51 protein-coding genes and 1 tRNA gene (1 of these 52 running past the window's edge) are annotated in these 57,467 nt (G+C 60.9%); 25 read left to right on the plus strand and 27 right to left on the minus strand.

Annotated elements, in window-relative coordinates; genetic code table 11:
* The first annotated feature begins 255 nt into the window (after positions 1-255).
* Positions 256-332: transfer RNA gene (locus tag GR212_RS33090), tRNA-Met, on the plus strand.
* Between the two features lie 228 nt (positions 333-560).
* Here GR212_RS33090 and GR212_RS33095 read toward each other — a convergent pair.
* The 4 genes from GR212_RS33095 to GR212_RS33115 all read right to left on the minus strand — a co-directional run bounded on the left by GR212_RS33095 (position 561) and on the right by GR212_RS33115 (position 2,944).
* Complete coding sequence (locus tag GR212_RS33095; protein WP_163993621.1) at positions 561-755, minus strand: hypothetical protein; 195 nt, start codon at positions 753-755, stop codon at positions 561-563.
* A 489-nt stretch (positions 756-1,244) separates the two neighbouring features.
* Positions 1,245-1,544: a hypothetical protein gene (locus GR212_RS33105; RefSeq protein WP_163993623.1), complete on the minus strand. Its 300-nt coding sequence runs from the start codon at positions 1,542-1,544 to the stop codon at positions 1,245-1,247.
* 92 nt (positions 1,545-1,636) lie between these two features.
* A complete protein-coding gene (locus GR212_RS33110) occupies positions 1,637-1,837 on the minus strand; it encodes a hypothetical protein (RefSeq protein WP_163993625.1) in 201 nt (66 codons plus the stop codon).
* 84 nt (positions 1,838-1,921) lie between these two features.
* Positions 1,922-2,944, minus strand: coding sequence for a LacI family DNA-binding transcriptional regulator (locus GR212_RS33115; protein WP_163993627.1), 1,023 nt, complete (start codon positions 2,942-2,944; stop codon positions 1,922-1,924).
* Positions 2,945-3,204: 260 nt separating this feature from the next.
* Between GR212_RS33115 and GR212_RS33120 the strand changes: the two genes are divergently transcribed.
* The 8 genes from GR212_RS33120 (at position 3,205) to GR212_RS33155 (ending at position 11,822) form a co-directional block, all read left to right on the plus strand.
* The gene (locus GR212_RS33120; RefSeq protein WP_163993629.1) at positions 3,205-4,539 is read left to right on the plus strand and encodes an ABC transporter substrate-binding protein; all 1,335 of its coding nucleotides are present in this window, start codon (positions 3,205-3,207) and stop codon (positions 4,537-4,539) included.
* A 101-nt stretch (positions 4,540-4,640) separates the two neighbouring features.
* Positions 4,641-5,588: a carbohydrate ABC transporter permease gene (locus tag GR212_RS33125; protein ID WP_163993631.1), complete on the plus strand. Its 948-nt coding sequence runs from the start codon at positions 4,641-4,643 to the stop codon at positions 5,586-5,588.
* Positions 5,585-6,526 (plus strand): carbohydrate ABC transporter permease, encoded by a 942-nt coding sequence (locus GR212_RS33130; RefSeq protein ID WP_163993633.1) that lies wholly within the window; start codon positions 5,585-5,587, stop codon positions 6,524-6,526. Before GR212_RS33125 ends, GR212_RS33130 begins: the two co-directional genes overlap by 4 nt.
* A complete protein-coding gene (locus GR212_RS33135; protein WP_163993635.1) occupies positions 6,523-6,711 on the plus strand; it encodes a hypothetical protein in 189 nt (62 codons plus the stop codon). The genes GR212_RS33130 and GR212_RS33135 overlap by 4 nt, the downstream gene beginning before the upstream one ends.
* A gap of 3 nt (positions 6,712-6,714) precedes the next feature.
* Positions 6,715-7,812 (plus strand): ABC transporter ATP-binding protein, encoded by a 1,098-nt coding sequence (locus GR212_RS33140; RefSeq protein ID WP_163993638.1) that lies wholly within the window; start codon positions 6,715-6,717, stop codon positions 7,810-7,812.
* Positions 7,805-8,800, plus strand: coding sequence for an ATP-binding cassette domain-containing protein (locus GR212_RS33145; RefSeq protein WP_163993640.1), 996 nt, complete (start codon positions 7,805-7,807; stop codon positions 8,798-8,800). Before GR212_RS33140 ends, GR212_RS33145 begins: the two co-directional genes overlap by 8 nt.
* A gap of 11 nt (positions 8,801-8,811) precedes the next feature.
* Positions 8,812-10,470 carry a dihydroxyacetone kinase subunit DhaK gene (locus GR212_RS33150; RefSeq protein ID WP_163993642.1) on the plus strand — a complete coding sequence of 553 codons (1,659 nt, stop codon included), beginning with the start codon at positions 8,812-8,814 and terminating at the stop codon, positions 10,468-10,470.
* 515 nt (positions 10,471-10,985) lie between these two features.
* Positions 10,986-11,822 carry a universal stress protein gene (locus tag GR212_RS33155; protein WP_163993644.1) on the plus strand — a complete coding sequence of 279 codons (837 nt, stop codon included), beginning with the start codon at positions 10,986-10,988 and terminating at the stop codon, positions 11,820-11,822.
* A 486-nt stretch (positions 11,823-12,308) separates the two neighbouring features.
* Here the strand turns inward: GR212_RS33155 and GR212_RS33160 are convergent, their stop codons facing one another.
* On the minus strand, positions 12,309-12,998 hold the full coding sequence (locus GR212_RS33160; protein ID WP_163993646.1) for a CBS domain-containing protein: 690 nt from the start codon (positions 12,996-12,998) through the stop codon (positions 12,309-12,311).
* 369 nt (positions 12,999-13,367) lie between these two features.
* On the minus strand, positions 13,368-14,093 hold the full coding sequence (locus tag GR212_RS33165) for a response regulator (RefSeq protein ID WP_163993648.1): 726 nt from the start codon (positions 14,091-14,093) through the stop codon (positions 13,368-13,370).
* A 134-nt stretch (positions 14,094-14,227) separates the two neighbouring features.
* Between GR212_RS33165 and GR212_RS33170 the strand changes: the two genes are divergently transcribed.
* Together GR212_RS33170 and GR212_RS33175 are read left to right on the plus strand one after the other, a co-directional pair.
* Complete coding sequence (locus GR212_RS33170) at positions 14,228-14,977, plus strand: cyclic nucleotide-binding domain-containing protein (RefSeq protein WP_163993651.1); 750 nt, start codon at positions 14,228-14,230, stop codon at positions 14,975-14,977.
* Positions 14,978-14,997: 20 nt separating this feature from the next.
* Complete coding sequence (locus GR212_RS33175; RefSeq protein ID WP_163993653.1) at positions 14,998-16,920, plus strand: hybrid sensor histidine kinase/response regulator; 1,923 nt, start codon at positions 14,998-15,000, stop codon at positions 16,918-16,920.
* 147 nt (positions 16,921-17,067) lie between these two features.
* On the opposite strand, the gene hemN is transcribed toward GR212_RS33175, so the two are convergent.
* Genes hemN through GR212_RS33190 form a run of 3 tightly spaced genes read right to left on the minus strand, consistent with a single transcriptional unit; the run spans position 17,068 to position 21,610 of the window.
* Entirely contained in the window at positions 17,068-18,414 is a 1,347-nt protein-coding gene (hemN, locus tag GR212_RS33180; protein WP_163993655.1) for an oxygen-independent coproporphyrinogen III oxidase, read from the minus strand.
* Positions 18,411-20,009, minus strand: a complete 1,599-nt coding sequence (locus GR212_RS33185) for an ATP-binding cassette domain-containing protein (RefSeq protein WP_163993657.1) — start codon at positions 20,007-20,009, stop codon at positions 18,411-18,413. Before GR212_RS33185 ends, hemN begins: the two co-directional genes overlap by 4 nt.
* Positions 20,006-21,610, minus strand: a complete 1,605-nt coding sequence (locus tag GR212_RS33190) for an ABC transporter transmembrane domain-containing protein (protein ID WP_163993659.1) — start codon at positions 21,608-21,610, stop codon at positions 20,006-20,008. The genes GR212_RS33185 and GR212_RS33190 overlap by 4 nt, the downstream gene beginning before the upstream one ends.
* 101 nt (positions 21,611-21,711) lie before the next feature.
* On the opposite strand from GR212_RS33190, the gene GR212_RS33195 reads away from it, so the two are divergent.
* Genes GR212_RS33195 through cydX form a run of 3 tightly spaced genes read left to right on the plus strand, consistent with a single transcriptional unit; the run spans position 21,712 to position 24,625 of the window.
* The gene (locus GR212_RS33195; protein ID WP_163993661.1) at positions 21,712-23,295 is read left to right on the plus strand and encodes a cytochrome ubiquinol oxidase subunit I; all 1,584 of its coding nucleotides are present in this window, start codon (positions 21,712-21,714) and stop codon (positions 23,293-23,295) included.
* 23 nt (positions 23,296-23,318) lie between these two features.
* Positions 23,319-24,473: a cytochrome d ubiquinol oxidase subunit II gene (gene cydB / locus GR212_RS33200; protein ID WP_163993664.1), complete on the plus strand. Its 1,155-nt coding sequence runs from the start codon at positions 23,319-23,321 to the stop codon at positions 24,471-24,473.
* 20 nt (positions 24,474-24,493) lie between these two features.
* The gene (gene cydX / locus GR212_RS33205) at positions 24,494-24,625 is read left to right on the plus strand and encodes a cytochrome bd-I oxidase subunit CydX (RefSeq protein WP_163993666.1); all 132 of its coding nucleotides are present in this window, start codon (positions 24,494-24,496) and stop codon (positions 24,623-24,625) included.
* 173 nt (positions 24,626-24,798) lie between these two features.
* Here the strand turns inward: cydX and GR212_RS33210 are convergent, their stop codons facing one another.
* Entirely contained in the window at positions 24,799-25,383 is a 585-nt protein-coding gene (locus GR212_RS33210) for an IMPACT family protein (protein ID WP_163993668.1), read from the minus strand.
* On the opposite strand from GR212_RS33210, the gene GR212_RS33215 reads away from it, so the two are divergent.
* Together GR212_RS33215 and GR212_RS33220 are read left to right on the plus strand one after the other, a co-directional pair.
* Positions 25,382-25,624 (plus strand): hypothetical protein, encoded by a 243-nt coding sequence (locus GR212_RS33215; protein WP_163993670.1) that lies wholly within the window; start codon positions 25,382-25,384, stop codon positions 25,622-25,624. The genes GR212_RS33210 and GR212_RS33215 overlap by 2 nt on opposite strands.
* A 38-nt stretch (positions 25,625-25,662) precedes the next feature.
* Positions 25,663-25,809, plus strand: a complete 147-nt coding sequence (locus GR212_RS33220; RefSeq protein WP_163993672.1) for a DUF1127 domain-containing protein — start codon at positions 25,663-25,665, stop codon at positions 25,807-25,809.
* A gap of 413 nt (positions 25,810-26,222) precedes the next feature.
* On the opposite strand, the gene GR212_RS33225 is transcribed toward GR212_RS33220, so the two are convergent.
* The 5 genes from GR212_RS33225 to GR212_RS33245 all read right to left on the minus strand — a co-directional run bounded on the left by GR212_RS33225 (position 26,223) and on the right by GR212_RS33245 (position 30,453).
* Entirely contained in the window at positions 26,223-27,419 is a 1,197-nt protein-coding gene (locus tag GR212_RS33225; protein WP_163993674.1) for an amidohydrolase, read from the minus strand.
* Positions 27,420-27,488: 69 nt separating this feature from the next.
* A complete protein-coding gene (locus tag GR212_RS33230; protein ID WP_432444427.1) occupies positions 27,489-28,268 on the minus strand; it encodes an amino acid ABC transporter ATP-binding protein in 780 nt (259 codons plus the stop codon).
* Complete coding sequence (locus GR212_RS33235; RefSeq protein WP_163993676.1) at positions 28,265-29,233, minus strand: amino acid ABC transporter permease; 969 nt, start codon at positions 29,231-29,233, stop codon at positions 28,265-28,267. Before GR212_RS33235 ends, GR212_RS33230 begins: the two co-directional genes overlap by 4 nt.
* A gap of 5 nt (positions 29,234-29,238) precedes the next feature.
* Positions 29,239-30,174 (minus strand): ABC transporter substrate-binding protein, encoded by a 936-nt coding sequence (locus GR212_RS33240; protein WP_163993678.1) that lies wholly within the window; start codon positions 30,172-30,174, stop codon positions 29,239-29,241.
* A 141-nt stretch (positions 30,175-30,315) separates the two neighbouring features.
* Positions 30,316-30,453, minus strand: a complete 138-nt coding sequence (locus GR212_RS33245; RefSeq protein ID WP_163993679.1) for a hypothetical protein — start codon at positions 30,451-30,453, stop codon at positions 30,316-30,318.
* 28 nt (positions 30,454-30,481) lie between these two features.
* Here GR212_RS33245 and GR212_RS33250 point away from each other — a divergent pair, with 28 nt between their 5' ends.
* The gene (locus GR212_RS33250; RefSeq protein ID WP_204326867.1) at positions 30,482-31,315 is read left to right on the plus strand and encodes a GntR family transcriptional regulator; all 834 of its coding nucleotides are present in this window, start codon (positions 30,482-30,484) and stop codon (positions 31,313-31,315) included.
* 138 nt (positions 31,316-31,453) lie between these two features.
* The gene (nadE, locus tag GR212_RS33255; protein ID WP_163993681.1) at positions 31,454-32,275 is read left to right on the plus strand and encodes an ammonia-dependent NAD(+) synthetase; all 822 of its coding nucleotides are present in this window, start codon (positions 31,454-31,456) and stop codon (positions 32,273-32,275) included.
* 201 nt (positions 32,276-32,476) lie between these two features.
* On the opposite strand, the gene GR212_RS33260 is transcribed toward nadE, so the two are convergent.
* The gene (locus tag GR212_RS33260; protein WP_163993682.1) at positions 32,477-33,277 is read right to left on the minus strand and encodes a hypothetical protein; all 801 of its coding nucleotides are present in this window, start codon (positions 33,275-33,277) and stop codon (positions 32,477-32,479) included.
* A 597-nt stretch (positions 33,278-33,874) separates the two neighbouring features.
* Here GR212_RS33260 and GR212_RS33265 point away from each other — a divergent pair.
* Entirely contained in the window at positions 33,875-34,174 is a 300-nt protein-coding gene (locus tag GR212_RS33265) for a hypothetical protein (RefSeq protein ID WP_432444428.1), read from the plus strand.
* A gap of 51 nt (positions 34,175-34,225) precedes the next feature.
* Here the strand turns inward: GR212_RS33265 and GR212_RS33270 are convergent, their stop codons facing one another.
* The 7 genes from GR212_RS33270 to GR212_RS33300 form a co-directional block, all read right to left on the minus strand.
* Entirely contained in the window at positions 34,226-35,137 is a 912-nt protein-coding gene (locus GR212_RS33270; RefSeq protein WP_163993686.1) for a hypothetical protein, read from the minus strand.
* 320 nt (positions 35,138-35,457) lie between these two features.
* Positions 35,458-36,903, minus strand: a complete 1,446-nt coding sequence (locus GR212_RS33275) for a serine hydrolase domain-containing protein (RefSeq protein ID WP_163993687.1) — start codon at positions 36,901-36,903, stop codon at positions 35,458-35,460.
* 16 nt (positions 36,904-36,919) lie between these two features.
* On the minus strand, positions 36,920-37,675 hold the full coding sequence (locus GR212_RS33280) for an ABC transporter ATP-binding protein (protein ID WP_163993689.1): 756 nt from the start codon (positions 37,673-37,675) through the stop codon (positions 36,920-36,922).
* The gene (locus tag GR212_RS33285) at positions 37,672-38,643 is read right to left on the minus strand and encodes an ABC transporter ATP-binding protein (protein WP_163993691.1); all 972 of its coding nucleotides are present in this window, start codon (positions 38,641-38,643) and stop codon (positions 37,672-37,674) included. Before GR212_RS33285 ends, GR212_RS33280 begins: the two co-directional genes overlap by 4 nt.
* Entirely contained in the window at positions 38,640-39,521 is an 882-nt protein-coding gene (locus tag GR212_RS33290) for an ABC transporter permease (protein WP_163993693.1), read from the minus strand. Before GR212_RS33290 ends, GR212_RS33285 begins: the two co-directional genes overlap by 4 nt.
* Complete coding sequence (locus GR212_RS33295; RefSeq protein WP_163993695.1) at positions 39,518-40,453, minus strand: ABC transporter permease; 936 nt, start codon at positions 40,451-40,453, stop codon at positions 39,518-39,520. Before GR212_RS33295 ends, GR212_RS33290 begins: the two co-directional genes overlap by 4 nt.
* Before the next feature lie 137 nt (positions 40,454-40,590).
* On the minus strand, positions 40,591-42,138 hold the full coding sequence (locus tag GR212_RS33300) for an ABC transporter substrate-binding protein (RefSeq protein WP_163993697.1): 1,548 nt from the start codon (positions 42,136-42,138) through the stop codon (positions 40,591-40,593).
* A gap of 929 nt (positions 42,139-43,067) precedes the next feature.
* On the opposite strand from GR212_RS33300, the gene GR212_RS33305 reads away from it, so the two are divergent.
* The 5 genes from GR212_RS33305 to GR212_RS33325 are packed head-to-tail and all read left to right on the plus strand — an operon-like array spanning position 43,068 to position 47,646.
* Entirely contained in the window at positions 43,068-43,913 is an 846-nt protein-coding gene (locus GR212_RS33305; RefSeq protein WP_163993699.1) for a transporter substrate-binding domain-containing protein, read from the plus strand.
* Between the two features lie 4 nt (positions 43,914-43,917).
* Positions 43,918-45,036 carry an amino acid ABC transporter permease gene (locus GR212_RS33310; RefSeq protein WP_163993701.1) on the plus strand — a complete coding sequence of 373 codons (1,119 nt, stop codon included), beginning with the start codon at positions 43,918-43,920 and terminating at the stop codon, positions 45,034-45,036.
* Between the two features lie 6 nt (positions 45,037-45,042).
* A complete protein-coding gene (locus GR212_RS33315; RefSeq protein WP_163993702.1) occupies positions 45,043-45,786 on the plus strand; it encodes an amino acid ABC transporter ATP-binding protein in 744 nt (247 codons plus the stop codon).
* Positions 45,787-45,802: 16 nt separating this feature from the next.
* A complete protein-coding gene (locus GR212_RS33320; RefSeq protein WP_163993704.1) occupies positions 45,803-46,840 on the plus strand; it encodes a P1 family peptidase in 1,038 nt (345 codons plus the stop codon).
* Entirely contained in the window at positions 46,837-47,646 is an 810-nt protein-coding gene (locus GR212_RS33325) for a M55 family metallopeptidase (protein WP_163993706.1), read from the plus strand. Before GR212_RS33320 ends, GR212_RS33325 begins: the two co-directional genes overlap by 4 nt.
* A gap of 33 nt (positions 47,647-47,679) precedes the next feature.
* Here the strand turns inward: GR212_RS33325 and GR212_RS33330 are convergent, their stop codons facing one another.
* The 4 genes from GR212_RS33330 to GR212_RS33345 form a co-directional block, all read right to left on the minus strand.
* On the minus strand, positions 47,680-48,798 hold the full coding sequence (locus GR212_RS33330) for an ABC transporter permease (protein ID WP_163993708.1): 1,119 nt from the start codon (positions 48,796-48,798) through the stop codon (positions 47,680-47,682).
* Positions 48,795-51,569 (minus strand): ribosome-associated ATPase/putative transporter RbbA, encoded by a 2,775-nt coding sequence (gene rbbA / locus GR212_RS33335; RefSeq protein WP_163993709.1) that lies wholly within the window; start codon positions 51,567-51,569, stop codon positions 48,795-48,797. Before rbbA ends, GR212_RS33330 begins: the two co-directional genes overlap by 4 nt.
* 11 nt (positions 51,570-51,580) lie before the next feature.
* Positions 51,581-52,651 (minus strand): HlyD family secretion protein, encoded by a 1,071-nt coding sequence (locus GR212_RS33340; RefSeq protein WP_163993711.1) that lies wholly within the window; start codon positions 52,649-52,651, stop codon positions 51,581-51,583.
* 98 nt (positions 52,652-52,749) lie between these two features.
* Positions 52,750-54,048, minus strand: coding sequence for an MgtC/SapB family protein (locus GR212_RS33345; RefSeq protein WP_163993713.1), 1,299 nt, complete (start codon positions 54,046-54,048; stop codon positions 52,750-52,752).
* A gap of 799 nt (positions 54,049-54,847) precedes the next feature.
* Here GR212_RS33345 and GR212_RS33350 point away from each other — a divergent pair.
* Positions 54,848-57,467 carry part of the coding region annotated (locus GR212_RS33350) for a beta strand repeat-containing protein (protein WP_204326868.1) on the plus strand (this coding region is incomplete at its 3' end). Its footprint extends 2,475 nt past the window's final position, so 2,620 of the 5,095 annotated nt are shown.

Consider the following 57,467-nt stretch of genomic DNA (forward strand, 5'->3'; position numbering starts at 1 on the left):
GCCTCGCATAAATCTTCTCTGATCGAATAACGGCTCGGCCGTGTTACAATAGGCCGCTCAAAGCGGCCTTTGTCGCTTCCGAAAGCAAGCAGTTCTTCCCTTGTCCACCTGAAATAACAGGCCAAGGGAAAACACGATAAGCCGCAACGCGGCTTACGCTGGTAACGCGACAAATCGCATGGCGATTTGCTCGGGCGCGATAAGCCGCAACGCGGCTTACGCTGGACGATAAACCCTTCGGGTTTACGTTGGTAACGCGGGGTGGAGCAGCCCGGTAGCTCGTCAGGCTCATAACCTGAAGGCCGCAGGTTCAAATCCTGCCCCCGCAACCAAATACACTCACCACAATCCACCCAACACTCTCCAATAGAACCGGCACGGGCACTCGCGCCAAAGACTAAAGCCTCGCTGGCAAGGAGAGCTCCCCGCTCTAAACCTCACAAACACCCAAACGCCCCAACGACCAAAGCCTACCAACTAAACAAACCGCCAAACCCACAGACAAAGTCAAAGCCAGACACCAAAGACGTACCGACAATAATTCGACAAGCCAATGCCTTTTAGTTGAGGCGGGCAATCGCGTCGTCGAGGTTGTCGATTGCCAATTGTTCGTGGGCGATCATGCGGTCGATGTCGATATCCCCGGTAGGCTCCTTCGCAGTTGCAGTCCGCATTTTCAGCTCCAGCAACTCGTTGCGATGGGCGAGCTTCTCTTCTCTAATTCTGATGAGCTTCAAGCGAAAATCATCATTCATCTCAGATCCCTCCGTTTGAGGCCAGCTATCTGACGTTCTCAAGCTGGCTCGTTTGCCCCATCGAAATTACTCGTGTCCTTGCCGCGATAGGTGGTTGGCTCGCCGGCCGCCTCATTGCATTGGGCGGGAGCTTCGAGCCACGCTGCCAATCCGGCCGGCACTGCGACATTCCATGCGCCAAGCGCCTCCACCCATGACAGGGGGTATCGCAGCGCGCTCGCCAGATTGATCGGCGTTCAGCGGATGTGCAAGAGGTATTCGGAAAATCGGTCTCTGGTCAGCTATCCGGCAATTTCGGATGCTGCTTTCACGGTGCCTGAGGACGCTTTAAAGTCAGGCAGACTACAATCCAGCCGCTCCCGATAATGGGTAGAGATGGTGAACAATCCTAACTGAAGAGGGTATAAACGGAAAACCGTCCCATCTTTCGGAGCCGTTTCAGCTAAAGAAGGCTTGGAGCAAAGCTTATGATGATAACCATCGGTGGCGTTATTTCGGCTCCGTATTCTCTTTATCCAATGCGGGGACGAAATCCGGTATTATGTCCGTAGCCTGCCGGCTCGCTCTCAAATCGTTTTCGTCAAAAGCGTATCGGCGCAGGAGGGCAAAAAGAGCCTCATTCATTCGAGCGCCGTCTAAAAGATCGGGACTGTCGCAAATGACGTTGATGGTTCGCTGAACGACGCGATCTATAGCCGCATCCGAATCGACAAATTTACTGGCCCACTGGCGAAGAAGGGCGCGAAGTTGAGGATCTTGCGGCAGGTCCGAGCGGCGTGGAAGGGGCATGTTCACTCCTCCTATCCTTGCAGGCGGGAGCTCATACAGGCCCTCGGTCGCCACCGCGCATAGGATGGAGTAGCGGCGACGGATTGATCGTATCAATTGGCGGGCAAGAGTCCAGCGCGAATTGAGCAGTCCAAGGGACGCGCCAGCACGCCTGTGACATCGCCGCTTGCACTTGTTTCGTAGCGCAACTGCTCCAGGGTCGCGCGTCCGTAGAAACGGGCGAGCTTCTCTTTGTCGATATAGCGTAGCACGGCGATTTCACCTTCAAGTCCGGCTGCGCGATGCGGCGACAAGGCCCGATCGGCGGTCACTTGAACAGTCAACGAGTTGAGGGGCGCAACTCAATGGCTGTTTCCAGCCGGTCAATCATGGCGGTCTTACAGGTTTTCCTTGAGAAGGATTTCGATCCTTATCCGCTCCTGCTCAGCCAGAGGTTCCCGCGCGTCCGCGCGAGCCCGCATGATGCGGATCGCGCTCCGCACGGCATGGCCAGGATCCTGCGCGATAACAGCGTCGATACGGTTGTCGCGCAGCGCCTCCTCGCTGAAAGGCGTGCGCTCGTGAACCACCACCGCGAGTTTTTCAAGATCGGTGTTCGCGGCGATTGCCATAAGGGGAACGCGCGCTTCGGAACTTAGAACGTAAACGGCGGTGACACCGCTGTTGTTTTCGAGCACCCGGGCAATGACCTGATTTGCCCGTCGCTCGTCCGCATGCGTCTCCACCGAAGGGAGAGACTTAAGGAAATGAAATTGTTCATTTATTATCGTATCAAAGCCGTGCCGGCGCTGTATGCTGTCCAGTGATTGCATCGTGTCCGCAACAACCATCACCTTGCCCGGCATTCCGCTGGCAAACGTGCCGATCAACTTTCCGGCTGTTGCGCCGGCCGCGAAGTTGTCGACACCGACGAAATCGGCGGCGGTGAGTTTCTCCTGGCCAGACAGAAATTTTACGACCTTGATGCCTCTTTCGAGAAGCCGTGCCAAAGCATCGCGTACTTGAGGCGACTCCGGCGCCATCAGCGCCACGCCGTCGACCTCGTCTTCGCCTATTCCGGCAAGGTATTTCGCGACGCCGTGGGCATCCTCCGTCTGGATTTGAGCATAGTCGATATCCGTCAGGTCAGCCTTCAGGGCCGTCCTCAAATCCTCCACGCGCCGTAACAGTTCCCGAAGATACAGGTCCCCAGACTTGGGCAGGATGAACCTGAACCGATAGCTCTTGTTGCGCGCCAGGCTGACAGCCGCCGGGTTGCGAATAAAGCCAATGCGTTCAATGGCTTCGTGGACGCTTCGAACGGCCTTCTTGCTCACGTTCGGGCGCTCGTTCAATACCCGATCGACAGTGGCGAGACTGACGCCGGCGGCTTCTGCAAGATCTTTTGCTGTAGGCCGCATGAGGGCTCCCAATCACGATTTGAATAGCTGACCTTTCTCCTAAAAATGGAAAAAACGCAAGAATTGATGTGCGCACCTCAAAAAAAGCTTGCATTGAGGTGCGCACCTCAGTTATCTCTTTGCCACGGTCGCCTGAGTGCCAGACCTGAAAGAAAGTCGAGGAACCGGGCCTGAGATGCGTTTTGCAGCGCCTCTCGCCGTGGCGCTTTGATTTGCCCCTCTCGATGGAGGTCGAGAGGTTTAACGGGAGGATACCGATTATGAAGTCTCTTTTGATGAGCTCGGCACTTGCTGCCGGGATATATATTGCCGTGTCCGGAGCCATGGCTTCACATGCGCAGGCCGCCGACCTCACGCTGTGCTGGGCGGCATGGGATCCAGCGAATGCGCTCGTGGAGCTTAGCAAGGATTTCGAGAGCAAGACCGGCAACAAGATGCACTACGAGTTCGTTCCATGGCCGAATTTCGCGGACCGCATGCTGAACGAGCTGAACTCCAGCGGCAAGCTTTGCGACCTGATGATCGGCGACAGCCAGTGGATCGGCGGCGCGGCGGAAAACGGACAATACATCAAGCTCAATGATTTCTTCGACAAGCAAGGAATCAAGATGGACGATTTCATCCCCGCGACCGTTGTCGGATATGCCGAGTGGCCGAAGAACACGCCGAACTACTGGGCAATGCCGGCATTCGCAGACGTCGTCGGATGGACCTATCGCAAGGACTGGTTTTCGCGCCCTGAACTGCAGGCCGAATTCAAGAAGAAGTACAACCGCGATCTCGCCGTTCCGAAGACCTGGGATGAGCTGACGGATATCGCGCAGTTCTTCCAGGGCCGCGTGATCGACGGCAAGAAGATCTACGGGGCTGCCATTTACACGGAGCGCGGCTCCGAAGGCATCACCATGGGCGCCATGAATGCGCTCTACAGCTACGGCTTCCAGTATCAGAATCCGAAGAAGCCCTACGATCTCGAAGGCTTCGTAAATTCGGCCGGAGCGGTCGCGGGTCTCGAAGAATACAAGAAACTCTACGATTGCTGCACGCCGCCCGGTCATTCCGACGCCTACATGACCGAAGACGTTGATGCCTACAAGTCCGGCCAGGTCGCCCTGCAGATGAACTTCACCTTCACTTGGCCGGGCATCAATGCTGACGCGAATGTCGGCGGCGACAAGACCGGCTACTTCCTGAACCCTGCCGGCCCCAATGGCGCGCAGTTCGCTCAGCTGGGGGGGCAGGGTATTTCCGTGGTGGCGGCTTCCGACAAGCAGGCAGAGGCGCTTGCCTACATAAAATGGTTCGGGCAGCCCGAAATCCAGCAGAAATGGTGGAAGCTCGGAGGCTACTCGGCCTTGAAGGCGGTCGTTGACGACCCGAGCTTCCCCACCAGCCAGCCCTATGCCAAGCCGTTCCTGGATTCCATGGCGATTGTCGAGGATTTCTGGGCCGAGCCGTCCTACGCGTCCCTCTTGCAGGCATCGCAGAAGCGTTTCCATGACTATGTGGTTGCAAACCAGGGCAGCGCAAAAGACGCGCTCGACGGGCTTGTGAAGGATTGGAAGGCCGTCTTCGAGGACGATGGCAAATACTGACGCCGACATCGGCTAGATCTTGGCCGTGAGCGTCGCGCAGGGCCGGCCATGTGGATCGAGCCGGCCCTGCCCATTATCATCTTCATGCCAAGGAGACGGACATGCTCCACTCACCGATCGATCGGATCGCCAGTGCGACTCCGCCTGCAATCGCGGCGCGCGTCAGAGGTCTGTCTGATCGCGCCATAGCCTGGCTCTTCGTCGCGCCGTCGATCGTCTTGCTGCTCGCCATCAACATCTTTCCACTGATCTGGACGGTTCGGCTCAGCTTCACCAATTTCCGGGTAAACCGGCCCAATGAACCGATACAGTTTGTGGGCTTCAGGAACTACATCAACATCCTGACGGACAGCGATATCTGGCAGAGCATGCAGGCGACCGCCCATTTTCTGATCTGGACCATCGTCCTGCAGGTGCTGATCGGCTTCTCGCTGGCCTACCTCATCAACAAGAAGTTCCGCGGCAACGACCTCTGGACGACGATCATCGTGCTTCCGATGATGCTCAGTCCCGCCGTCGTCGGCAACTTCTGGACCTTTCTCTACCAGCCCCAAATCGGTCTCTTCAATTATGTGGTCGGCTTCCTGATCGGGAGCGATCCCTCCAGCTTCTCGATGATTGCGAGCACGTCGCTGGCGCCCTGGGCGATCGTCATCGTGGACACATGGATGTGGACGCCTTTCGTGATGCTGATTTGCCTTGCGGGCCTGCGCTCCATTCCAAACAGCATCTACGAGGCTGCCGAATGCGACCGGGCGAGCAAGTGGCGCCAATTCTGGACCATCACCATCCCGATGGTGCTGCCGTTCCTGATGCTGGCTGTCCTTTTCCGCGGCATCGAGAATTTCAAGATGTTCGACCTCGTCGTCCAGCTGACCGGCGGCGGCCCGGGATCGATCACCGAACTGACGTCCATCAACCTGAAGCGTGCCGCTTTCGAGCAATGGCGCACCGGCTACGCATCCGCCTATGCCGTCATTCTTTTCGTCACCGTGTTCGGCCTCGCGTCGATCTACGTCAAAGCCCTGAACAAGGTCAAACAACGATGAGCAGCTATTCCGTAACCGAGCCGTCGGGACGTCAGAAGTGGTTTGCCGGTACTCTGGTCGTTCTCTATTCGGTCATCACACTTCTCCCCCTGTTCTGGATCATTGCGACCGGATTTAAATCGCCGGCCGATGCAATTGCCTATCCACCGAAACTAGTCTTCCAGCCGACGGTTGAGGGATATGTCAATCTTTTCACCACCCGTACCCGCGTGCCCGCGGACCAGCTGAAGGCGCTCGGCGAGCCGACGACCTGGTACGACAAGCTGGTTCGCAAGGACGGCGTCATTATTACCGGCGCGTCGCGCTTTGCCGAACGGTTCTACAATTCCGTTATCATCGGCTTCGGCTCGACAGTGCTGTGCATCGTGCTCGGCACGGCGGCGGCCTACGCCTTCTCCCGCTTCAAGGTGCCGTTGAAGGACGACCTGCTATTTTTCATTCTATCGACCCGCATGATGCCGCCGATCGCGGTCGCGATCCCGATCTTCCTGATGTTCCGATCGCTTGGTCTCAGCGACACGCATGCCGGCATGATCCTGCTCTATACGGCGGTCAACCTGTCTCTTTCCGTGTGGCTGCTCAAGGGTTTCATCGACGAAATCCCGATCGAATACGAGGAGGCCGCCCTCATCGACGGCTACACGCGCTTCCAGGCCTTCTACAAGGTCGTCTTGCCTCAAGCCGTCACCGGCATCGCGTCAACGGCGATCTTCTGCCTGATCTTCGCCTGGAATGAATACGCGTTTGCGGTGCTGCTTACCTCCGGCAATGCACAAACGGCGCCGCCCTTCATACCGACAATCATCGGCGTCAGCGGCCAGGACTGGCCGGCGGTCGCGGCCGGTGCAACCATCTTCCTGGTCCCGGTCATGGTTTTCACGATCCTGCTCCGTAAACATCTCTTGCGTGGCATAACCTTCGGAGCGGTCCGCAAATGACGACGTTTCTCAATCGCCTGTTACGCCTGCGGCGCGACGCATGGGAGATGCTGGCGTCGGTCCTGATTGCGCTCGGTGTGGTCATGCTGATGCAGCCCCTGTCGCTATCGCTTTACTCGTACTCTTTCCTCGTGACGCTGGTTGGAACCGTGATGTTCATCATCGTCAGCCATTTTCCGGAGTGAACCATGGCACAGATCAGAATTGAGAATGTGCGCAAGGATTTCGGGGAGTTCAACGCGGTAAAGTCTTCCACTTTCACGGTCGAGGATGGTGAGTTCTTTATGCTTCTCGGTCCGTCCGGGTGCGGGAAGACGACCACCCTGCGGATGATGGCCGGCCTCGAACTTCCAACCAGCGGGAAAATCTACATCGGCGGTGAAGAGGTGGGGATGAAGCGGGCGAGCGAGCGCGACATCGCCTTCGTCTTCCAGATGTTCGCTCTCTATCCGCATATGAATGTGCGCAGGAATATTTCCTATCCCCTGGTGAGCCAGGGCATGAGAAAGGCGGAGGTCGCAGCGCGTGTCGCGGAGGTTGCAAAGATCCTGAGGATCGAAACCATCCTCGACAAGCCGGTCGGCGGCCTCTCCGGTGGCGACCGGCAACGCGTCGCGCTTGGACGCGCCATCGTTCGCAACCCGAAAGCCTTCTTCATGGATGAGCCGCTGGGCGCCCTCGACGCCGAGTTCAGGGAACATATGGCGGAAGAATTGCGGGCTCTGCACGATCGCATGGGTGCCACCACGGTCTATGTAACCCATGACCAGCTGGAGGCCATGCAGATGGGCGACAAGATCGTGGTGATGAACCACGGGGTCGTCGAACAATTCGGCAAGCCGCAGCAGATCTACGACTGGCCGGCGACGAAGTTCGTCGCGAAATTCATCGGCTCGCCACCGATGAATTTCCTGGAGTTCGAAGGCTCGGTCAAAGCCGGCAGCGACCATGTCAACCTCTCCGGGCATATGGTAAAGGTGCCGATGTCTCGTGACGACGGGCTCGGCAAGCTGGCGCTGGGTATCAGGCCCGAGCATATCCGCTTCAAGGACAGCTCTGCTTACAGAGGCCGGGTTATCGCCGTCGAATATCTCGGCACGACGCAGATCGTCACGATCGAGACCGCGCATGGTGAGATCAAGGCCCGTACCCCTTCAAACCAATCCGCACATGTCGGAGAATTGATCGGCCTGAATTTCGATTCCAGAAACCTGACGATCTTTGACTCTGCGACCGGAAACGCGCTTGTTTCCGAGGCTAACGAGGAGGTGTTGAACCGTGGCTGAGGTCATACTGAAAAACATCACAAAATCCTTCGCCGGCCACATGGCACTCGACGGGGTTTCGATGATCGTGCCCGACGGGGCGTTCGTCGTCCTCCTGGGTCCGACAGGCGCTGGCAAGACGACGACCTTGCGGATGGTGTCGGGGCTCGATCATCCCGATGCCGGGGAGGTGATGATTGGCGGCCGGTCCATGCGCGGGCTGACGCCTGCGCAGCGCAACGTTGCAATGGTGTTCCAGCAATATTCGCTCTATCCGCATCTGTCGGTACGCCAGAACCTGGAATTTCCCCTGAGGTCGCCGTTGCTGAAGACACCGCAGCGCATGATCGACGAGAAGGTCAATGCGATTGCGGAAATCCTCCAGATCTCTCACAAGCTCGAGAACAAGGCGACGGCGCTTTCGGGCGGCGAGATGCAGCGCGTGTCGATCGGACGCGCGCTGGTAAGAAATCCGCAGATCTATCTGATGGATGAACCGCTGAGCTCACTTGATGCGAAGCTTCGCGCGGATCTGCGCGTCGAACTCAAAAGCATTCAGACCAGATCCGGCGCGACGCTGCTTTATGTCACCCATGACCAGGTCGAGGCGATGACGATGGCAACGCATGTCGGCGTTCTTCACGAAGGCAAGCTTGTCCAGTTCGGCCCACCGCGCGAAATCTACGAACAACCGGTCAGTATCTATGCAGCCACGCGCCTCGGGCAGCCACGCATCAATGTCGTTCCCGCCGAGCTTTTCCCGGGCGCGCCGGCCAAGGCCAGGTCGATAGGCCTGCGCCCGGAACATATCGATCAAGGTGATGGACAGGAGGCCACGGTTACGCGAGTGGAGCATCTGGGCGACCAGACGCGCCTGCATCTTTCGTTCAAGGAACACACTCTAATCACCGTCACCGACGCCCATACCGGGCTGAAGGGTGGCGATGCCATTAAAATCCAGCCAAACAAGCCGCTCTACTTCGACGCGGACGGCATGCGCTTAGTTTAAGGGAGGCGAGAATGTCACAATTTCTCAACAGCAAGGAAAACGCCGTCACCGAAGCGATCGACGGTCTTCTCGCTGCATCCGGCGGCGCGCTCAGCCGTCTCGACGGTTATCCGCATATCCGCGTCGTCGTCCGTTCGGATTGGGACAAGAGCAAGGTTGCGATCGTCTCGGGAGGCGGCTCCGGGCACGAGCCCGCCCATGTCGGGTTCGTCGGCAAGGGGATGCTGACGGCGGCGGTCTGTGGCGATGTATTCGCGTCTCCCAGCGTCGACGCGATCCTGGCCGGCATCCTAGCCGTGACCGGACCGGCCGGTTGCCTCCTCATCGTCAAGAACTATACCGGCGATCGCCTGAACTTCGGTCTGGCGGCCGAGCGCGCCCGGGCTTACGGATTGAACGTCGATATGGTCATCGTCGACGACGACATTGCGCTGCCCGACCTGCCGCAGCCGCGCGGTGTGGCGGGAACGCTCTTCGTTCACAAAGTCGCGGGCGCCTTGGCCGAAGGCGGCGCAGATCTTGTGTCCGTTGCCGAAGCCGCGCGCCGCGTCATCGCCGCCACCAGCACGATCGGAATGTCGCTCGACACCTGCACCGTTCCGGGTTCTCCGAAGGAAAACCGCATTCCCGCAGGCCACGTCGAGATCGGCCTTGGCATTCACGGCGAGGCCGGGGTCGAGCAGATCGAGTATTCCGGTGCGAGAGCGGCAGTCGCCGCGATGGTCGCGCGCCTTGCCGCAACGATGGACGACCGGCCTCATGTCGTCCTTGTGAACAATCTCGGCGGCACCTCGATCCTCGAAATGTCGGTCATCGTTCATGAACTCGTCCAATCGGCGATCGCGGGCAAGATCTCGCACATTGTCGGACCGGCAGCGATGATGACATCCCTCGACATGAAGGGGTTCTCGATCTCGGTCTTTCCGGCCGACAAGACGGAGCTGGGGCTTTTGTCCAGACCGGTCGCGCTTCCGGCATGGCCGGGCGTGACGGCCATCAAATCTGTTGCCGTCCTTTCCCTTCCGGACGGCCTGACGCCGATAGCCCCGCTGGCGTCCAGGCACGAACCGACCCGCCAGTTCCTGACGGATTGCTGCAATCTTCTCATTGACGCGGAACGGGACCTGAACGCACTGGATGCGAAGTCCGGCGATGGCGATACCGGTTCGACGCTGGCCGGTGCCGCCCGCGCGCTTATCGAGGCGCTCGATCGGCTTCCCCTTTCGGATCACACGCAGCTTTTCCGCGCCATGGGGCAGGAGCTCAGCCAGACCATGGGCGGGTCGTCGGGCGTACTTCTCGCGATCTTCTTCGCCGCGGCCGGGGATGGCGCGTCGAGCGGGCTGACCATTCGCGAAGCGCTGAACGCGGGTCTTTTGCGGATGCAGGAAATCGGCGGAGCGCGTTTGGGGGATCGAACCATGGTGGACGCTCTGTCCCCCGCCCTCGACGCACTTGATGACGGATTGGCCCAGGCGGCAAAAGCAGCCCGGGCGGGCGCCGATTTGACCGCCACGCTCGTCCATGCCAAGGCGGGGCGCGCTGCCTACATCAATGCGAAGCAGCTGGAGGGTCATGTCGATCCCGGCGCGGAAGCCGTGGCTCGCCTTTTCGAGTATCTTGCCCTACGCGCGGATCCGGCCTCGAGCAATTCCAGGAAAAGTGTATAGCGATTTTCCGTCCGGAACTGCGTAAAAACAAAGGGATAGAGCGCCTTCGCGATTCAAGAAAATCAGAGAGGTTCCATCCATCGTCAGGCATGCACGCGATTGGTGCACGCCTGACGACTTGATCTCGGCGATGGACGTCAGGAATGACATGGGCCTGCCGCTCATCCTTGCACAGTGGAAGTTGCAATATTCAAGGAGCACATAGCAAACGTGGTGATCGCGGCGGCGGATCTTCCGGTCGCGGATGCGGCTCATCCGCTTTTTTGGAGTGACGAATCTTGGATTGCGCGCCCAATATCCAAGTCGGATCTTCAACAACGCAAACTCGGTCTGAAGATCGGGATGCCTGCTCACCCCAGCATGGTCTCTTGTCCGCCTGTCGAGACGGAGGATTGCCACAACGACATCGCGTAACTGATGGTCAAAACCGCAGTAATCTTGACGCCGATCAATGAACGGGAGCCGCGATGTCTTAGGCTTGTGTCGTCCATTACCGGCACAGGAGCTTGCATTTCATGTCCTACAAAACGGTTTTAAGTGTCGTAGCCGCTCGGCACGACGATGACGATCTGCAGACGGCCATCTCGTTTTGCGAAGCGACGAATGCGCACCTCGTTCTGCTTGTCCTCGGCTTTGGCGCCATGCCTCCCTATAGCGGATATGGGGATACGTCCGCCAGCATCTGGGTAAGCGAGCGGGAACGCGAAACGGCCGAACTCACCGCGAGGGTCGCCGCCATCAAGGCAAAGCTCGCGGTCGCCGGCATATCCTCCGAGGTTGAGGAATTCTTCTGCGATTTTCCATGGTCCTCGGACCTTTTGGGGCAGCGCGCGCTCTATGCCGATGTCACGCTGATCGGCGGACGAATGGCATCCGATGAAAATCTGCGCGGATTCATCGTCGATGGAGCGCTGTTTCACTCCCCGACACCGGCTCTGGTCGTCCCGCAGGGCAGTCCGCTCGCATGGCCGCCTCGAAAAATCCTGCTGGCCTGGGATTCCGGCGATGATGCCGGCCGCGTCGTTCGTCAGTCGATTGGCCTGCTGAACAGGGCCGAGCGGGTGCATGTAACCATGGTCGATCCGGTCGCCTCGCCGGGACGACAGGGAGAAGAGCCAGGTGCTGACATTGCCGCCTATCTCGCGCGGCATGGGGTCAATGTCGCGGTCGACGTCATCGCCGGCGGCAGACGTCCGATCGACGATGTCCTGCGCCAGCATGCGATTGATATCGGTGCGGATCTTCTCGTCATGGGTTGCTATGGTCACTCCCGGTTGCGCGAGCGAATTCTGGGAGGCGTAACCCGCAGCATGCTCGAGCATGCGAACCTGCCCATCTTGATGGGACGCTAGGCATTCGGATTTCTACCATGCTTGTCTCCCGAGGCGGATTGGACCTCAAGCAGTCATGGAAGCTGGCTTGCGCGGCTCGCGAAACGCGACCTTTTGGTCTGCGCGAGCCGCCGCCAGCCTTGGCATCATTCGGGATCGGAGCAGACGTAGCGACCGTTTCCTGCTGAAATTTCGCTCGGAATATCTGCAACAGGCAGTGCGCAGGCCGCGCAGCGGCACTTGATTTCAGCGCGCGCCGGATTTTTTCGCTTTCAATGATGGGGATTGGCATCGAGATCGGCATGGCGCTGCTCGAGACAGCATCTCGCGGCTCGAACCGTGCGCTCGCCTGTCACGCAAGAATCCTGCCTCGCCCGATACGCAACAGCAATGTCGAGGAGAACACACGATATCGCTGTACCGCTGCCATAGCCGGTATCGGACGAGGCCCGGACAGGTGACGCCGTGGGGTTTCAGGCGCCACCATGTCGCTCGAAGCGGTTGCGTTCAGATCATGCCGATGTAGGGATCGATATAGACGAGGTTATCGAAGACGGCGCGCACGCCAGGGACGTTTTCCGCGGCGACCTTCGCGGCCAGGCGCTCGCGCTCATCCAGGATGCTGCCGGAAAGTTCGGCAACGCCGTCGGTAACCTTCACCTGGACGGAGCCGCTTCTGCTCCAGCTTTGCGTTGCGAGTTCGTTTATGATTGCTGCCTCGATCTCCCGATCCTTGCCGCCGGCCGCCTGAGAGGGAAGCAGTTCGGCGAGCGCTTTCAGAAGATCGGATCGGGACACGATACCCACCAGTCTGCCGCGCGCGACGACGGGAAGGCGTTTGACGTGATGCTTTTCCATCAGTCCCACCACCTCCTGCAAGGTCGTTGCAGAGGTTACGGAGACGACGGTGGAGCTCATGACCTCCCCGACGGTGCGGCCATGCGTCGAGACATATTCGTCCGCGAGTTTCCCAGGGCTTGTCAGGAACTCCAGCAGCCAGGAGCGTTTGCGTTCGGTCTTGAGTTCGGTCCGTCTGATCAGGTCGCCTTCGCTGACGATGCCGACGAGCCCGCCGTCCGCATCGACGACGGGAAGACCGCTGATGTGATTGTCGAGCATCGTCTTTGCCGCGTCCGCGACGGATGTTTCGGGACGGACGGCTATCGCGGGTGATGTCATGATCGCGTGAACAAGCATGTAGAGCGTACTCCTCTTGAGTAAATCCATGCCATGGGGATCAGCATGTTCGGCTCAGAATAGAGGGCACACGGCTTTTCACTTTGATCACGATCAACGAAAGGTGCGGTATCCTTTCGTTTGACGAACCCGCATGGGCCAATCCGCGTTTGTCTGTCCGGCCTGGTCTATCGCCGCCTCAGGTCGGGCGTCCTCGACCGGGCCGGCAAGAAGAAAATAAGGGATTGAAATGCCATCCATTCAGTGATGACGGGGATCTCGCCAAGCACGAGCCGACGAGGGATATCGGCGCTGGAAGAGAGGCGCTGTTCGGGCGTCGATTTCTCAATGGATGCAATCACGGCGCGCCCGGCAGCTGGTAAGGCCCGCTCAGTCGAGCTTTCCGGTGAAGACATAGCCGACGCCGCGCACCGCCTTGATGAATTGCGGCTTCTTCGGATCCGTCTCGATCTTGCGGCGCAGCCTTACGATCTGGGCGTCGATCGTGCGGTCGAACGCTTCCAGGTCGCGTCCTCGGGTGAGATCCATCAGGACTTCGCGCGTCAGCACCCTTCCGGCGTTGCGCACGAGCGCCGTCAGCATCTCGAACTCTCCGGTCGTCAGTCCGACGTCCTGTCCCTGGGGATCGAGCACCTGACGCCGACTGATGTTCAGCCGCCACCCCTCGAAACGGATGATGTCCTCGGCGGCCGGTTCAGCACTCCGGGCGGGAGCCTGGCGGCGGCGCAGGATCGACTTGAGGCGGGCATGGACCTCGCGAAGGTGAAAAGGCTTGGCGATATAGTCGTCAGCGCCGATCTCCAGCCCGACGATGCGATCGACGACATCGTCGCGGCCGGTCAGCATCATGATCGGCACGTCCGACGTGGTGCGAATTTCGCGGGCAAGATCAAGCCCGTCCGCGCCGCCGGGCAGGACAAGATCGAGCAGAATGGCATCGAAGTTTTGCTGGCGCAGGCGGGCACGCATTTCGTTTCCGTCCGAAGCCGAAGCAACGGTGTAGCCTTCGTCCTCGAAATAGCGCGTCAACATCTGGCGGATGCGCGGGTCGTCGTCGACGACAAGCAGGTGCGCTTCGTGCTGGAGTGCCGCCATCGTCGATCCGGTCAATGTATCAAGCCGCCATTGTTACAGACTGTTACCAAACAGCACCGTCTTTAACACGCACGGCATCCTGGTGTCACCAGCAACGGGTCATCTGTCGTCATCGGCGACACAGAGGATCGGTCATGCTGCAGGCGAACAATATTCATCATCTGAGGGAAGTCACCAGCGTAGCGCTCCTCGGCCCGGAGCCGAATTGTCTGCAGGCGCTTTTCAGAAAGCAGCCAGTCGAACATTTCGCCGCCGGCCAGACGCTGTTCTTCGAAGGCGACATCGCAAAACACCTCTTCGAAGTCGTCGAGGGCAGCCTGCGCATCTTCAAGATCATCTCGGACGGCCGTCGCGTCATCACCGGCTTTCTGCATGGCGGCGACATCGTCGGCGTCTCTCTGAAGAGCCACTATCTCTATAGCGCCGAAGCAATCGTCGATACCCGCATACGTCGCTTCTCGCGCAAGGCTTTCGAGGCCGAGGTTGCCAGCTGCCCGGAACTGCGGCCCGAGGTTTTTGCGCGCCTCTGCGACGAAATGGCCGCCGCTCAGGACCAGATGGTGCTTCTGTCGCGCAAGAGCGCCGAGGAGCGGGTCTGCACGTTTCTTCTGAAGCAGATGCCGTGCGAGCCCGGCGAGCGAGGATACAACGCCGTTGTCGATCTGCCGATGACAAGGCTCGACATCGCCGATTATCTCGGCCTCACGATCGAGACCGTCTCGCGCACGATGACGAAGCTCGCGCAAAAGGGCATTGTCTGCCCGGCCGGCCGCCATGCCGTACGGATCATGAAATACGGGCTGCTTGTCCAGCTTTCCGGTGATGGCGAATATTTTGGCGACGAGCGCGGCCAGATCGCTTACGCTGGCGCCAATCGCCATTGATCCGGAATGAAGAAGACCTCATGAGCAGCAAGAATGCCGTCGATATGTCAACCGAAAGCAAGCTGGATGACATCGTGCATCTGCTCGACGGGGTCAACCTCATCGTCCACGACTTCGACGGGGTGATCGTCCGCTGGACCGACGGCTGCGAGGCCCTTTATGGCTGGTCGCGCACGGAGGCTGTGGGAAAGGTGGTCCACGACCTTTTGTCGACGCAATTTCCGACGCCGCTCAAGGATATCCGGGAGGCGGTCCGGCGGGAAGGAGCGTGGGAAGGCGAGGTGGTGCACCGGGCCAAGGATGGACGCGCGCTTTTCGTCGCCACGCGCTGGGCTCTCGTCAGCCCGGCTGCCGGCGGCACGACGTTGATCATACAGACGAACAACGATGTGAGCGATATGAAGAGAGCTCAAGACGATCTTGCGGAGCGGGAGGCGCATCTGCGCTCGATTCTCGACACCGTGCCCGAGTCGATGATCGTCATCGACGAGGTGGGCACGATCTCCTCTTTCAGCGCCGCGGCGGAAAAGCTGTTCGGTTATACGGCAGCGGAAGTTTGCGGAAAGAACGTGAAGATGCTCATGCCGCAGCCGGATCGCGATGCGCATGACGGCTATATCTCGCGTTATCTGACGACAGGCGAGCGGCGCATCATCGGTTACGGCCGTGTCGTGACCGGACGGCGCAAGGACGGGTCGGTATTCCCGATGGAGCTTTCCGTCGGCGAGGCGGTGACAAAGGGCAAGCGCATCTTTACCGGGTTCATCCGGGATCTGACCAGCCGGCACAAGATCGAGGAAGAGCTGCGTCAGGCGCAGAAGATGGAAGCGATCGGGCAGCTCACCGGCGGGTTGGCGCATGATTTCAACAATCTGCTGACGGTGATCAGCGGCAATCTCGAAATGATCGAGGGCAAGCTGCAGGATGAAAGGCTCCGGCCGTTGCTGCGCGAGGCGCAGGATGCGGCGGAAGACGGCGCCAAGCTGACCGGACAATTGCTCGCCTTCGGCCGACGCCAGCCGCTCAATCCGAAACTCGCCGATATCGGTCAGCTCGTCTCGGGCTTTTCCGATCTCCTCCGGCGTACGCTCGGCGAGGCGATCGAGTTCCGCACCGTCGTTTCCGGAGCAGCGAACAGGGCGCTGGTCGATGCGTCCCAATTGCAGAACGCGCTCCTCAATCTCGTTCTCAATTCGCGCGATGCCATGCCGCGCGGCGGGAGGCTTTCGATCGAGATTTCGCGCGTCCAGCTCGACGTCGACTATGCGCAGATGTATCCGCAGGTCCGCACCGGCGATTTCGTGCTGATCGCGGTGACGGATACGGGCCAGGGCATGTCGGCAGACATCAAGCAGCGCGCTTTCGAGCCCTTCTTCACGACCAAGAGCGTCGGTTCCGGTACGGGGCTTGGCCTGTCGATGGTCTATGGCTTTGCTAAGCAGTCGGGCGGTCACGTCCAGCTTTACAGCGAGATAGGACAGGGAACGAGCGTGCGCATCTTCCTGCCTGCGGTGCAGAGAGAGGATGCCGAGGCTGGCGACCGGCAGCCGGAGGAACGCGCCCAGCCCGGCATTCCCGGCGGTTCGGAAAAGATTCTCGTGGTCGAGGACGATCCGCGCGTGCGGCGTGTCGCCGTTTCGCGGCTGGTCGATGCCGGATACCAGGTCGTCGAGGCGGCCAACGGCAAGGACGCGCTTGACCGGCTGGATGAAAATCCCGATGTCGCGCTGCTGTTTACCGACATTGTCATGCCCGGCGGCATGACCGGCGACGAGCTTGCCAACACCGTCCGGGCGCTAAGGCCGGAGGTCAAGATCCTCTTCACATCCGGCTATGCCGAACCCACGATCGCGGGCCGGGAACTTGCGCATTCGGGAAGCTGGTTGAAGAAGCCCTATACGGCGCGCGAACTGGCGGAGCGCCTGCGCGAACTTCTCGACTGACGCATTTGCTGCCGCATCACCCGCGACTTCGCGCCTTTGGTGAACGGAGGGATGAAGCGGTTTCCGGCTCCGGAGGCATCCGCCGGCGCGAAGGCCGACAGCCCTCATCGGCTGCATGGCGCAGACAGCTGCCGGCTTTCGAGGGTGCTATATGGCGGCCGAGTGCCGCGCCTTGCGTGAGCTCAGATAGCTGTCGAAGTGCGCCGCGATCGACCTTGCGAACAGATGGCTGTCGGCCCCGATGGCAAAACGATCCCCGTCCACGACGAAGTGCGGGGATGTTTGTGCCAGCAGAGCCGCTTCCTGCAGGATCATCTCCGCCTCAGTGCCGAACCGGCTCCGCAATGCGGCAGCGGAAAAGCCGAAATCGCACATCAGGCGTTCGATCACCCAGCCGCGTATGCGGTCCTCGTCGGACAGCGAAAGGCCACGGATAACGGCAAGGCTGTCGGCTTCGATCATTCGCCCGTAGGCACCGGTCGACGGCGTATTCTGGGCGTGGCCCTGGCGGAAGCGGCTGATCGACGACGGCCCGAGGCCGATCAGGGTTTCGCAGGGGTCGTCGGTATAGCCCTGAAAATTCCTCGTTAGCCGACCCTCGCGCGCCGCTGCCGCAAGACTATCGGCGGGCAGGGCGAAATGATCGATGCCGATCGGCAGATACCCGGCTTCGCAGATAAGCGTGGCCGCGCCTTGCGCCTGCGCGAGCCTCGCGTCGGGGCCGGGCAGCGTGGCTTCATCGATCATGGTCTGGTGCTTCTTGAACCACGGAACATGCGCATAGCCGAAGATCGCCACGCGGTCCGGCCGCAACGACAGCGACAGCTCGATGGTTTTGCCCAGGGTCGCTAGCGTTTGGAAGGGAAGGCCATACAGAAGGTCCACATTGACGGAGCCGACACCTCGCGTTCTCAAGCCCTCTATGATCCCGCGCGTCGTCTCGAAGCTCTGCTCGCGGTTGATGGCCTTCTGAACGCGTCGATCGAAATCCTGGATGCCGAGGCTTGCGCGCGTGGTTCCGATTTCGGCCAAGGCATCCAGCCGCGCCTCGTCCATGTCGTTGGGGTCGATTTCGACGCTCACGCTCGCGTCGGCGGCAATCGCGAAGCTCTTGCGCAGCCGTCCGAACAGGCTTTTCATGTCCCCGGGCCTGAGCATGGTTGGAGAACCGCCGCCGAGATGGATCGCGCGCACGATGCCGCGTCCCGCCAGGCGGCGGCCGACCATCGCGATCTCGCGGTAAAGCATCGCGAGATAATCGGCGACAGGCGCGTAGCGAAAAGTCTGCTTGGTGTGGCATGCGCAGAACCAGCATAGCCGGTCGCAGTAGGGGATGTGCAGATAGAGCGAGATGGCCTCGTCCGGCTGGATCGCATCGATCCAGCCGGATACCGTTTCGGGCGTCACGCCATCATGGAAATGCGGCGCCGTCGGATAGCTGGTGTAGCGCGGGACATTGGTGTCGATGAGGCGGTGACTGGGGACAGATGTCATGCGGAAAGTTCCAGGATCGTGCTGTTGCGGACCCGAAGGGGGCGATGGGTGGACATGACGACGATGCGGTCTGCGAGGTGATCGGCAAGACGGGTCAGGATTCGCTGGCCCTGTGCGGCATCGAGATGTTCGGTCGGCTCGTCGAGCAGCACGATCGGCGTATGCGCCAGGAACGCGCGGGCCAGGTTGAGCCTCTGCGCCTCGCCGAGCGAGAGCATGTCCTGCCTGATCCACGCATCGAGGCCGCCGGCGGCCCGTATCCGTTCGCTGAGTTCGACGGCCTCGAGCGCATGCCACATCGCCGTGTCGTTGCCGTCGGGATCGAAGAGATTGGCCCGCACGGTGTCGTCCAGAATTGCCGCATCGTGCAGCACCAGGGTCGAGAGTGCGCGCCGGTCCTCAGCCGAGAGGCTTGTGTTGTCTGCATCGAACCTGTCTTCGCCGATCCAGCCGGCAATCTGCTTCAGCAGGCTCGTCTTGCCGGTGCCGCTCGTCCCGACAAGGACCGTCGGCGCACCTGTTCGCAGGCGAAGGTCGATCGGATCGTTGCCGATCAGCGCACCCGAGGGCGAAAGCCGCCTGAGATGCCGGCACTGAAGCTCACGGGGCGTTCCGGCCGATGCAGCGCTTGGCGTCGATGCTTCCCGATGCCCGGTCCAGCGGCCGACATCCGCGACGGCGGCATCCTTGCGCAGCCTGGCAACCACAATTCGCGACGCGCCGTTCATGGTCTCGCCCAGCGCCAGCCATGCGAATCCGAGTGCGAGCGGAAAAAGCAGCGCTTCGCCACGATCGCCGGCCAGCCATGCCGCCGCAACCACGCAAACTCCGGCGAGCGGGCCGAAGAGGGCGGCAATCCCATCGAACCCGGATTGCAGGCGGCGCAGGGTGCGGGTCTCGAGATCCGCTTGGGAAAGGGCGCGCATGGCGGCGTCACTTTCCTCGGCCCAGAGGCGCTCGGCTTTCAGGGAAACGGCGGATGCCATGGCATTCCCCATTCGCTCAGCTCCGTTGCGCCGATGCGTTCTGGCTTCGGCCCATGCCACGGCGCCGTTTCTTGCCAGACGGCGAGCGGCAAAGGCGCCGATCAGCAGCATGAATAGGATCGGCAGCAAGGACAGGGGGGCGACGATAGCGGAGCATACCAGCAGCGCGGCAAGGCCGATGGCGATCGTCAAGGAGGGCAAGCGAGCGCGCAGATGCGCGTATTCGATATCCTCGACATCGTCCAGATAATCGGCAAGCCGTGCCTCGTCGCCGAGCTGCCAACCCGCCTTGCGGATGGAAGGTGCGGCGGCCATGGATGCGAAAAGGCCGACACGATGCGACACCTGATCGGCAAGGGCAGCCTTGTGGCCCAGAAGGCGCTCGCCGTAGCGTGCCGCGGTGCGGCCGATGGCGAACAACCGGATGAATGCGGCCGGAACGTGGAAATTGAAAGTCGCGGCGGCGGCCGTCAGGCCCGCGGTCGCCACGGCGCCCAGGAACCAGGCAGACACGCCACCAAGCAGGATGCCGCAGAAAAGCGCGCAGCAGCCAAGCACGGCGGTCAACCGCCAGGTCTTTCGGGTTGCGGAAACGGGCTTGCTCATCATGCTGCCACCTCGAAGGTTCCGTCATTGCTGAGGTCGATCATCATTCGGCCAGCGGCGGCAAGCTCCCTGTCATGGGTCGCCACGACGACGAGATGCGAATGCGACATCTCGACAAGTGCCTCGCGGACAAGACCGGCAGTGCCGGCGTCGAGCTTCGCGGTCGGTTCGTCGGCAATTACCGTCCGTCCGGCGAGAAGCGCACGCGCCACCGAGATGCGAAGCTTCTGGCCGCCTGAAAGATTGCCGCCGCCACGCGTGAGCCGGGCATCCAGCCCGCCGGGGAGGAGCGCGTCATCCAGCAGGCCCACCGCGTTTGCGGCCTCGCGCAGTTTTTCGCAAGGGAGCACGGGAAGCCTCCAGGCGATCGCTTCGGCAAGCGTCCCTTCGGGGGTAAGACAGTCGGGCGAAACCCAGATGAAATCTGTAAGTTCAGGCTGACCTAATGTCACCGCCTGCTCGATGCCCGCAAGCCGGCGCAGCAAGGTCGATTTGCCGCTGCCGCTGGGCCCGACGATGGCCACGAGGCCGTGGTTGGGCAACGGCGCAAGCGGCCGGTCGAGCGCTGCGATCGCCAATCTTTCCGGTGCATCGACATCGAGCAGGCGGCCGAGGGCCGCCGCTGCGGCAAGGCCCTCGGCTTTGGCGTGGTACTGCTCCGAAAAGCGGCGGAAGGGGGCAAAATAGTCCGGCGCGATCATGAGGATGAAAAGGCTCTGCCAGAGTTCCAGATTGGAAAAGCCGGGAATCATCATCAATTTGAGATGCCCGAGACCGAGAAATACGGCGAGCAGTGCGATCGACAGCGAAGCGAAGAAATCGATGATGCCGGCGTTTATGAAAGCAATGCCGAGAACGCCCATCGTTTCGCGCGCATAGGATTCCAGCCGGCCGGCAAGCTTGGTCTCCTCGCTGGAAAGCGCGTGATTGGCAAGGATGGTCGGCAATGCGCGAATACGATCGGCAAACTGGCCGGCGAGGCGACCAAAGGCGCGTTCCTGCGCGGCTGCGCGGCTGCGGATAATGTCGCCCACCAAGGCGAAGAACAGGATCATGACGGGCGTCAGACAGATGACCAGAACTGCCGCCTGCCATGAAACGAGGAAAAGCGCGGCGGCTGCCGCCAGCGGGCCGACCGCCATCATCATCGAGGCTGCGCGATGGCCTATGACCAGCGATGCGATCGCCTCCGGGTGGCGTTGCATGGCCACGACCAGGGTTCCGACGGGCAATTGCTTCAGCTGCCGTGGCGGCATGGCGTTCAATCGCGCGGATGCGGCCTCGCGGAGGCGGATCGCCACATCCGCCTCCGCGGCGGCCTGTGCCCTGTCGGCAAGGAAGCCGGCGACAGCCGCGCCGACAAGCAGAATGATCGCGAGCGATATCAAAAGCGAATCGACGGGATCGTTCATCACGAGCTTGCCGGCGGCCACGGCGGCCGTCGCCGTGAAGCCGAGCCGCAACGCCATGCGAGCTATCTGTAGTGCCAGCACATGGTGCAGGCCGCGTGCGGCCATCCGCTGGGCGAGGGGGAGGGCGCGACATTCCGCGGCGCCCGCGTCATTGCCGTCAGGATTTGCTGTCGATGCCTTGTCGTCTCTCATGCCGCTCTTTTGGCATCGTTCCTTGTTGCTTCCGTTGATCTAAATCAACTCGCAAAGGGATTTGCGGCGTTAACAGAGGTCGATCAAGAAAGGATGTTTCCATGTTCGACCCCCTCCTTGTCGACTTATCCCGGCTTCAATTTGCCTTGACGGCACTTTATCATTTCCTTTTCGTACCCCTGACACTCGGCCTCTCCATTATGATCGCCATGATGGAAACGGTCTATGTCATGACGCGGCGAACCATCTGGCGCGACATGACCAAGTTCTGGGGCGTGCTCTTCGGCATCAATTTCGCGCTCGGTGTCGCCACGGGCATTACGATGGAGTTCCAGTTCGGCATGAACTGGGCCTATTATTCCCACTACGTCGGTGACGTCTTCGGCGCTCCGCTGGCGATCGAGGGCCTGATGGCCTTCTTTCTCGAGGCGACCTTCGTCGGCCTGTTCTTCTTCGGCTGGGACCGCCTTTCGTCGCGTGCCCATATGATCGTCACCTGGCTGATGGCGCTCGGCACGAACTTCTCGGCCCTTTGGATCCTGATCGCCAACGGCTGGATGCAAAATCCGGTCGGCTCGGCCTTCAATCCCGACACGATGCGGATGGAAGTCACCGACTTTATGGCGGTCCTGTTCAATCCCGTCGCCCAGGCGAAGTTCGTACATACCGTTTCCGCAGGCTATGTATGCGCCGCGACGTTCGTCCTCGGCGTCTCCGCCTGGTATCTGCTGCGAAATCGTCATGTCGCGCTGGCGAAGCGCTCTTTCGTGATCGCGGCGGCATTCGGCGTCGCCTCGGCGCTGTCGGTCATCGTGCTGGGCGACGAAAGTGGCTACGCGCTGACCGATAACCAGAAGATGAAACTCGCGGCCATCGAGGCGATGTGGGAAACGGAACCCGCGCCGGCATCCTTCACGGCCTTCGGCATACCCAGCCTTGCAGACCGCAAGACGCATTATGCCGTCCATATACCCTGGGTCATGGGCCTAATCGGCACCCGTTCGATCGACAAGGAAATTCCCGGCATCGACCAGTTGGTGGCAAGGGCCGAGGAGCGCATTCGCAATGGCCTGGGCGCCTATGACGCGCTGGAGACGCTGAAAGTGAACCAGGCCGATGCCACGGCACGTTCCGTATTCGAGGCAAAGTCGCAGGATCTCGGCTATGCCCTGCTTCTGAAGCAATTCGTCGAGGATCCTCGTACGGCCAGCGATCAGCAGATCAAGGACGCCGCATGGTCGGCGGTGCCGCAGGTCCCGTGGCTGTTCTTCTCGTTCCGCATCATGGTGGCCTGTGGCTTTGCGTTGCTCGTCCTCTTCGCCACCTCTCTCTGGTACACGATGCGGGAAAGGGGCGCTCCGCGCTGGCTGTTCAGCCTGGCAGTGCTTGCGTTGCCGCTGCCGTGGATTGCCATCGAGCTTGGATGGTTCGTCGCCGAATTCGGTCGCCAGCCCTGGATCATCGACGGGGTGTTGCCCACCTTCCTCGCGACTTCGGAACTCGGCGTCTACAATCTCATCCTCAGCATTGCAGGCTTCACGCTGGTCTATGGCGTGCTTGCCGTCATCGAGGTGCGGCTGATGCTCGCCGCGATCCGCAAAGGACCGGAAATCGCCGACATGATCACCGGTCGCCCGCCTGTCTCGGGCAGCGAGGCGGAGCCGGCATTGCAGCCAGGCGAATAGCCAGTAATTGAAGGACCAATTCAATGATCGAATTTCTATTCAGCTATGAAACGCTGCGCATCACCTGGTGGATCCTGCTCGGCGTGCTGCTCATCGGATTTGCCGTCATGGACGGCTTCGACATGGGCGTCGGAACCCTGTTGCCCTTCGTCGCGAAGACGGACCTCGAGCGCCGTGTCGCCATCAACACGGTGGGACCGGTCTGGGAGGGCAACCAGGTCTGGTTCATCCTGGGCGGCGGCGCCATTTTCGCGGCATGGCCCGCGCTCTATGCGCTGAGCTTTTCGGGCTTCTACCTTGCCATGTTCCTGGTGCTGCTGGCGCTCATCCTGCGGCCCGTCGCCTTCAAGTATCGCTCGAAGAGGCCGGAGAAAACCTGGCGCGCGCGCTGGGACGGGGCGCTTTTCATAGGCGGCGCGGTTCCGTCGCTGATCTTCGGCGTGGCCGTCGGCAACGCGCTTCAGGGCGTGCCCTTCCATCTGACTTCGGATCTGCGCCCGATCTATGAAGGCACGCTCCTCGGCTTGCTCAACCCATTGGCGCTCTACTGCGGCCTGGTCTCCCTGTCGATGCTCGTCATGCATGGTGCCGCCTGGCTCGCCTTCAAGGCCGAAGGCCTCGTCTCGGAGCGCGCCAAGGCGATCGGATCAAAGGCGGCCATCCTCACCGGCCTGCTGTTTGCCGGCGGCGGTGCGCTGGTCTGGCTCGGGCTGCTCGGCGGCTACCGCGTCACCTCGGCCGTCAAGTGGGATGGTCCCTCCAATCCGTTGTTGAAGAGCGTCACCAAGGATGGCGGCGCATGGCTTGCCAATTTCGAGGCTCATCCCGTTCTCTGGCTGGTCCCCGTCCTCGGTATCATCGGCCCCTTCTTCGTGGCATTGGGTTTCCGCACGCGCCGGGAGGGCCTGACCTTCATCGCATCGAAGCTTTCGGTCGCCATGATTATCGCGACGGTCGGACTTGCAATGTTTCCGGTCATCCTGCCGTCGATCACCAATCCTTCGCATTCGCTGACCGTGTTCGACGCATCGTCCAGCCGCGCGACATTGCGCAACATGCTTCTGGCAACCGTCTTCTTCATGCCGATCATCCTTCTCTACACCGCCTGGGTCTACCGGGTTCTGTGGGGCAAGGTGAGCGAGAAGAGCATCGAGAAGGCCGGGCATTCGGCTTACTGAACAAGGAAAGGAGAGACTTCATGTGGTATTTTGCCTGGGTCCTCGGGCTCGGTCTGGCGGCATCCGTCGGAATCCTCAACGCGCTTTGGTATGAGCTGCGCATGCTGCGCGAGGAACCCACAGACGAAAGCGTATCATTGCCGACGCCGTGATACTGCGTATGACTTCACTGAAGAGCATGGCCGGGGCTTCGCACGCCTCGGCCATGCAGCCATATCGAGCCTGGGCAGGCAGGAACCCTCCGCACGATTGCAATCGACAATCCGCGGTCTTTCGGCGGCCGGGTCGGCTTTGCGAGAGTGGACAAAAGGTCGCCGGGCGACCTCTATTCGAGCGTCACAGTTGCCCGACCGCTTGTCAGATCCAGGACGGTACCAACGACATCCTCGGCAATCGATGCGATGATGGTGACGTCGAGAACGGCGCCGGAGCCCGTGAAACGCTCGGCGTGAATCTGGACGCCCTCCTGGGCCAGAAGCCGTGCTTTCAACCTTGCAAGGTCGGAAAACTGCACGTCTACGGTCGCCGCTATGGTCGGGAAGACCTCTCGTTTCTCCACGGATTGAAGGCAAATTGCGGCGGTGCCGCCATAGGCGCGGATCAAGCCGCCGCTTCCCAGCAGCGTGCCGCCGAACCAGCGCGTCACCACCACCGCAACCATGTCCAGCCCGGCGCCGTCGATGGCCTGGAGGATCGGTTTGCCGGCAGTGCCGCTCGGCTCGCCATCGTCGCTGAACCGGTAGTTCTGGCCAACACGCCAGGCCCAGCAATTGTGATTGGCTTCGGCGACCGAGTGCCGCGTCACAAATTCCTTCGCGGCTTCGATGTCCGCGACCGGGCCGGCCGTTGCAAGAAAGCGGCTTCGCTTGATGTCCTGGCTGGCGGTCGTGATCGAAACGAGTGCGAACATGGCAATCTCGGCTAATGTCATTGCTGCGCTCACGATATTTCCTGTCGAAGCGCTCAAGGGAAATCCTCCGGCAGCAATGCGAGGTTGGTGGGCCATGCGTCAAGCCACAAATGCCATCCGATTTGCGGGAAGTGCCGATGCAGGATGCCGGCTGAACCATCCGGTCGTCGTCGCCGGGCGTGAGCTTTGCAAAAGCAGCATGGCTAACGTGCAGGCATATGCATTTTATTTAGGCGGGTAAATGCATATGTAACAGGCATCAACAAAGGAGATAATACAATGCGAGTTCTTGAGACGATTAAACGCTTTACTGAAAAGCGCAGAGCAATACGTGAGCTTTCTGCCCTGGACGATCATGTTCTTCGTGATCTCGGCATTTCCCGCGCCCATATCCCGTATGCCGTCAACGGAAGCCGCGGCAACTGAATTTTCCCGAGGCGTACGTCTTTTGAGATACGCCTAGGCATGCAGCGCTTGACGGGCATGAAGCTATCGCCGCGATGACTCATATCGGCGACAGGCCACAGTGATCGCCGCTCTTGCGCAATCCCGGATAGGGTGCCTCAAACGAGGCGCCAGTCCGGCGGACCCCCTCCACTCCACAGATATAGTTGTCCATTCCGAGATCACAGTGGCGAGAATGCTCGCCCTGCATTCGACCGCGGGCTTTTGAAATTCCATTGCCTTTGGCCAGCCTCTTTCGCCATCGCTGCAGTCGGTGAGTGATATCCGTGCGCCGATCGCCATGCTACTCGACCGAATGCGGGCCGGCTGAAACAGCAGAGCCGTTCCAGCGCCCGCCTCCGTCCGTTCAGCTTGCCCGCCGTTTCAGTTTCTATTTAGACCAGCACTTCCCCATTGCGCGCGACGACGCGGCCGCCGGAAATCACCAGCCGCCGCTGCGGGCAGCGCACGAGCACATCGGGAACGTTCTCGGCGTCCAGAAGCACGATATCGGCGCGCGCACCCACCACCAGGTCATGCACGTTGCGCCCGACGAAGTGCGCCCCGCCGCGCGTCGCGAGCTCGACCGCGTTGGTCAGCTTTTCGTCGTGCCGCAGCCCGTGCAGCCTCGCGAACTGGTATGCGATGCGCAGCAGATCGCCGTCGCCGAATGGCGACCAGAGGTCGCGGATACCGTCGGTGCCGAGTCCCAACGGCACCGAGCGCTGCCGCATCTGCTGCCACGGAAGCGGCGCGGTGCCGCCCATCGCAACGGTTGTCCAAGAGACGCCCGCCTCCGCAAGCCCTTCCACGATTTCTTCCTGGACGCTCTGCGGCAGCGTGCCGAGAACGAAGCCGTGCGAGATGTTCACGCGCCCCTGGAGCCCCGCGTCGATCGTGCGCCGTATCACCTGCCGGAATTCGTAGACGCCCAGCGAACCGAAATCGTGCAGGTGCAGGTCAAGTCCGACGCCGCGCGTCACCGCAATGTCGAAGAGCCCATCCAGCTGTCCCTCGACATCGCGATCGATCGTGCCCGGGTCGAGGCCGCCAATATAGTCCGCGCCCGCCTGCGCGGCCTCGTCGAGGAGCTTCAGCACGCCGGGCCGGCGCAACACGCCGTCTTGCGGAAATGCGACCGTCTTCACCTGAATGGCGTCGCCGACCTCTTTCAGCGCGGCTTGCAGGCATTCCAGGCCTCTCAGCCCGACCTCGAGATCCACGTCGATATGCGTGCGTGTTGCCGTCGTTCCATGCCGAAGGAACTCGCGCAGGACCGAAGCTGTCGATGCCGCATTCGGTATGTCATATTTGCCGCGCTGCGCACGCTCGTTGGCGATCCAGCCTTCCACTGTCGGATGGTCGGAATAGGTATAGGAAACCCAGGGCTTGCCCCACCAGCTCTTGTCGACGTGGGAGTGGGTGTTGATGAAACCGGGCACAGCCAGCAGACCGCCGCCGTCGACGTCGCTTGCGCCGGGCGACGCAGTTGCGGGGCGAATGTCCGCAATGCGCTCGCCCTCGATGACGATATCCATCGGGTCGGCACCCCAAGGCCGCACGTTGGTCAATGTGTAGTGGCGATCAGACATGAAAAGACTCCCTCTCTGTCGTCGTTGAGACGAGCAGTGTGTGAAATGAAGATGGGCCTGCTGGCAGGCCTAGCGGACGCGGCGCAGGAATGTCGCGGTGCGCTCATGTACGGGATTGTCGAGCACGTCGCGGGCCGGTCCGTCCTCGAGAACGCGCCCCTGGTCCATGAACACGACGCGGTCGGCGACCTCGCGGGCAAAGCCGATCTCGTGCGTAACGACGAGCATCGTCATGCCCTCGTCCGCCACCTTGCGCATCGTGGTAAGCACCTCGCCGACAAGCTCGGGATCGAGGGCGCTGGTCGGCTCGTCGAACATCATCAGCCGCGGCTCCATCGCCAGTGCGCGGGCGATGGCGACGCGCTGCTGCTGGCCGCCGGAGAGCTGGCCGGGATGCGCGCCGGCGCGCTCCGACATGCCGACAAGGGCAAGCAGATCCCGTGCCTTGTCGATGCTTTCCTTGCGCGGCCGTTTCAGGATTTTCACCGGACCGTAGATGACATTCTCCAGGGCGGTCATGTGGCCGAACAGGTTGAAATGCTGGAACACCATTCCGATGTGCTGGCGCGCCTTTGCGACGGCGCGTTCGTCCTGCTCGTAGAGAACGCCGCCGCGAAGCTCGTATCCAATGCGCTTGCCCGCCACCTCGATAATGCCGCCGTCGACGGGATCAAGGTGGTTGATGCAGCGCAGCAGCGTGCTCTTGCCCGAGCCCGATGGCCCGAGCACACACACGATCTCACCGGTGCGCACGGTGATGTCGACGCCCCGCAGAACATGATTGTCGCCAAGCCACTTGTTGACGCCTTCGATCTTGAGCATCGTGCCCGTTGTCGCAGTGCTTCTCATGCCGCACCTCCGTTCGCTGCAGCGGTTGCCCGCTCGCTTTGCAGGCGGGGCGCCGTCTTGCGCGCCTGCTGTGGCCTGGTCTGGGAGGCGTTGAAGCGCTTCTCCAGGAAGTGCTGCCCGACGCTGGCCACGGTGACAAGCACCAGGTACCAAAGGACCGCGACGATCAGGAGCGGCAGGATCTTGAAGTTCTGACCGTAGATGAGCTGGACCCTGGTGAGCAGATCGCTGCCGCCGATGACCGAGACAAGAGAGCTCGCCTTCAGCATTCCGATGAACTGATTGCCCGTGGGAGGGATGATGACCCTGATGCTTTGCGGCAGCACGATGCGCCGCAATGCCTGGCCGCGCGTCAGCCCCATGCTCATCGCCGCGTCGGTCTGGCCCGCCGGCACCGACAGGAAGCCGCTGCGGATGATCTCCGCCATGTAGCCGGATTCGGCCAGCGACAGGCCGATAAGGCCGGCCGTGAAACCGGAGATCAGCGCGTTCGTGTCGTATCCGAGGATCGTCGGGAACAGTATGGCGAGATTGTACCAGAGCAGCACCTGCACCAGCATCGGGACGCCGCGGAAGAACCACACGTATACGCGCCCGAGAAGGCTTGCGACCTTGTTCTGGCTCTGGATCATCAAGGCGACGACGAATGCGAGTGCGATGGAGATGAGCATCGCGATCACGGAGAGCTGGATTGTCACGCCCACCCCGCCGAGGACGACCGGGTGGAAAACGTACTGTGCGGTGACGCTCCATTCTATCTTAGGATTCTTCGCCTGCGAGGCGACGAGCAGCGACAGCAACGCGACAAAGACGAGAGCGGTGACGATCTGGCCGTATTTCATCCGCTGCTTGGCGCGAATTGGCGCGTTCTGCGTCACAGGCTCTTCGCCTGGCCGCCGCACGTAATGGGCGGCGGCCAATGGGGCTCGGCGGGGATCGAGCCCATCGCCGTGGTGGTCCGTCATGGGTATCAATCCTTCGCGAGGTTAATGCCGTAGTCGTCGAGCTTGATGACCTTGACATCCCAGTCGGCCAGGATCTTGTCGTATGTGCCGTCGTCGTGGATAGCCTTCAGCGCCGCGAGGAAAGCGTCGCGCAGCCCGCTATCTTCCTTGCTGAAGGTCATCCCCAGATAGACCTTTGGCTCGAAGTCGATCGGCATGGAATCAAGCACGTCACCGGCCTGGCGCCTGAGGACGGATATTGCCAGGTCCGGCCATATCATCGCGTCGGTCCGGCCGGAGGTGAGGGCGAGTATCTTGTCGCCGCCCGTCGGGTAGAGCACCAGCTTCGTCGGTTCCTTGCCCTTTGCCGAGCAGGCCGTGACCATCTGGTCGACCAATCGCTGCGCGTCGCTGCCCTTGACGTCGCCGACGGTGATGCCGCAGCCCCCGTCCACCGCGCCGGTTATGCCTTTGGGATTGCCCTTGGCGACCATGAACACCGAGCCGGCCAGCTGGTAGTCGATGAAGTCCACCTGAGCCTGGCGAGCCTTGCGATCCGTCATGCCTGCGATGGCGGCGTCGAACTTGTTGCTTTGCATGCCGATGAGGATCTGGTCGAAGGGTACTTTCTCCCACTGGACCGGCAGGCCGAGCTTGGCCGCCATCGCCTCCATGAGGTCGATATTATAGCCCTTTATGCCGGTCTCGCCGATGGGTGTGAAGTTTGCCGGCTCGAAATCGGGCTGGGTCGCAACGGTAAGCACGCCCTTCTTCCGATACTGGTCAGGCACAAGCTTGGCCAGTGGCGCGGCGTCGTTGAAACCGGCCTTCACGGCATCTCCCGAGGCCGCCGATGGGCTGGCCCCGACCTGGTAAGCGCCGCCGCCGAACAGGGTCAGGCCCGCGACCACTGTGCCGATTGCCATATAGATACGATGCTTCCAGGGGTGTCGCGATACCATCTTCTTCCTCCATTTGAAGTGTTGTCCGGTCAGCGAGGTGCGACCGAAGCCGTGCTTGTTCGGTTGTTGGTAGTCTGGTGCTGGCGCCATGCTGTCACCCGGCAACGGCAGAGCCGCTGGGAAGGGCGCTGCCATCGGCCGTTACATGCGCTCGCACATCTGGCATTCCGCTATGTCAAGACGTTCGCGAACCGCATCTCCCTTGCGGCGCCCTCCGGCAGCGAACGGCAATCCTCCCTTTTCCTCCTGCAGGTTGGCGTCGTCTTCACGCTCAACCATGGATTATCGATAATCATCGAAATCCTATATGATCCGTAGCAGCATCTTAAATCCGGCGCAACAATTATGTATGTTTGACGAGATCATATATAATGTGGAGTATGATATGGATGTGGAGAGCGAGTCGAACAGCAAAGGCGCTATGGTAATGTCCAAGATGGAAGAGGCGTTCGTGCGGCTCCGGCGCGACATTCTCGACGCACACCTTGCCCCGGAAACCCCATTGACCATTTCCTCGCTCAGCGAGCGCTACGGTCTGGGGATGACGCCGCTGCGTGAGGCCTTGTCGCGGCTTGAAGCCGAACGGCTCGTGACCTTTTCACACAATCGCGGCTATCGCGTTGCCAGCGTCTCGCATGAGGAACTGCTCGACCTGCAGAAGGCGCGCGCGACGGTGGAGACCGAGCTGCTGCGGGAGGCCATCCGGCTCGGCGACGATACGTGGGAGCAGCAACTGGTCGCCGCGCATTATGGTTTTGCCCAAGCAGAGCCGCTATATGCGAACATACCGGAAAAGGAGCTTGCGCGATGGGAGGAACGGCACGATGCGTTTCACCAGGCGCTTTTGAACGGAAGCCCATCGATCTGGCTGAAGCGCTTCGTCGCGCAAATCTATATCCAGCTGCATCGTCATCAGCGAAATCTGTTTTTCTCGCCAAGTCTCGCCGGAAGGGGTCCCAAGCACCTCGACGAACAGCAGTATACGGAGCTCCTCAAGAAGGCCTCGAACATGGAACACCACACCGCCCTGATGGAGGCCGCGCTGGCGCGCGACGAGAAGAAGGCCATTGCCCTTCTCGTCGAGGATATCGGCCTGACCCTGAGCACATATGAAACCGTTCAGCACGAACCCGTAGCGTGATCGCTGCAAATTGCCGATGGTAATCCAGTGGAGCGAATATCATGTCGCCGGGAATCGTAAGAGCTTGCAATTCCGTCTGGAACGCGATGTTTTGGCAAGCCGCCCGGAATCGGGCCCTTTTCCAAAAGGAGACGTAAGGTGCAAGACGAGCAAGCCGCCATCATCGAAGAACTGGGCGTAGCGGCGCAATTCGACGCCAAGTCCGAAGCGGAACGCCGCACGACCTTCTTGGCGGACTATCTGCGCGCAAGCGGCGCTCGGACCTACGTGCTGGGCATCAGCGGCGGGATCGACAGTCTCACGGCAGCGCTCCTGGCCCAGGCGGCCGTCCGCAGATTGCGTGATGGCGGGTACGCCGCCGAGTTCATCGCCGTTCGGCTGCCTTATGGGGTTCAGGCCGACGAGGCCGACGCACAGGCGGCCCTGGCGACGATCCGCCCCGACCGCTCGGTGACGGTCAACGTCAAGCCCGCCGCGGATGCCATGCTTTCCGAGGTCAAACGAGAGGCCCCCGACCTTTTCGAGGGCGCGCGCGCGGACTTCCATTTCGGCAACGTGAAGGCGCGCGAACGGATGATCGCACAATACGCGATCGCCGGAGCCGCGCGAGGCCTCGTCATCGGCACGGACCATGCGGCCGAGGCATTGATGGGGTTCTTCACGAAATTCGGTGACGGCGCCTCCGATATCCTGCCGCTTGCCGGGCTCAACAAGCGCCGCGTCAGAGCCGTGGCCAAGGTAATGGGCGCTCCGGATGGTCTGATCTTCAAGGTGCCCACGGCCGATCTGGAAACGAACGCTCCGTTGCGTCCCGACGAGGACGCCTATGGAGTGACCTACGACCAGATCGACGACTTTCTGGAGGGCAAGCCGATCGACGAAGCGGCGCGCGAGCGCATCCTGACCCAATATCGCAGCACCACGCACAAGCGTGCGCTTCCCGTGGTCCCGCTCACGTAAGGCTCTTTTAGCGGTTTTGACGATCCATGTTCCACGGCTTCGGTGAATATCCGGCGGCGGTATTTCGCGCGGGTCTTCAATTTCGCTGCATGGACGATTGCGACATGATGTTCGGCCCCGGCGCTGAGGCTTGCCTTCCCGTCGCACCCAAGTCTCGTATCCTTGTGGAGGAAAGAAGAGAGCAGGCAAGCAACCGGCGCCTTATTGCGCGAGCATATCAGTGAGCGCATGCCGCATGGATGTACTCGAAATGCCGAAGAACCCGCCGTAGGGAAGATCAAGGTCGAGAATCACGAACATGACGCTCGCGACCGAAATGATGGCGACGGCAACGATAGCGACCGCGAGCGGGTTTCGGGGCGCCTGGAGGCCGAAGCTTAGAAAGACCAGCATGAGCCAGAAAATGAGGACGCCCAGGAATGGCGCCGAGAGCGAGCCATGGGCGTCCTCGATGACGGTCCAGCGTCCGACCATGAGATTGCTGAAAAGCTGGCTGCAACGCGTCATCAGGACTTGATGGAAGGGATCGGCCGGTTGCTGGCGGGCGATGGCAAGCCCCACGTCGTTGAGAATTGTCCCCAGTGTCGGCGCTTCTCCGGTCAAGGGTAATTTTGATACGTCCGGAAGCGCTACTCCCGAGGGCGGTGGCTCTTCCGGCCATGTGCTGGCGATGACCGCGGCCGTGTAGCTGTGCAAAAGTTGTCTGTCCGCGTCCAGCGCGGAGCCGTAATTTCTCAGGCAGGTGTCCATTTCGGCGAGACTTGCGGCATAGTGGTTGCGATCATGGGATGCCGTCGTGAATGCCGTGAGTTCCGACGCCAACAGCAAGCTCATCACCAGCGCGGCAAACGTCACAAGCAATGCCGTTACGACCCGAAGAAAGTCGATCGTCTCACTGCCACGATGCGGAGCCGGCAGTCTCGCGCGCAGTATCGAGCCGGCGACGGCGCTCGTCACAAGCAGAACAAACAAAACCAGCGTCCAGATGGCTTCGCGCGGCATCCAAATGTGCTCCCGCCCCATATCGTCATCGATTATGCCATGTCTTCCGGTGGAACGGGAGGTCAAAAACCGTCGTGATCTCCGGGCGCAAAATTCCCTCTCGCTTGCGATTTTTGCCATGATGGTCGTTCCCTGGCCGAGCCCGCCGATTGCCCGTGACCGATGCCTTCCGGGCATCGAAGCCCCCGCCATCGACAGAGACGCCCGTCAAAGACGAACCATGCTTCCGAAACGCTCCTCTGGGCAGGGCAAGCGGAAGGCCATTTGGGTTCAGATGGCAAAACCGGAAAGAGAGGTGACAAGCACGGGGAGTGGATCGGGTTGCGCGCAGCCGCAAGTTCATTTTCGAACCGAGGCGAAATTCACTGGCCGCTTTACCAGCGCCTGCCAGTCGGCGGTCGTCAGCGCGGAAGTAACGACACACAGGAAAGGAGGTTTTCACTGGAGAAACTCGAGGGCAAATAGGTCCAAATATGGGACGAGAAGGGTATTCAGAAGAGGTCGACTTTCCGCTAAACGATGAAACGGGGCTCCACATAGTATTCATCAAAGGGTAGGGAAATGAAAAAGTTAAACTTTGCTGTCGCAGCGTCTGTGATGACGCTGTGCGCGATCACTCCTGCAAAGGCCGATGATCTCATATTTACGCTCAAGAACGGTACGAATTCGGTACTGACACGCTTCTACACGTCACCGGTTGGAGTGAACGACTGGGAGGATGACGTATTCGGGCGTGACGTACTCAATCCCGGTGAAAGCATGAAGATCACCATTGCCGATGGAAGACGCGTCTGCAAATACGATATGAAGTTTGAATTTGAAGAGAGCTCGGATCTCGACACGACCACAGACACGCAAAACCTCTGTGAAATGGACTCCTATACCATACATGAGTGAAATAGAGGTCGGGAAGTAAATTACTTCCCGACACGCTTTGCCGCACCGGTTTCAGCCATAGGCACAGCCTGCCTCCTTGCAGGCCGTGTCAAATGCCTGTGAAACCGAGGCAAGTTTAATTGCTTGCCAGAAACGATAAGCGAATACCAATCGAGGAGCTATCCAGCATAGGCCGCGATTGCTTTTCTTCGCCCAGCCGATCAGACCTGCTTCGCGTGCCGAACACAAAAGCCTGGCGGCGTGGGTTTTGGAGATATGGTAGTGTTGCGCAAAGACATTCGGCGATACGTCTCCTATCCAGATTGGTGAATCCGCATCCAGTACGACGGAAGGAGCGCCTTTCGCCAGGTCATGGAGTATGCTGATTCCGGAATCAGAATGGACGAACCTGGCAATAGTATCCGGAGGATGATACCAATCTTCCCGCGTCAGCAGAAGACGAGCAAAGAGCGGCTGTGCCCTTACGAGCAACAGCGGATTGTCTCGGGACAAGGCATGTCGTTGGCATCCATCGATAAGGTCCAGAGCCTTCAAGTGGATATCAAAGTAGCGACGGATAAGTTGCTCACTCATTTCAGTCGCCTGAAACATATGGCGTCGTCCATCCGTGCTGGCGAGTGGAGTGATAAATCGATAACGCTCCATCTCCGAAAGAAAAGAGTACATCGTATTTCGGCTGGCGATACCTGTATCGGCTATTGCTTTCATCAGAGAACTTGCAGATATCGCCTCGGATTGCGATGGATCGTATCGATGCTCGAAATGCAAGGCTATCGCCGTTTGACTGAGCATCCATCGCTGCAGATCACCGACATACCGCACCTCTTTCGGCAGTGCGCGATGGGTTTCCAGAAGCAAGCTCGCTGCCAGAACCAGACCATCAGGAAAAGCGCTCATGCGGATGAGAGTTTCAGCCGAATACGCTCCTCTGGAAAGCGGTAGCGCATGTGTCGACGCGGTCATGATTACAGGCCTCAAGGCAGCAGAAAGCCGCTTCTATTGTTGAAAGATGAAGATCAACCTATTGATCCGCGTGGATTGCCAGCGAACGCCCAAGGCTCATTCGGAAATCAGTAGATGCATTCACACAGGCTCAGCCGGTAGCATCGGTCGCACACAAGCTCCCCCTGCCGCTCGGACACCGAAACGATGTGGATCACCTCCGATAGTGAAACCCGGCTGTATGATCGAATGTCCGGCCGGAAATAGCGGAGCCATGCGTACGAAGCGACAAGGCAATGGCCTCTCCAATTGCATATGAAGAGGCCCTGAACGCCAGGGAATCACAGTCGCCAGGTAATGGACTGGATCCTCAAAGGCTTCGGCGGACCGCAGAGCACTTTTGCAACGATCTCGCCCGCAGCGCAGGGCAGATGAAGATCGAAGCGCCCGAAACCATTGTCGGCGCCGCCCGGGTCGGCAGCAAGGATCTTCAGCTTGTCGAGAGCCAGCACGCCAGCCCTTTCGCGCAATGCCGCCAGTTCGGTTGCGCGTTCGCGATAGGGCCGGTCCATGGCGACGTTCTCCAGGAAGATCGCGTCCGCCACCATGTCGTCCCAGCCTTCCGTCAGCAGGCGTAACAGGCCCTTCGACAAGTCGCGGACGACCGAGGGCTGTGTGTCGTCCGGCCTGCCGGTTTCGGACGCGCGGTCGAGCAGCAGGTCGAGCGCCGCCGTCGTCGGTGTCCAGGCTCCCGAATAGGTCGCGTTCTCGAAAGCGACCACGCCAAGGCCGGTCTGCGGATTCCAGCGCATGTGCGAGCTGAAACCGGGATAGCCGCCCGAGTGGCTGACGATCGGGCCGAAGCGGATGTGGTGTTCGACAAGGAGACCGAATCCATATCCCTTGAGGCGGATGTCGTCCGCCGGTTCCGGAGCGATCGGGCACTGGATGCGTTGCATTTCCCGTCGGCTCGCGGCCGAGAGCGGTCCTTCTTCGCCGCCGCTCGCGGGATCGAACGCAGCACCAAGCCAGCCTGCCCAGCGGGCGAGGTCATGGGTCGTGGTAACCGCGCCGCCGATGGCGGAAAAGGCACCGGGCCCGGTGAAGGGCAGCGGCAACCAGTTGCCGTCGACATCGCGGAAGCCCGTGGCCATCCGTTCCGGTGCGATCGACAGGGGATCGAAGCCCGTCTCATGCAGGCCGAGCGGCGAAAGCAGGTGATTTGTGACGAAATCGACGTAGCGCTCGCCGCTGACTGCCTCGATCACCTGCCCGAGGAGGGCGTAGCCCAGATTGGAATATTCGTACCGCGTTCCAGGCGCCGTGGCAAAGCGAACGCCGCTCTCGAGTACCGCCATGAAGGCGGCATTGGACAGCGATTCCTGCCGGTCCGCCCAAGGGTCGTCCGTCGGCAGCCCGCCCGCCATCGACAGGAGCATCCGCACCGTCGGCGCTTCCGGCCGCCCTTCCGGCAGCGTTGGCTTCAGCGCCGGCACGTAATGCGTGACTGGGGTATCGAGCGACAGCAGCCCGCGATCGCGCAACACCAGAATGGCGGCCGCCGTGAAACTCTTGGTGCAGGAGGCAATGCGGAACCGAGTATGGGATGCAGGCGGACGGTCTGCCGTATCTGCATGCCCATGTCCGCCTTCGAAGGTAATGCCCGTTCGGTCGAATACGGCGAAGCGGATGCCGGGCGTCGCTCTCTGCTCGACCCGTTCGTGAAAGAGCGCATCGATCTTTTCGGCAAGCGCGTCACGCTGCAGAAGGTCTTCGAATACGGGCATGATAGTTCCTTTCGGCTCAAGGCAGGTCGGGTGCGGCGGCAAGCAACTGACGGGTATAGTCATGCTGCGGCGCATCGAAAATAGCCTCGGTCGATGCCATTTCGACAATCTCGCCACGATAGATCACAGCCACCCTGTCGCAGAGCGACCGGACGACGGCAAGATTGTGCGAGATGAATAGTTGCGACAGCCCCATCATCGCGCGCAGATCGGCAAAGAGATTGATGATCCCCGCCTGCACCGACACATCGAGCGCGGCCGTTGCTTCGTCGGCAACGAGAAATTGCGGATCGATGGCGAGCGCGCGGGCGATGGCGACGCGCTGTCGCTGGCCGCCGGACATGGTCGCCGGGCGGTTGTCGAGCATCGTCAGAGGCAGGTGCACGCGGCGCAGCAGGTCTTCGCATCGCTGGCGGCGATCCTCCCGCCCGCTGCCGATGCCGTGCACGCTCATCAGTTCGTGCAGGAGCTGCCAGACCGTCATGCGCGGATCGAGCGAGGCGTAAGGGTCCTGAAACACCATCTGGATGGCACAGCGCTGTTGCCGCGTGCGGCGCGGATGAATGGTTTCTCCGCCGAACTGCAGCAGGCCGGAATAGCTCTGCTGGAGCCCGACGACCACCCGGCCGAGCGTGGATTTTCCCGATCCGGATTCGCCGACAAGGCCGACGATTTCGCCTGCGCCGACGCGAAGATCGACATTGCGCAGCGCCTGCATCCCGCCAGGAAAGGTGACCGAGACGCCTTCCACCACAAGTTCGTTGCGGGTCATACTTCCTCATCCCTTGCAAAAAAGCGTTCGTCTTCGGCGGTGAAGGGGGCAACCTGGCGCCCCGGTCCGCAAGGTATCAAGGCCTGCGCGGGCGTCTGGTCGCGTTCCGTCAGGGACGGTGCGGAGCTGGCAAGTCCGCGCAGGCGCCTGATCGGCCCCTTGATGCGTGGCACCGCCGCCAGCAGCGCCCGCGTGTAAGGGTGCGCGGGTGCGGCGATCAGCGCGGCCAGGTCGTCGGACTGCTCGACCGTGCGTCCGGCATACATGACGGTCAGCGAATCGCAGAATTCCGCGACCACGCCGAGATCGTGCGTGACATAGAGAAGGCCCGCGCCGAGATCGGTCTTGAGTGCCTTGAACAGATTGAGGATCTGCGCCTGGATCGTCACGTCGAGCGCGGTGGTCGGCTCGTCGCACAGGATCACCTCCGGCTTGCTGGCAATGGCCGAGGCGATCATGACGCGCTGGCGCATCCCGCCGGAGAGCTGGTGCGGATAGGCATCGACCCAGCGGGCAGGATCCTGGATTCCGACCTGCGCCAGGAGTTCAACGGCCAGTTCACGGGCCTGGCGGGCACCGAAGCCCCGCCGCTCTGCGACGCCGTCGACGATCTGCCGCCCGACCTTCATCACCGGATTGAGCGCGATGGCCGGCTCCTGAAACACCATGGCAATGCCGGTTCCGCGGATCGCATGCAGATGCTTGCCGCCATCGGCCAGGAGGTCGCGGTCGTTGAACCGGATCGCACCGGCGGTTACTCGCAGATTTGCAGGCAGAAGGCCCATGACCGCGCGCAGGGTCAGGCTCTTGCCGGAGCCGGATTCGCCCACCAGTCCACGCGCTTCGCCACGCGCCACGGACAAGGCCACATTGTCGAGCGCCCTGTAGCTTCGATCGCCGATCCAGGCTGCGACGCTCAAGCCTTCGATGTCGAGGGCTGCGTTTGTCTTTGCCGTCCGATGCATCATCGTTTCACCCTCAGCGCAGTTGCAAGCCCGTCGCCGACCAGCGACAGCCCGTAGCTTGTGACGACCACGGCCACGGCTGGGATCAGCATCAGGCTATAGGTGCCGCCGGCGAAGAAGGGTTGCCCTTCCGACATCATGTTGCCCCAGTCCGGGGTCGGCGGCACGACGCCGAGGCCGAAATAGCTCAAGGTGACGATGACGCCGATATTGGCCACGATGTCGCTCATCGCGTAGACGATGGCCTGGCTCAGCACGTTCGGCATCAGATGGCGAAAAACGATACGCGGAACGCCGAGGCCGCCCACATGCAGCGCGTCCGTGAAATTGGTCGCGCTCAGCACCATCGCCTCGGCGCGGATGATGCGGGCATAGGCGATCCAGCTGACGATGGAGATCGCAACGATGATGCTCGAGACGCCGTTGCCGAGAATGAAGACCAGGCTGATGACGAGAACGTAGAACGGGAAAGCAACGACGGTATCGGCGATGCGCATGATGATCGTGTCGAACCACCCGCCGAAATAGCCGCAGAGCGCGCCGACGGTCGAGCCGATGACGAAGGGCAGCAGGACCGCGACCGACGCGAGCGCCAGATCGGTGCGCGCGCCGTAGAGCAGCCGCGCCCAGATATCGCGCCCGAGATTGTCGGTGCCGAGCAAATGATCCGCACTCGGCCCCTGCAGCGTGGACAGGAAATCCTGCGCGGTGGGGTCGTAGCGGGTGAGTAGCGGTGCGGCGAGCGCCATGAGGACGATTACGCCGACGATCAGCGTGCCGAACAGAAGCTGCGGGTTGTCGCGAACAAGCCGCCGGAACGGGCCGGCTGCGGCGGCGCGAGCCGTAGCGGGGGTGGATGCGGTCATCGGAGTCTGGCTCATTTCAGTCTCACCCTCGGATCAAGCAGCGTGTAGGCGATGTCGGTGAGCAGGTAGACGAGCAGCACCAGAAGCGCGAAGACCAGAGCGCTCGCCTGCACCACGGGAAAGTCGCGGTTCAAAATGCCCTTCATCAGGAAGGTGCCCATGCCCGGAATGGCGAAGACGTTCTCGACCACCAGCGAACCGCCGGCGAGAAAGCCGATCTGGATGCTGAGAATGCTGAGACCGGAAATGCTGGCGTTCCGCAGCGCGTAGTGCAGCCAGATCGTGCTGCTGCGCAGACCCTTGGCGCGGGCGAAATTGACGTATTCGCTGTTCAGCGCATCGATCAGCGCGGTGCGCAGGCTGCGCATCAGCACCGGCACGATGCCGAGCGCCAGGGACAGCGCGGGCAGAAACAGCGACACGATATGCGTCCACATCGTCTTGCCGTATCCGGCCACGGGAAAGATCTTCAGCCGGATGGCGAACATCACGATGAAGACCGTGGCAATGAAGAAGATCGGCGTTCCCTGGAAGATGGCAGTCAGGATCCGCACCACCACGTCGGAGAGGCCGTTGGGCTTCACGGCATTCCAGGCGGCGAGCGGGACGGCGATGACGAGGCTCAAGAGCGCGCTCATCAGCATCAAAAGCAGGGTGGGGGGCAGGCGCGTGGCCAGTAGATCGACGATCGGCTCGCGAAAGAACATCGACTGACCGAGTTCGCCCGTCACCAGATCGCGCAGGAAACGCAGATACTGGATCGCCAGGGGCTGATCGAGGCCCCATTGCTGCTTCAGCGCCGCAATCGCCTCCGGTGTTGCATGTTCGCCCAGATAGGTCCGGGCGGGATCGCCGGGGGTGAGATGCATCAGGAGGAAGGTCAGCGTCGCCGCCCCGAGCACAACGGGTATCAGCAGCATAAGCCGTCGGAATAAAAATCTCAGCATGGAAAACCGATCTCAAAAAGGACGGAGACGGACCGCGCGCTCGCGGGAGGGCGCGCAGTCCGTCGCGTGCCGCCGGATCGAGGCTGGCCTCCGTCCGCCCGGCAAAGGGAAACGGAGGCCTGGCCCCGGCGCGGCGGTTATTCCGACAGCCAGACGTTGGCGAGGTTGTAGTTGCCGGTCACATAGGGATGAAAGCCGTGAACCTTCGTCGAATAGGAGTAGAGTTCGGGCGAGTAGTACAGCGGCACCATCGGCTGATCCTTGTCCCACAGGACCTGGATCTCGTCATAGAGCTTCTTGCGCGCCGCCTGGTCGCTGATGGTTGCGGCCTGCTCGGCCTTCGCGGCGATTTCCTTGTTGTCGTAGAAGGAATACTGCACCTGCGAGCCGCCATCGTAGACCCCGGCAAAACGGATGATCTCGTCCGGATCGACGATGTCGGTGGTGTTGTAGGTAAAGCCCATGTCGTAGTTCTTGGCCTGTCGCGCGTCGCTCAAGGCCGACGGGTCGAGCACCTGGATGGCCAGCTTGATGCCGATTTTCGCTGCCTGTGCCTGAATGATCTGCGCCATCGTGGCTTCATCTGAATTGCCGCTGCTGACCGTGATCGTGGCGCTGAAGCCATCGGGCACCTTTGATTGCGCAAGTTCTTTTTTCGCGGTTTCGAGATCGAATGGCACGCCCTTGACGTCGGCATTGTGCGACCACGAGCTCGGCGACATGTAGGCGCCTGCCGGATCGCCGTTGCCGAACAGGATGACCTTGATCAGCGCCTGCTTGTCGATCAAAGCGGCGATGGCGCGACGCACATGCGCATCGTCGAACGGCGCCTTCGTGGTGTTGATCACGACGAAGTCCACGCGGCTCGACGGAAAGACGCCGAGCGCCACGTCGCCGCCGCCGGCCCTTAGCGCCTGCGTGCTGGAATAGGCCGGGAATTCGTTGATTTGTGCCTGGGCGCCCAGCAGCTGATTGGCGCGGGTGTTGCCGTCGGCCACCTCGTTGATGCTGATCGAGTCGAGATAGGGCTTGCCCTTCTGCCAGTATTCCGTATTGCGCAGGAAATGCGCGCCGACGCCGACCGTGCGCTCCTCAAGCTTGAAAGGACCGGTGCCGATCGGTGCCTTGGCGAATTCCTCCGCGGTCTTGCCGCCATAATTGTACGGCACGATGGAATTGGAAAAGATCGCCATGACCGAAGGCAGCGGCGCATAGGGAGCCTTTGTGCGCACGATGACGGTCTGCGCATCGGGCGTTTTCACCTCCGCGATGGACGCGTTGATGAAGCCGAACGGATTGGCCTGGTTCGATGCCTGATCGAGCGAAAACTTTACGTCCTTCGAGGTCATCGGCGTGCCGTCGGAAAACTTCACGTCCGGACGCAATTTGAAGGTCCATTCGAGGCCGTCGGCCGACTGGCTCCATTCGCTGGCGAGCCCCGGCTGCACCCCCTTGCCGTCCTCGGTGGGCAGCAACAGCGTATCGAACATCTCTTCGATAGCCCAGATCGAGCCGTTTTCCGCCGCCAGCGTCGGCATCAGCGTCTGTATGGGATCGGCGCGTACCATCACGAGGTCGCCGCCTTTTTGCGGGGCTTCCTCCGCGAATGCGCTGGATAAGCTTGTGCCGATCAGCAGGGCCGACACCACGCCCATGCAGGTTCTGGTCCGAAACGAATTGCTCATGGTTCGAAACTCCGTAATGATTTCAACGATATGGATGTGAAGGCGCACGGCAGTGGTCGGCCGAACGCTGCCGCTTCAGCGACGCCGCTTGCGAATGTGCAGAACCGCGCAGACAAGGGGTCTGATACGGGCAAGCATGTCCGCAGCCGGTGACTGATCCGGGAATGGAAGATGGAAATTATGCCGACGAGACAGGTCGGGGAGTACGCCGTTCATGCAGCTTCACACCGGCGACCGGCGGTTTGCTGTCACTGCGTTCTGGCAACTATAGTTGCCTTTCGTATCGAATTTAGATTGTCAGTCGTTCGATACTATCCAAATATACGGATTTAATACTTGTTCTTTTCTAGCAATGGTCAAGATGACCTCCCCTCTGCTTGCTATTGTTGGCGGCAGCCTAATCTCAGTATGCGGCAGCCGTCAATCGGGTATTTCGGAACGTGCGCGATTTTCTCTGAAACGAAAAAGATCGCGCCAAATACGAAGATGTTCGAAGAAAAATCGCGTGAAATCCGGCTGTTAGGCCCATCCGCGGTCTGAAACCGCTATAGGAAGATCGCGTTCGGCCAGTGTCAATTCAAAAATTCTATTCAGCGGCAAACATCATAACTCATTGTTTTATAATTGTTATGCAATTTTTGCATACTTTGCTGCGCAAAGCGAATTGGTCAAACCTCATCCGCATCAGCAAAGTCTGTTCGTCATCGAAATGGCGAAGAACCGGAAATGCGGATGAGTGGGATTGTCTATTGTGAAGGCCGGTTCGTGTCCGAGGGCGAGGCCCGTATCGGCTTGCTCGATTGCGGCCTCATGCCAGCCAGCCGGCTCCTTCCGCATCAAGGCAGCCCGATTGCCCTCGAAGCAGCATAGCTGCCCGAGGATCCCACCCAACTGACCATCAACAACCAAAACCAACAGAGGCGAACGAAATGAAAAACAAGGCGAAAATGCTTGGCACTGTTCTTGGCTCCCTATTGGCGCTCAGCGCGCCGGCCATGGCAAGCGAGGGCTACGGCAACTGCAAGCTTTTCGGAAAGGCCGGCACCGAACATGCGCAGACCGCCGTTCCCGGGCAGTTCACGGTGATCATCAACCTGCCTGCCGTCGGCGAGTTCAACGGCGATACGCCTGAGACCATCACCGGCGGCCGCGAGTTCTGCATGGCCGTCAACATCGCCTCACGCCTCGGTATCGACAAGGTCGTCCTGAAGAACGCCTCGTTCGATTCCATCGTCGCCGGGCAGAACAAGGATTTTGATATCGCGCTCGCGCTCATCTCGGTCACCGAAAAGCGCAAGAAGGTGGTGGATTTCTCGACGCCTTACGATCACGGAGCCTTCGGCCTTGCCGCCCGCGCGAAATCCACCGTCGACGAGAAAAGCGTGAAGACCGCGAAGCTCGGCACCCAGGCAGGAACGACCATGGTGCAATGGGCGCAGGATACCTTGCCCGATACGAAACTTTCCGTCTTCGACGACACGGGTGCCATGTTCACGGCTCTCGCATCGGGCAATGTCGACGTGGTGATGACCGACCTTTCGGTCGTTTTGGGGCAGGTCTCCAACTCCGGCGGCAAGCTGAAGGTCGTCGGACAATATCCGAGCGGCAACGACACGGCCGGCATCTATCCGAAGGGCTCGGCGGAAAAGCCGGTGATCGACAAGATCATCGCGGACATGGCCGCCGACGGCACGCTGAAGGCGCTGGAGGCCGAATATCTGTCGGAGGCTCGCGGCGGCCTGAAGCCCGAGGACGTTCCGGTCTGGAAATATTGATCTGATGACTGATTCTCTCGCTTCGGAATCGCAGAACGAAACTGGGCGCGCCGCCGTATGGCGCGCCCAGGGCGTCACGCGAACCTATCGCGGCCGGACGAGTTTTACGCTCGTCCTTGCCGCCCTGACATTCTGCCTCGTTGCCATTTCCGCGCAGCACATTGGAAGCCAGGCGGCGTCCCAGGGGATCTCCCGGATCGCCGCGACCGTGCCCGGCCTCGTCGCGGCGATCGCGGCGGGCCTGGTGCTGCTGATGGCAATCCGGGCCTTTGCAAAGTCTCTTGCCGCAGGGCGCAGCTCCGACCTGCATGCCGCGCGCGCGCTCGGGGCGGACGCTTCTCTCGGTGCATGGAAGGCGTTGTCCTGGTCAGGCGCTCTGCTGATCGTGACGGGCGCAGCCTGGTTTATGGCGCTCAACGATGCCGCCGTCAGCCGAACCTTCTTCGATCTCGCCCTGATCCGCAGTTCAGCGGGCAAGGTGTTGTGGGCCTTCGGCACCAACGTCGCCATCTTCGCCGTCTCGGCGGTGCTGATCCTCATCTGGTCGCTTCTGGTGGCGATCGCACGGACCATACCGGGCGAGGCGGGGCGACCGCTTCGGTTTCTCGCCATCGCCTATGGCGATCTCTTCCGTGGCCTGCCGGCGATCATCACGATCTATCTCATCGGTTTCGGCCTGCCATTGACCGACTTGCCCATCCTGTCGGATTTGAGCTCGACCTCCTATGCGATCATCGCCCTGACGCTGACCTACGGAGCCTATACGTCCGAGGTCTATCGCGCCGGCATCGAAGGCGTGCATCACAGCCAGGTTGCGGCGGCCCGTTCGCTCGGACTTAGCCATGCGAAAACCATGCGCTACGTCGTGGTGCCGCTTGCGGTGCGCAACATCATTCCGCCGCTGATGAACAACTGCATCAGCCTTCAGAAGGATACCGCCCTGGTCGCGATCATCGGCACCATCGATGCCTTCAACCAGTCGAAAATTATCGCGGCCAACAACTTCAACCTATCGGCGGTGACCACGGTGGCCATCCTGTTCATCGTCATCACCATTCCGCAGGCGCGGCTCGTCGACAGGCTGATCGAGCGCGATCGCCGACGGATACGGGCGGGAGGCTGAGCATCCATGACACTTTTGGAAATAGACCATGTCACCAAGCGCTACGGCGCATTGGAGGTCATCTCGGATCTCTCGTTGGGCGTTGCCGAACATGAGGTCGTCTGCCTGATCGGACCGTCCGGCTGCGGTAAGTCCACCCTTCTGCGCTGCGTGAACCGGCTCGAGGAAATATCGTCCGGCCAGATCCGCATCCATGGCGACCAGATCACCGGACCGGGCGTGGATCTGGACCGGGTGCGCCGCGATATCGGCATCGTGTTTCAGGGATACAATCTGTTTCCCCATATGACCGTTCTGGAAAATACCGTCCTGGCTCCCACCAAGGTCCTCGGCATGAGCCGACGCGAGGCGGAAGAGAAGGCGATGGTCTTCCTGAACCGCATCGGGCTGGCGCACAAGGCCAAGGATTACCCGGATCGCCTCTCCGGAGGCCAGCAGCAGCGCGTCGCCATTGTGCGGGCGCTGATGATGGATCCGATGCTGCTGCTCCTCGACGAGATCACGTCGGCGCTCGATCCGGAGCTGGTCTCCGAGGTGTTGGATATCGTTCGCGACCTTGCGGCACGCGGTATGACCATGATCCTTGCGACCCACGAAATGGGTTTCGCACGGGAGGTTGCCAACCGCATCTGTTTCCTTCAGGCCGGAAAAGTCTATGAACAGGGCCCGCCCGCCGATATTTTCGGCAATCCGCAAGGGGAGCGCACGCAGGCGTTCCTGAAAAGCCTGAAGAAGGCCGGACGTTTGTAGACCAGAGGACATTCAGATGACGACTGCACGCCAATTGGGCCTGTGGGCCGATGGGGAAAACAGCCTGCTTCCCGGGCCGCTGAACGCCATCACCGATGTTACCGGGATAGCAGTCGGGCACCGCACCCTTTCCGGTGCGGGCCTTGCAACCGGCGTGACGGCAATCGTCCCGCACCAGGGCGATCTCTTTCGCCAGAAGGTGCGGGCCGCCGTCGAGGTGATCAACGGCTTCGGCAAATCCACCGGCCTTGTCCAGATTGCGGAACTCGGGACGATCGAAACGCCGATCCTGCTGACCAATACGTTCGGTGTCGCCGCCTGCACAGAGGCCTTGATCCAGCGCGCCATCGCTGCCAACCCCGACATCGGGCGGAAAACCTCGACCGTCAACGCGGTGGTCTGCGAATGCAATGACGGCTCCATAAACGACATTCAGGCGCTCGCCGTCACGCGCCAGGATGCCTTTGCGGCCCTGGATGCGGCGGCATCCGGCCCTGTCGAGCAGGGGGCTGTCGGTGCGGGCACCGGCATGACCGCCTTCGGCTTCAAGGCGGGGATCGGCACGGCTTCCCGCCGGATGCGCATCGCAGGACAGGATTTCACGCTTGGCGCGCTGGTTCTCGCGAACTTCGGCCGCGCCGGCGACCTGGTTCTGCCTGATGGCCGCAGGCCGCAGCCGCATGGGCTGAGCGCTCCGGAAAAAGGCTCGGTCATCGTCATCCTTGCCACCGACCTGCTGCTTGGCGATCGGCAATTGCAGCGGGTGACGCGACGGGCCGGCGCGGGCCTCGCGCGGCTCGGGGCATTCTGGGGACATGGCTCGGGCGATATTGTCGTGGGCTTCACCACGGCGGATCCGGTGGCGCACGAGGCGCCGCCCTTCCAGGCCGTCCGCTGCCTCGACAACAACCTCATCGACCTGCCGTTTCGCGCTGCTGCGGAAGCGACGCAGGAAGCCGTTCTGAACGCGCTTTGTGCCGCGCCCGCCACATCGGGCAGAACGGGACGGCGCTATCCCTCACTGGCCGACTGGGCAAAGGAGATCCAAGAATGAAAGTCTTTCTGTCCGCCGATATAGAGGGAACCGCCGGCATCGCTCATTGGGACGAAGCCGAGCGCACGCATGCCGACTATGCGGAGTTTCGCAATCTGATGACCGCGGAAGTCGTCGCGGCGTGCGAGGGTGCGCGCGCGGCAGGCGCGAGCGAAGTCCTGATCAAGGATGCCCATGACAGCGGACGCAACCTCATTCTGGATCGGCTTCCGCCCTATGCGCGGATCATGCGCGGATGGTCCGGCCATCCGGACGGCATGATGTTCGGGCTGAGCTCCGACTTCGCGGCTGCGATCTATACCGGCTATCATTCCAAGGCGGGTTCCGAGGCCAATCCTCTTGCCCATACGACGACGCTTCGCATCTCGCGCCTTCTTCTCAACGGAGAGGTGGCCTCGGAATTCACGATCAATGCGCTTTGCGCGGCACGCCATGGCGTTCGCTCGGCTTTTCTTGCTGGAGACGCCGAGATCTGCGCCGATGCCGGAGCGCTCGTTCCCGGCATCCGCACGGTGCCGACCATGGAAGGGTTTGGCCGCGCCGCCCTGTCGATCACGCCGGCGCGCGCGCGCGACGAGATCAGGGAGGGCGTAGAGGCTGCGATCTCCGCCCTTGCCGCCGGACCGACTGCACAATTGCCTTCTCTGGAAGGCCCTTTCGAGGTGGTGATCGAATTCGTCAATGCCACGGACGCCTGGCGAGTTCGCTGGTATCCCGGGGCCTACGCCTCCGGCCCGAGGGCGGTCGGCTTCAAGGCGAAAGATTTCTTCGAGATCCAGCGCGCATTGCGCTTTCTGACGTCGTGACCAGTTTCGCTCTCCGAAGCACGGCTGCGGCGCCTATCTCAGAAACTGTCTGAAGCGCCGCAAAGCAAAGAAAAACAGGACCATGCCGATCGCGAGCAATGACAAAAGCTGCGGCCAGACGACGTCGATGCCGGCGCCTCGGAAGAGAACGGATTGCGCCAGGATCACGAAATGCGTGTTCGGTGCCAGTAGCATGATGTATTGAATGATATCGGGCATGCTCTCGCGCGGCGTCATGGCACCGGACAGGACCTGAAGCGGCAAGAGGACGAGAATGAGGAGCAGGCCGAATTGCGGCATGGAGCCCGCGACGGTCGCCAGGAAGATCCCCATGGCCGTCGTCGCAAAAAGCTGCAGCGCCGTTCCAAGCAGAAAAAGCGTCATCGCCCCTTCGATGGGAACGGCAAGCAGGCCTTTGACCACGACGAAGATCGAGAACGCCGTTGCGACCAGAACCACGAGGCCCATCGACCAGATCTTGCTGACCATGATCTCCAGCGGGGTCACGGGCATGACGAGCAGATGCTCGATCGTGCCGTGTTCCTTTTCCCGGATGAGGGCAGCGCCCGTCAGGACGATCGAAAGCATCGTGATCGAGGTGATGATGTTGTTGATCGATCCGAACCAGGATTTGTTGAGTTGTGGATTGAATCTCGCCCGCAATGTCAGGTCCACTGGCACATTGTTGGCGGCACGATAGCGGTTCATGAACTCATCGACTTCGCTTGTCACGATCGTCTGGATATAGCCGCTACCGGTGAACGCCTGGCTCATGCGGGTCGCATCGACATTGAGCTGAAGTGCCGGCTGCTGCCCCGCCATGACCTTTCGCTGAAAATCCGGCGGGATGTTCAGCGCGAACGTGTCCAGGCCCGCATCCATCCGCTGATCCATCTCGGCGATCGAAATCTGCTTGGGCGGCACGAAATACGGAGGGTAGAACGCGGTGCTGATGCGCCCCGACAGAGGTGATTGATCCTCGTCGACGATGGCGACCGCCGCATTGTTCAGCGTTTCCGGCAGGGCACTTGAGCCGGTATAGATCTGCAGCGAGAACGCGTAGACGACGAGCAGAACGAGCATCGGATCGCGCGCCAGTCCGCGCAGTTCCTTGATTCCCAGTTGCAGGATATTGGATAGTGACACTGTCATCCCTCCTGCTTTTTGATGAGAAGCGTACCCAGGACCGAGAGGACGGGGATCGCTATCAGTAGTGGAATGAAGGAGCCATAAAGGCCGGTGAAATCGAGCGCCTTGGAGAACGTGCCGCGCGAAATCGTCATGAAATAGGTGGCCGGATAAATCTTGCCGATCAGGGCGCCGGCCCCCTGCAATGACGAAACCGGGTCAATCATGCCCGAATATTGTGTCGCCGGTATCAGGGTCAGCAGCGCGGTTCCGAAAATCGCTGCAATCTGGCTCTTCATGAAAGCCGAGATGACGATGCCGATCGAGGTCGCGATGACGACATACAAGAGCGCCGCCGTCAGATAGGTCAGATAGCTCCCTGTAAACGGAACCCGGAAGACCAGGGTGGCAAAAGCCGTCAACAACAGGAAATTCAATATCCCCAGCGCGACGTAAGGCAGTTGCTTGCCGAGCAGGAATTCCAGCTTGCTGACCGGCGTGACATAGAGGTTGATGATCGATCCGAGTTCCTTTTCGCGCACGACGCTCAAGGCTGCGAGCATGGCGGGGATCAGCATCAGCAGCAACGGGATGACTGCGGGAACCATCGCCACGAGGCTTTTGACGTCGGGATTATATCGGAAGCGCGTTTCGATGGTGAACGCGCCTTGCGTGGCCGCCGCGCCGTAGAGCTCCTTTGCCTTGCGAGCGAGCCATTCGGCATGCATGCCCTGAACGTAACCTCTCACCGTTTCGGCCCGTTGCGGCATGGCGCCATCGATCCATGCGCCGATTTCGACATTGTCGCCGCGCAGCACGTTCCTTCCAAAGCTGGGTGGAATCTCGATGGCGAGACTGAGCTCGCCGTCCCGCATGCGCCGATCCATGTCGGCATAATCCCTGATCGGCGCTTTTTCGATGAAGTAGCGGGAACCGGCGATATCGAGCACGTAGTCGCGGCTGATGGTCGAATCGTCTCGATCGAGCACGGCAAAGGTCAGATCCTCGACGTCGAGGTTGATGCCATAGCCGATCACGAGCATCAGGATAACGCTTCCAAGAACGGCAAGCGTGCCGCGTATGGGATCCCGCTGCAGTTCCAGCGCTTCCCGGCGCGTATAGCTGAACATGCGCCGAAAATCGAAGAGACGGCGGCGCGTGGGCGGTGGAGCGGCCGTATGGGCACCCGCCACGACGACAGGCTTGGCTTCTTCGCCGCGAACGATACCAGCCGCCTCCTCGAGATAGGCGATGAACGCGTCTTCGAGCGTTGCTGTGTTGCGGCTCTTGGCAATGGCTGCCGGCGTGTCGCTGATCAGCACCTTGCCCGCATGCATCAGCGAGATGCGATCGCAGCGTTCGGCTTCGTTCATGAAGTGGGTCGAGATGAAGATCGTCACATCGTCCTTGCGCGACAGGTCGACAAGGATCTGCCAGAAGGCATCGCGGGCGACCGGATCGACGCCGGACGTCGGCTCGTCCAGAATGAGAATATCCGGCGCGTGGATCATCGCGACGGCCAGCGATAGCCGCTGGCGGATGCCGAGCGGCAAGGCGTCCGGCAGGGCTTCCATCACGGTGCCCAAACCAAACCGATCCGTCATCTCGGCGATGCGCCCCGGAATGCGCTCTTCCGGCAAGCGGAAAAGACGGGCATGCAGATCGAGGTTCTGGCGAACGGTCAGCTCGCTATAGAGCGAAAAGGCCTGGCTCATATAGCCGACGCGACGCCTGACCGCCATGTCGCTGGCATCGACCTTGCGGCCAAAAAGCTTGGCCTCGCCCTCGCTTGCGGCGAGCAGGCCCGTCAGCATCTTCATCGTCGTGGTCTTGCCGCAGCCATTCGAACCCAGGAAGCCGAATATCTCGCCCTTCGGGATCTGGAAGCTGACATTGTCGACGGCGGTGAAATCACCGAAGCGCATGCTGAGATGGCTTGCCTCGATGGCATAAACACCGTCCGTCGCTTGCGGCCGCGGCGGAATGACAATCTCGTGGTAGTCGCGGCGATCCGCCTCCGGCAGCATGGCGATGAAGGCGGCGTCGAGATCCTTGGTCTGGGTCCGCTCAAGAAGCTGTTTCGGGGTGCCGGTATCAAGCACCTTGCCGGCATTCATTGCAATCAGCCAGTCGAAATCGGCGGCTTCCTCCATATAGGCGGTCGCGACGATGACGCTCATTCCGGGCCTGCTTGCCCGAATGCTGCCGATCAGCTCCCAGAACTGCCTGCGGGACAGAGGATCGACGCCAGTCGTCGGCTCGTCGAGAATAAGAAGATCCGGATCATGAATGAGCGCGCAGCACAGCCCGAGCTTCTGCTTCATGCCGCCGGACAATTTTGCCGCGGGGCGCTCTGCAAACGGCCCGAGACCGGTGCTTTCAAGCAATTCGCCGATCCTGGTCTCTCGCTCCTTCTTGTCCTGGCCAAAAAGGCGTCCGAAGAAATCGACATTCTCGAAAACGGACAGCGTCGGGTAGAGATTCTTGCCAAGCCCCTGCGGCATGTAGGCAATTCGCGGGCAGCTCCGGTCGCGATGCCGGGCATCGCTCATGTCGCCGCCGAATACCTCCACGTGTCCCTTCTGAACTGCACGAGCCCCCGAGATCAGCGACAGGAGACTCGATTTGCCGACACCGTCAGGACCGATCAGGCCGGTCATCTTGCCCGATGGTATCGCAAGCGTGACCTGATCCAGGCCGATGGCACTCTTATAGACGAGGCTGACATCGGTCAGTCTGGCAACAACGCCGCCATCCTCGTCGTTACTCGTGGTGCGTTCGACGGTTTCGACCATGTCGTCAACCGCTACTTGACGAGGTTGCGTTCGAGATTGTCAGGCCATTGCGCCTGCGGGTCGAGGCGCACATAGGCCATGCCGGGCAGCCCTGTTTTGACGTACTGGATATATTTCTTCAGCAGCTCTTGAGGGATTTGAGCGCGAACGCGGAAGGTTAGCTTCTGCCGCTCTTCTTCCGTCTCGACGGTTTTCGGCGTGAACTGCGCAACGTCGGCGACGAAGGAGACCTTGGCGGGGATCGTATACTGGGGTGCGGCGTCGAGCACGAGGTGAACGTCCGACCCGATCGAGGTGCGGCCCGCTTGCTCCGTCGGAAGGAAGAATGTCATGTAGACATCGCCAAGGTCGACGAGGTTCAGCACGCGGCCGCCGGCTGCCAGCACTTCGCCGGGTTGGGCGATCCGATACTGGATGCGGCCATCCCGTGGCGCCTTGAGCGTGCTGTCCGAAATATCCGTCTCGATGCTTTCGATTTCGGCCTTTGCGGCATCCACGGCGGCTTCCGCGTCGACGACCTGTGCCTTTGCGGCATTGATGGCGGCATCCGACGCCGCCAGTGCGGCGTCCGCAGACGCGAGCGTTGCCCGCGCTGCCTGCTCATTGGCTTCGCTGTCGTCGACGATTTGCTGCGAGACGGTGTTGCTGCTCAGCAGCTGCCTGTTGCGCGCATTGGTCTTGCTTGCCGAATCCAGCTGGGCTTTGCGCTGCTCTATGACTGCGAGCGCGGACGTCTTTTCCGCCTGGCGCTGGGCAACCACGCTGTGAGCGGTGTCGATCGCGATTTCGGCGCGGCGCAGCTGTGCCTCGGCCTGGCGCTTGCGTGCTTCGAGCTGCGCCGTATCCATCTGTGCGAGCGTCTGGCCGGCGGTGACGAAATCACCTTCGCGGACCATCAGATCCTGCAATCGTCCGGCAGTCTTGGTCGCGATGTCGATCTCGACCGCTTCGATACGACCGTTGCTGGCAGCAAAGCCGCTGGGAAGACCGCGGTCATTGACGAGCGTCCAGGCATAATAGCCGCCCACCGCAACGATGAGAATGATCGCACCCGCAAGCCAAGTCTTTCGTGAAACAGCCATCGCCTTCTCCATAAGCCACCGACCCGCACGGTATCGGGCCGCATACGCAAACTACTTAAAGCTCTTGATCGCCCGGCGGGCGATCGGCGATCTTGTCGTTATTTCGGCAAGCGTTCCATCACAAGCCACTCCATCAGCGGGGTTGTCTTGAATACGAAGATGCCGGCGAGAAGCGCGGCGGTACTGGCGATAAGGAAGCGACCGCTATAGGCGCGACCGCCGAGGGCGAAGGCATATGCCATTTTGGCGACCGTATTGGCGATGACGGCTGCTCCAAGAGCCGTCGCCGCGAATTCGGCGCTGATAGTATCAAGGATGCCAGCAATGGTAACGGTGATGGCATCAATATCCGCAAGTCCGGAAAGTGTCGAGACGACGAGTAGACCAGACTCCCCAAACCAGGTCGCAGTCGCCCGTGCCAGGAAACCCACGGTAACAAGGAGAAGTGCGGTTTTCAATACGGCAAACAATTCAAACGGGTTTCGTGCAGGGCTTTCCGTATGTTCGGTTGTGCCGTTCCGCGCAAACAGCAGCGAAAAGGCGGCCATCGCAAGAGCGGCGGCAATCAGCGAAGGCCCGAGGCGTCCCGCGATCGACGGTGCAAGGATGGCGATATAGAGAAGGACCTTGAGATACGAGACGGCGTTTGCCGCAGTCGCTCCGGCGACCAGCAGTGCCGCGGATCCTCCGCCAACGCTGAGCCGGGCATTCGTGACGGCCATCGCGGTCGACGATATCAAGCCGTTTACCGCCCCCGCTACGAGTTCGCCGCGTACCTGTCCCAATGCCTTGACGGCGACATATCCAAGAAAGGAGATGCCGGCCAGAAGGACGACCAGTAGCCAGGTGCCGGAGGGGGAAATGCCGCCGAACGGGCCGATCGGCGCCGTCGGCAGTATCGGCAGGACAATGACGGCCATCGCAAGGAAGACGATGGCGGATCGCAACTCGTTCCAGCTCAGCGTTCGAACGAACCGATGCAATATCTCACGGCTGGCCAGGATGGCCACGAGCGCGACCCCGCCGGCTGCGGCCAACGGCGCGTTGCCGAGCACGGCCAAGGCTCCGAGCGCAAAGGTCGCCATGGCGGTGACGACCGAGGTGGCGCTGTAATTGCCCTCGGCGTTCGATTCCCGGTACTGATAGAGGGCGAAGATCGAACTGAAGATCGCAAACATGGCGATGACGACAAGGCCGTGTCGTGTGGGCGGAGCGGAGAGCGTCTGCTCGATCAGGCCCGAAAGGCCGCCCAGCATGCTGGCGATCATGAAGGTGCGTATTCCCGCGGTCCGCATTCCGGCGCTTTCATCGCGTTCCCGCCAATGGCGTTCGATGCCGATGACCGCTCCGATAGCCAGCGCCAAACCAAGGCGCTCGAAAGGTTCAATGCTCTCCATCCCGATCCCTTGTTCGAAGCGGTTGCGCCCTGGGAGCTGCAAATCACCTCTTCCCGAATTGTCCGACGAATGTGCATTGTATGTTTCACGGGCAAGATACGGAAGGGGTAAAGGCAATTGCAGGTAGCGTCGTGATTCGCCCCCGATGCGGTGTTTCACATGCCGGCAGGCGCCGAAAGCCGGCCGGCAGCCGATTTTTGTGGATGAACGCCCCGGCCGGCAATCATCGAAACAGGCATAATTTCTCACAGGCCTTTCGTTCGGCTCCAAGAATATCCACCGGATCGACCAAGGAACGTCGATTGGCTTTTCGATTGGCCTGGCGTTTTTTTGAATACTGTTTTTCAGGGCGCTTGTTCGGATTTCGCCGGGATGTGTAATCGTCACGAGGCGACTTTGGTTTGTTCGTCTTGAGTTACCAACCCGCGAAGTATTCCGGAAAACCCGCCTCTTCCCCCGGAGCATTTCTTGGCAACGACTACTGAATAATTCATACGAATTTCCTGAGCTTTCCTCCGTTATGCTTGCATCGAGAAACTAAGTATCCCGTATTGGTTGTTGCCAAAAACACACACGTAAGAATATCTGAATTTTCGAACAGGGATGGCATTTCCCAAAGCAATTTCAAACGTATAGTTTGATCGCGCGGATGGGGGAAGGGCGCTGATTCAGGCGCCAGCAGATCGTCTTGCAGCTAAATTTCCAGTCTTGACGACCTGTAGGATTTTACATGAGCGTTCGATTTCGCGTGAGAACTGCTGCCCCCTTTTTCCGGAAGGCTTCCAGCGGAACGAGCCGCATGCCAGCTTTTACCCGGATGCTTGCCGGCAGCCTTGTCGCGGCGGCGCTTCAGCTCACCTGCGCATCGCAGTCGTTCGCGTCGTCGGGATGTGATGGCATCAATGCCTACTGGGGCGGCGGCCAGACATTTTCGGGCGATGCCGGAGAATGGCAGGCTCCGCTATCGTTGGATGCCGGTGACAAGATTACGTATGTGGTCACTTCCAGCGGAAGCACCAACAGCAATGCCAATATGGGGTCGGGCTTCGCGCTATATACCAATGAAGGGGCTAGCGACCCTGAGGAAATACCTGTCCAGCAATATGCCGCAATCAATCAAGAGTTGAATTTAAACGGCACCTATACGGCCACCCAGGCTTATCCGGATTTCGTTGTCTATGCCTGGTCGCAAGCGACAGGCGGTACGATTCATGCCTCCGTTACCTGCGCCAGCGCCACGGCGACCATCACGCCGCCAGCATATCCGGTAACGCAGGCTGGAAACATAACCTCCACCCTGAGCATGACGTTGTCTCAGGCTCCGGCCACCGGTTTGACGGTGACCCCCACGGCTGCGGGATTGACCTTCAATCCGCCGTCGATCACGTTTGGGGCCGGCACCACCAGCCAGACCTTTACGGTGACCGCCGCCGCCAATGCGACACCTGGATCGACTGCGATCACCTATGCCTTGAGCGGGCCGAATGCTGCACAATATACCGCGCCAGCGGCTTCGGCGATGACGGTTCTTGGCGCCATAACGCCGCCGGCATACCCCGTTCTGCTGCAGGGCGATACTTCGTCCATCCTGACGATGACCGCAACGGCCGCCGGCGCCGTGTCGGTGACACCATCAGGCGCCGGTCTCACGTTTACGCCGCCAGTCGTGAATTTCTCAGGTGCCGCAACCCAAGCTTTCACCGTGACCGCCGCGTCCAATGCGGGACCGGGCCCGGTCGTGGTCAGCTATACGCTTTCGGGCGCGGAAGCGTCTTTCTACGTCACACCGGTATCTGAATCCATTACGGTCAGCTCGCCCGTTCCCATGGTCAGTTCGATTTCGCCGACGACAGGTCCGACTGGCGGCGGCACGTCGGTGACCCTGACAGGTGCGAACTTCACGGGTGCGACGGCGGTCAGGTTCGGCGCGACGGCGGCAACGAGCTTCACCGTCAATTCGGCAACGTCGATCACCGTGACTGCGCCTGCCGGCCCGACAGGAACGGTCGATGTCACGGTTACGAGCGCCGCCGGCACGAGCGCGACGTCAGCGGCCGATCAGTACACCTACGTGGCTTCTCCGACAGTGACGGGACTCTTGCCAAGCTCCGGTCCGTTGGCTGGTGGTACGACGGTTACCATCATGGGCGCGAATCTAACCAACGTGACGGCTGTTCACTTCGGATCGGTGACGGCGACCTCGCTTACCGTAAACTCCCCGACCTCGATCACGGCGGTTGCACCTGCCAGCGCGGCGGGAACGGTCGATGTCACGGTTACGAGCCCGGGCGGCACGAGTGCGACGTCGATGGCGGATCAGTATACCTATGTTCCCGCGCCGACGGTGTCCTCGATCGGTCCAACGGCCGGTCCTGTCGCCGGCGGCACGGTTGTGACGCTCACGGGCACGGGTTTCAGCGGCGCCACGGCAGTCACGTTCGGGGCGACGGCGGCAACGAGCTTCACCGTCAATTCGGCAACCTCGATCACAGCGGTCACTCCCGCCAATTCGGCCGGAACTGTGGACGTACGCGTGACGACGGCCAACGGCACCAGCGCGACGTCGGCAGCCGATCAGTACACCTATATAGCCGCTCCAACGGTGTCGAGTATCAGCCCTACCGCTGGGCCAAGCACCGGCGGGACGACCGTGGTGATCCATGGCACCGGTTTTTCCGATACGACCTCGGTGACGTTCGGAGCGACGGCCGCGACGAGCTTTACCATCGATAGTGCCTCGCAAATCACGGCGACGACGCCGGCGGGCACCGGAACGGTCGATATCGTTGTGACGACGGCCGGCGGCACGAGTGCGACATCCGCCGCCGATCAGTTCACTTACCTCGCAGCCCCGGCGGTAACCGGCATCAGTCCGACGTCAGGGCCGAGCATGGGCGGCACGACGGTGACGATCACCGGAACCAATTTCACCACGGCGACAGCCGTTACCTTCGGGGCAACAGCCGCTTCCGGCTTTACCGTCAATTCCGCGACCTCGATCACCGCAACCGCGCCTTCCGGCTCCGGGACCGTCGATATCAGGGTGACGACGGCCGGCGGCACGAGTGCGACAGCCGCGTCGGATCAATTCACCTATGTATCTGCTCCGACCGTGAGCTCGGTCAGTCCGAATACCGGTCCCGCCGCGGGAGGGACGACGGTGGTGATCACGGGCACGAACTTTACCGGAGCCTCGGTAGTGACGTTCGGCGCAACCACTGCGACGAGCTTCACCGTCAACAGTGCGACGCAGATTACCGCGACCACTCCGGCTCACGCGGCAGGTCCGGCGGATATCGTGGTCATGACGACCGCAGGTTCCGCGACGTTTACAAGCGGCTTCACCTATCTCGCCCCCATCCCGACAGTGACGGCAATCTCGCCAGGTTCAGGCCCGCAGGCAGGCGGGACCTCGGTGA

The organism is Martinezella lusitana, from assembly GCF_010668395.1.
Lineage (GTDB): Bacteria > Pseudomonadota > Alphaproteobacteria > Rhizobiales > Rhizobiaceae > Rhizobium > Rhizobium lusitanum_A.

Bases quoted from the DNA above. Each gene is read 5' to 3' on its own strand.
- GR212_RS33135 (WP_163993635.1), top strand. From the start codon at position 6,523: ATGACGACGTTTCTCAATCGCCTGTTACGCCTGCGGCGCGACGCATGG.
- GR212_RS33190 (WP_163993659.1), bottom strand. From the start codon at position 21,610: ATGAGAGACGACAAGGCATCGACAGCAAATCCTGACGGCAATGACGCG.
- rbbA (WP_163993709.1), bottom strand. From the start codon at position 51,569: ATGGTCGAAACCGTCGAACGCACCACGAGTAACGACGAGGATGGCGGC.
- cydX (WP_163993666.1), top strand. From the start codon at position 24,494: ATGTGGTATTTTGCCTGGGTCCTCGGGCTCGGTCTGGCGGCATCCGTC.
- GR212_RS33095 (WP_163993621.1), bottom strand. From the start codon at position 755: ATGAATGATGATTTTCGCTTGAAGCTCATCAGAATTAGAGAAGAGAAG.
- GR212_RS33245 (WP_163993679.1), bottom strand. From the start codon at position 30,453: ATGGTTGAGCGTGAAGACGACGCCAACCTGCAGGAGGAAAAGGGAGGA.
- GR212_RS33325 (WP_163993706.1), top strand. From the start codon at position 46,837: ATGAAAGTCTTTCTGTCCGCCGATATAGAGGGAACCGCCGGCATCGCT.
- GR212_RS33215 (WP_163993670.1), top strand. From the start codon at position 25,382: ATGGCAATCTCGGCTAATGTCATTGCTGCGCTCACGATATTTCCTGTC.
- GR212_RS33320 (WP_163993704.1), top strand. From the start codon at position 45,803: ATGACGACTGCACGCCAATTGGGCCTGTGGGCCGATGGGGAAAACAGC.
- GR212_RS33220 (WP_163993672.1), top strand. From the start codon at position 25,663: ATGCGAGTTCTTGAGACGATTAAACGCTTTACTGAAAAGCGCAGAGCA.
- GR212_RS33140 (WP_163993638.1), top strand. From the start codon at position 6,715: ATGGCACAGATCAGAATTGAGAATGTGCGCAAGGATTTCGGGGAGTTC.
- GR212_RS33250 (WP_204326867.1), top strand. From the start codon at position 30,482: ATGATCCGTAGCAGCATCTTAAATCCGGCGCAACAATTATGTATGTTT.
- GR212_RS33315 (WP_163993702.1), top strand. From the start codon at position 45,043: ATGACACTTTTGGAAATAGACCATGTCACCAAGCGCTACGGCGCATTG.
- GR212_RS33295 (WP_163993695.1), bottom strand. From the start codon at position 40,453: ATGCTGAGATTTTTATTCCGACGGCTTATGCTGCTGATACCCGTTGTG.
- GR212_RS33165 (WP_163993648.1), bottom strand. From the start codon at position 14,093: ATGGCGGCACTCCAGCACGAAGCGCACCTGCTTGTCGTCGACGACGAC.
- GR212_RS33345 (WP_163993713.1), bottom strand. From the start codon at position 54,048: ATGGAGAGCATTGAACCTTTCGAGCGCCTTGGTTTGGCGCTGGCTATC.
- GR212_RS33170 (WP_163993651.1), top strand. From the start codon at position 14,228: ATGCTGCAGGCGAACAATATTCATCATCTGAGGGAAGTCACCAGCGTA.
- hemN (WP_163993655.1), bottom strand. From the start codon at position 18,414: ATGACATCTGTCCCCAGTCACCGCCTCATCGACACCAATGTCCCGCGC.
- GR212_RS33305 (WP_163993699.1), top strand. From the start codon at position 43,068: ATGAAAAACAAGGCGAAAATGCTTGGCACTGTTCTTGGCTCCCTATTG.
- GR212_RS33330 (WP_163993708.1), bottom strand. From the start codon at position 48,798: ATGACAGTGTCACTATCCAATATCCTGCAACTGGGAATCAAGGAACTG.
- GR212_RS33340 (WP_163993711.1), bottom strand. From the start codon at position 52,651: ATGGCTGTTTCACGAAAGACTTGGCTTGCGGGTGCGATCATTCTCATC.
- GR212_RS33260 (WP_163993682.1), bottom strand. From the start codon at position 33,277: ATGCCGCGCGAAGCCATCTGGACGCTGGTTTTGTTTGTTCTGCTTGTG.
- GR212_RS33285 (WP_163993691.1), bottom strand. From the start codon at position 38,643: ATGATGCATCGGACGGCAAAGACAAACGCAGCCCTCGACATCGAAGGC.
- cydB (WP_163993664.1), top strand. From the start codon at position 23,319: ATGATCGAATTTCTATTCAGCTATGAAACGCTGCGCATCACCTGGTGG.
- GR212_RS33230 (WP_432444427.1), bottom strand. From the start codon at position 28,268: ATGAGAAGCACTGCGACAACGGGCACGATGCTCAAGATCGAAGGCGTC.
- GR212_RS33185 (WP_163993657.1), bottom strand. From the start codon at position 20,009: ATGATGAGCAAGCCCGTTTCCGCAACCCGAAAGACCTGGCGGTTGACC.
- GR212_RS33265 (WP_432444428.1), top strand. From the start codon at position 33,875: ATGACGCTGTGCGCGATCACTCCTGCAAAGGCCGATGATCTCATATTT.
- GR212_RS33175 (WP_163993653.1), top strand. From the start codon at position 14,998: ATGAGCAGCAAGAATGCCGTCGATATGTCAACCGAAAGCAAGCTGGAT.
- GR212_RS33300 (WP_163993697.1), bottom strand. From the start codon at position 42,138: ATGAGCAATTCGTTTCGGACCAGAACCTGCATGGGCGTGGTGTCGGCC.
- GR212_RS33115 (WP_163993627.1), bottom strand. From the start codon at position 2,944: ATGCGGCCTACAGCAAAAGATCTTGCAGAAGCCGCCGGCGTCAGTCTC.
- GR212_RS33225 (WP_163993674.1), bottom strand. From the start codon at position 27,419: ATGTCTGATCGCCACTACACATTGACCAACGTGCGGCCTTGGGGTGCC.
- GR212_RS33105 (WP_163993623.1), bottom strand. From the start codon at position 1,544: ATGCCCCTTCCACGCCGCTCGGACCTGCCGCAAGATCCTCAACTTCGC.
- GR212_RS33280 (WP_163993689.1), bottom strand. From the start codon at position 37,675: ATGACCCGCAACGAACTTGTGGTGGAAGGCGTCTCGGTCACCTTTCCT.
- GR212_RS33150 (WP_163993642.1), top strand. From the start codon at position 8,812: ATGTCACAATTTCTCAACAGCAAGGAAAACGCCGTCACCGAAGCGATC.
- GR212_RS33120 (WP_163993629.1), top strand. From the start codon at position 3,205: ATGAAGTCTCTTTTGATGAGCTCGGCACTTGCTGCCGGGATATATATT.
- GR212_RS33125 (WP_163993631.1), top strand. From the start codon at position 4,641: ATGCTCCACTCACCGATCGATCGGATCGCCAGTGCGACTCCGCCTGCA.
- GR212_RS33155 (WP_163993644.1), top strand. From the start codon at position 10,986: ATGTCCTACAAAACGGTTTTAAGTGTCGTAGCCGCTCGGCACGACGAT.
- GR212_RS33210 (WP_163993668.1), bottom strand. From the start codon at position 25,383: ATGTTCGCACTCGTTTCGATCACGACCGCCAGCCAGGACATCAAGCGA.
- GR212_RS33270 (WP_163993686.1), bottom strand. From the start codon at position 35,137: ATGACCGCGTCGACACATGCGCTACCGCTTTCCAGAGGAGCGTATTCG.
- GR212_RS33235 (WP_163993676.1), bottom strand. From the start codon at position 29,233: ATGACGGACCACCACGGCGATGGGCTCGATCCCCGCCGAGCCCCATTG.
- GR212_RS33160 (WP_163993646.1), bottom strand. From the start codon at position 12,998: ATGCTTGTTCACGCGATCATGACATCACCCGCGATAGCCGTCCGTCCC.
- GR212_RS33130 (WP_163993633.1), top strand. From the start codon at position 5,585: ATGAGCAGCTATTCCGTAACCGAGCCGTCGGGACGTCAGAAGTGGTTT.
- GR212_RS33240 (WP_163993678.1), bottom strand. From the start codon at position 30,174: ATGGTATCGCGACACCCCTGGAAGCATCGTATCTATATGGCAATCGGC.
- GR212_RS33195 (WP_163993661.1), top strand. From the start codon at position 21,712: ATGTTCGACCCCCTCCTTGTCGACTTATCCCGGCTTCAATTTGCCTTG.
- GR212_RS33275 (WP_163993687.1), bottom strand. From the start codon at position 36,903: ATGCCCGTATTCGAAGACCTTCTGCAGCGTGACGCGCTTGCCGAAAAG.
- GR212_RS33290 (WP_163993693.1), bottom strand. From the start codon at position 39,521: ATGAGCCAGACTCCGATGACCGCATCCACCCCCGCTACGGCTCGCGCC.
- GR212_RS33310 (WP_163993701.1), top strand. From the start codon at position 43,918: ATGACTGATTCTCTCGCTTCGGAATCGCAGAACGAAACTGGGCGCGCC.